Annotated in this window: 50 protein-coding genes and 1 pseudogene; 34 read left to right on the top strand and 17 right to left on the bottom strand. The window is 71.3% G+C overall.

The features are described from left to right. Window positions 1-599: 599 nt before the first annotated feature. A complete protein-coding gene (gene rpsT / locus VIU94_RS34395; protein WP_331917687.1) occupies window positions 600-866 on the bottom strand; it encodes a 30S ribosomal protein S20 in 267 nt (88 codons plus the stop codon). A 217-nt stretch (window positions 867-1083) separates the two neighbouring features. Here rpsT and lepA point away from each other — a divergent pair, with 217 nt between their 5' ends. The 3 genes from lepA to hemW all read left to right on the top strand — a co-directional run bounded on the left by lepA (window position 1084) and on the right by hemW (window position 6396). Beyond that, on the top strand, window positions 1084-2955 hold the full coding sequence (gene lepA / locus VIU94_RS34390) for a translation elongation factor 4 (protein WP_331917685.1): 1872 nt from the start codon (window positions 1084-1086) through the stop codon (window positions 2953-2955). Window positions 2956-3189: 234 nt separating this feature from the next. Beyond that, window positions 3190-5082 carry an AMP-dependent synthetase/ligase gene (locus VIU94_RS34385; protein WP_331917683.1) on the top strand — a complete coding sequence of 631 codons (1893 nt, stop codon included), beginning with the start codon at window positions 3190-3192 and terminating at the stop codon, window positions 5080-5082. A gap of 81 nt (window positions 5083-5163) precedes the next feature. Then, a complete protein-coding gene (hemW, locus tag VIU94_RS34380) occupies window positions 5164-6396 on the top strand; it encodes a radical SAM family heme chaperone HemW (protein WP_331917681.1) in 1233 nt (410 codons plus the stop codon). A gap of 68 nt (window positions 6397-6464) precedes the next feature. Here the strand turns inward: hemW and VIU94_RS34375 are convergent, their stop codons facing one another. Together VIU94_RS34375 and VIU94_RS34370 are read right to left on the bottom strand one after the other, a co-directional pair. Next, window positions 6465-7271 (bottom strand): DUF3097 domain-containing protein, encoded by an 807-nt coding sequence (locus VIU94_RS34375; RefSeq protein ID WP_331917679.1) that lies wholly within the window; start codon window positions 7269-7271, stop codon window positions 6465-6467. 120 nt (window positions 7272-7391) lie between these two features. Next, on the bottom strand, window positions 7392-8114 hold the full coding sequence (locus tag VIU94_RS34370) for an MBL fold metallo-hydrolase (RefSeq protein ID WP_331917677.1): 723 nt from the start codon (window positions 8112-8114) through the stop codon (window positions 7392-7394). A gap of 144 nt (window positions 8115-8258) precedes the next feature. Here VIU94_RS34370 and hrcA point away from each other — a divergent pair, with 144 nt between their 5' ends. From hrcA to VIU94_RS34325, 9 genes are all read left to right on the top strand, one after another. Further along, complete coding sequence (gene hrcA / locus VIU94_RS34365) at window positions 8259-9275, top strand: heat-inducible transcriptional repressor HrcA (RefSeq protein ID WP_331917675.1); 1017 nt, start codon at window positions 8259-8261, stop codon at window positions 9273-9275. Beyond that, the gene (gene dnaJ, locus VIU94_RS34360; RefSeq protein WP_331917673.1) at window positions 9276-10415 is read left to right on the top strand and encodes a molecular chaperone DnaJ; all 1140 of its coding nucleotides are present in this window, start codon (window positions 9276-9278) and stop codon (window positions 10413-10415) included. Window positions 10416-10528: 113 nt separating this feature from the next. Beyond that, on the top strand, window positions 10529-11605 hold the full coding sequence (locus tag VIU94_RS34355) for a nitronate monooxygenase (RefSeq protein ID WP_331917671.1): 1077 nt from the start codon (window positions 10529-10531) through the stop codon (window positions 11603-11605). After that, window positions 11602-12345: a 16S rRNA (uracil(1498)-N(3))-methyltransferase gene (locus VIU94_RS34350; protein ID WP_331917669.1), complete on the top strand. Its 744-nt coding sequence runs from the start codon at window positions 11602-11604 to the stop codon at window positions 12343-12345. The genes VIU94_RS34355 and VIU94_RS34350 overlap by 4 nt, the downstream gene beginning before the upstream one ends. Window positions 12346-12434: 89 nt before the next feature. Next, window positions 12435-13790, top strand: a complete 1356-nt coding sequence (locus tag VIU94_RS34345) for an ATP-binding protein (RefSeq protein ID WP_331917667.1) — start codon at window positions 12435-12437, stop codon at window positions 13788-13790. After that, on the top strand, window positions 13787-14899 hold the full coding sequence (locus tag VIU94_RS34340) for a tetratricopeptide repeat protein (protein ID WP_331917665.1): 1113 nt from the start codon (window positions 13787-13789) through the stop codon (window positions 14897-14899). The genes VIU94_RS34345 and VIU94_RS34340 overlap by 4 nt, the downstream gene beginning before the upstream one ends. 126 nt (window positions 14900-15025) lie before the next feature. Next, window positions 15026-15385: a histidine triad nucleotide-binding protein gene (locus VIU94_RS34335; protein ID WP_331917663.1), complete on the top strand. Its 360-nt coding sequence runs from the start codon at window positions 15026-15028 to the stop codon at window positions 15383-15385. Between the two features lie 24 nt (window positions 15386-15409). Then, entirely contained in the window at window positions 15410-16312 is a 903-nt protein-coding gene (locus VIU94_RS34330) for a ribonuclease Z (protein ID WP_331917661.1), read from the top strand. Window positions 16313-16329: 17 nt separating this feature from the next. Further along, on the top strand, window positions 16330-17331 hold the full coding sequence (locus VIU94_RS34325; RefSeq protein ID WP_331917691.1) for an adenosine deaminase: 1002 nt from the start codon (window positions 16330-16332) through the stop codon (window positions 17329-17331). A gap of 35 nt (window positions 17332-17366) precedes the next feature. Here VIU94_RS34325 and VIU94_RS34320 read toward each other — a convergent pair whose 3' ends face one another. Further along, entirely contained in the window at window positions 17367-18686 is a 1320-nt protein-coding gene (locus VIU94_RS34320; RefSeq protein WP_331917659.1) for an MFS transporter, read from the bottom strand. A gap of 252 nt (window positions 18687-18938) precedes the next feature. Here VIU94_RS34320 and VIU94_RS34315 point away from each other — a divergent pair, with 252 nt between their 5' ends. The 5 genes from VIU94_RS34315 (at window position 18939) to VIU94_RS34295 (ending at window position 23423) form a co-directional block, all read left to right on the top strand. Then, complete coding sequence (locus VIU94_RS34315; protein WP_331917657.1) at window positions 18939-20057, top strand: carbohydrate kinase family protein; 1119 nt, start codon at window positions 18939-18941, stop codon at window positions 20055-20057. Window positions 20058-20190: 133 nt separating this feature from the next. Further along, complete coding sequence (locus VIU94_RS34310) at window positions 20191-21219, top strand: PhoH family protein (protein WP_331917655.1); 1029 nt, start codon at window positions 20191-20193, stop codon at window positions 21217-21219. Between the two features lie 12 nt (window positions 21220-21231). Further along, entirely contained in the window at window positions 21232-21735 is a 504-nt protein-coding gene (gene ybeY / locus VIU94_RS34305) for an rRNA maturation RNase YbeY (protein WP_331917653.1), read from the top strand. A 19-nt stretch (window positions 21736-21754) separates the two neighbouring features. Then, complete coding sequence (locus tag VIU94_RS34300) at window positions 21755-23056, top strand: hemolysin family protein (protein ID WP_331917651.1); 1302 nt, start codon at window positions 21755-21757, stop codon at window positions 23054-23056. Between the two features lie 13 nt (window positions 23057-23069). Beyond that, window positions 23070-23423: an MmcQ/YjbR family DNA-binding protein gene (locus VIU94_RS34295; RefSeq protein ID WP_331917649.1), complete on the top strand. Its 354-nt coding sequence runs from the start codon at window positions 23070-23072 to the stop codon at window positions 23421-23423. A gap of 19 nt (window positions 23424-23442) precedes the next feature. Here VIU94_RS34295 and VIU94_RS34290 read toward each other — a convergent pair whose 3' ends face one another. Then, window positions 23443-24837 (bottom strand): MFS transporter, encoded by a 1395-nt coding sequence (locus VIU94_RS34290; RefSeq protein ID WP_331917647.1) that lies wholly within the window; start codon window positions 24835-24837, stop codon window positions 23443-23445. A 158-nt stretch (window positions 24838-24995) separates the two neighbouring features. Between VIU94_RS34290 and VIU94_RS34285 the strand changes: the two genes are divergently transcribed. The 5 genes from VIU94_RS34285 to era all read left to right on the top strand — a co-directional run bounded on the left by VIU94_RS34285 (window position 24996) and on the right by era (window position 29830). After that, window positions 24996-25817, top strand: coding sequence for a helix-turn-helix transcriptional regulator (locus VIU94_RS34285; RefSeq protein ID WP_414721059.1), 822 nt, complete (start codon window positions 24996-24998; stop codon window positions 25815-25817). 27 nt (window positions 25818-25844) lie between these two features. Then, window positions 25845-26207 (top strand): cytidine deaminase-like protein, encoded by a 363-nt coding sequence (locus VIU94_RS34280; protein WP_331917643.1) that lies wholly within the window; start codon window positions 25845-25847, stop codon window positions 26205-26207. A 226-nt stretch (window positions 26208-26433) separates the two neighbouring features. Next, the gene (locus VIU94_RS34275) at window positions 26434-27771 is read left to right on the top strand and encodes a beta-xylosidase (protein WP_331917641.1); all 1338 of its coding nucleotides are present in this window, start codon (window positions 26434-26436) and stop codon (window positions 27769-27771) included. Window positions 27772-27885: 114 nt separating this feature from the next. Next, window positions 27886-28839, top strand: a complete 954-nt coding sequence (locus VIU94_RS34270; RefSeq protein ID WP_331917639.1) for a COG1470 family protein — start codon at window positions 27886-27888, stop codon at window positions 28837-28839. A 49-nt stretch (window positions 28840-28888) separates the two neighbouring features. Then, window positions 28889-29830: a GTPase Era gene (gene era, locus VIU94_RS34265; RefSeq protein ID WP_331917637.1), complete on the top strand. Its 942-nt coding sequence runs from the start codon at window positions 28889-28891 to the stop codon at window positions 29828-29830. 50 nt (window positions 29831-29880) lie between these two features. Here the strand turns inward: era and VIU94_RS34260 are convergent, their stop codons facing one another. Together VIU94_RS34260 and VIU94_RS34255 are read right to left on the bottom strand one after the other, a co-directional pair. Continuing rightward, entirely contained in the window at window positions 29881-30150 is a 270-nt protein-coding gene (locus tag VIU94_RS34260; protein ID WP_331917635.1) for a protealysin inhibitor emfourin, read from the bottom strand. A 3-nt stretch (window positions 30151-30153) separates the two neighbouring features. Beyond that, on the bottom strand, window positions 30154-31218 hold the full coding sequence (locus tag VIU94_RS34255) for a M4 family metallopeptidase (protein WP_331917633.1): 1065 nt from the start codon (window positions 31216-31218) through the stop codon (window positions 30154-30156). Between the two features lie 295 nt (window positions 31219-31513). Between VIU94_RS34255 and leuA the strand changes: the two genes are divergently transcribed. The 5 genes from leuA (at window position 31514) to VIU94_RS34230 (ending at window position 38326) form a co-directional block, all read left to right on the top strand. Continuing rightward, window positions 31514-33286 carry a 2-isopropylmalate synthase gene (gene leuA / locus VIU94_RS34250; protein WP_331917631.1) on the top strand — a complete coding sequence of 591 codons (1773 nt, stop codon included), beginning with the start codon at window positions 31514-31516 and terminating at the stop codon, window positions 33284-33286. Window positions 33287-33471: 185 nt separating this feature from the next. Continuing rightward, window positions 33472-34164: a TerB family tellurite resistance protein gene (locus VIU94_RS34245; protein WP_331917629.1), complete on the top strand. Its 693-nt coding sequence runs from the start codon at window positions 33472-33474 to the stop codon at window positions 34162-34164. A 163-nt stretch (window positions 34165-34327) separates the two neighbouring features. Further along, entirely contained in the window at window positions 34328-36403 is a 2076-nt protein-coding gene (locus VIU94_RS34240) for an MMPL family transporter (RefSeq protein WP_331917627.1), read from the top strand. 58 nt (window positions 36404-36461) lie between these two features. After that, window positions 36462-37670: a sensor histidine kinase gene (locus tag VIU94_RS34235; RefSeq protein WP_331917625.1), complete on the top strand. Its 1209-nt coding sequence runs from the start codon at window positions 36462-36464 to the stop codon at window positions 37668-37670. Then, complete coding sequence (locus VIU94_RS34230; protein ID WP_331917623.1) at window positions 37667-38326, top strand: response regulator transcription factor; 660 nt, start codon at window positions 37667-37669, stop codon at window positions 38324-38326. Before VIU94_RS34235 ends, VIU94_RS34230 begins: the two co-directional genes overlap by 4 nt. 14 nt (window positions 38327-38340) lie before the next feature. Here the strand turns inward: VIU94_RS34230 and VIU94_RS34225 are convergent, their stop codons facing one another. The 3 genes from VIU94_RS34225 to VIU94_RS34215 all read right to left on the bottom strand — a co-directional run bounded on the left by VIU94_RS34225 (window position 38341) and on the right by VIU94_RS34215 (window position 41322). Further along, the gene (locus tag VIU94_RS34225) at window positions 38341-39711 is read right to left on the bottom strand and encodes an FAD-dependent oxidoreductase (RefSeq protein ID WP_331917621.1); all 1371 of its coding nucleotides are present in this window, start codon (window positions 39709-39711) and stop codon (window positions 38341-38343) included. A gap of 186 nt (window positions 39712-39897) precedes the next feature. Then, entirely contained in the window at window positions 39898-40374 is a 477-nt protein-coding gene (locus tag VIU94_RS34220; RefSeq protein WP_331917619.1) for a hypothetical protein, read from the bottom strand. A 99-nt stretch (window positions 40375-40473) separates the two neighbouring features. Further along, a complete protein-coding gene (locus VIU94_RS34215; protein ID WP_331917617.1) occupies window positions 40474-41322 on the bottom strand; it encodes a hypothetical protein in 849 nt (282 codons plus the stop codon). An 86-nt stretch (window positions 41323-41408) separates the two neighbouring features. On the opposite strand from VIU94_RS34215, the gene VIU94_RS34210 reads away from it, so the two are divergent. Next, window positions 41409-41861: a DUF3592 domain-containing protein gene (locus tag VIU94_RS34210; protein ID WP_331917615.1), complete on the top strand. Its 453-nt coding sequence runs from the start codon at window positions 41409-41411 to the stop codon at window positions 41859-41861. A 61-nt stretch (window positions 41862-41922) separates the two neighbouring features. Here the strand turns inward: VIU94_RS34210 and VIU94_RS34205 are convergent, their stop codons facing one another. The 3 genes from VIU94_RS34205 to VIU94_RS34195 all read right to left on the bottom strand — a co-directional run bounded on the left by VIU94_RS34205 (window position 41923) and on the right by VIU94_RS34195 (window position 43563). After that, a complete protein-coding gene (locus VIU94_RS34205; RefSeq protein ID WP_331917613.1) occupies window positions 41923-42447 on the bottom strand; it encodes an RICIN domain-containing protein in 525 nt (174 codons plus the stop codon). Between the two features lie 106 nt (window positions 42448-42553). Then, a complete protein-coding gene (locus VIU94_RS34200) occupies window positions 42554-42748 on the bottom strand; it encodes a DUF397 domain-containing protein (protein ID WP_331917611.1) in 195 nt (64 codons plus the stop codon). Beyond that, window positions 42730-43563 (bottom strand): helix-turn-helix domain-containing protein, encoded by an 834-nt coding sequence (locus VIU94_RS34195; RefSeq protein WP_331917609.1) that lies wholly within the window; start codon window positions 43561-43563, stop codon window positions 42730-42732. The genes VIU94_RS34200 and VIU94_RS34195 overlap by 19 nt, the downstream gene beginning before the upstream one ends. Before the next feature lie 116 nt (window positions 43564-43679). On the opposite strand from VIU94_RS34195, the gene VIU94_RS34190 reads away from it, so the two are divergent. The 5 genes from VIU94_RS34190 to VIU94_RS34170 all read left to right on the top strand — a co-directional run bounded on the left by VIU94_RS34190 (window position 43680) and on the right by VIU94_RS34170 (window position 48165). Beyond that, a complete protein-coding gene (locus tag VIU94_RS34190; RefSeq protein WP_331917607.1) occupies window positions 43680-43910 on the top strand; it encodes a hypothetical protein in 231 nt (76 codons plus the stop codon). Next, complete coding sequence (locus VIU94_RS34185) at window positions 43910-44128, top strand: hypothetical protein (RefSeq protein ID WP_331917605.1); 219 nt, start codon at window positions 43910-43912, stop codon at window positions 44126-44128. Before VIU94_RS34190 ends, VIU94_RS34185 begins: the two co-directional genes overlap by 1 nt. A gap of 73 nt (window positions 44129-44201) precedes the next feature. Continuing rightward, on the top strand, window positions 44202-44951 hold the full coding sequence (gene recO, locus VIU94_RS34180) for a DNA repair protein RecO (RefSeq protein WP_331917603.1): 750 nt from the start codon (window positions 44202-44204) through the stop codon (window positions 44949-44951). Between the two features lie 19 nt (window positions 44952-44970). Further along, on the top strand, window positions 44971-45795 hold the full coding sequence (locus VIU94_RS34175; RefSeq protein WP_331917689.1) for an isoprenyl transferase: 825 nt from the start codon (window positions 44971-44973) through the stop codon (window positions 45793-45795). 147 nt (window positions 45796-45942) lie between these two features. Beyond that, window positions 45943-48165 (top strand): zinc metalloprotease, encoded by a 2223-nt coding sequence (locus VIU94_RS34170; protein ID WP_331917601.1) that lies wholly within the window; start codon window positions 45943-45945, stop codon window positions 48163-48165. Window positions 48166-48350: 185 nt separating this feature from the next. Here VIU94_RS34170 and VIU94_RS34165 read toward each other — a convergent pair whose 3' ends face one another. Genes VIU94_RS34165 through VIU94_RS34150 form a run of 4 tightly spaced genes read right to left on the bottom strand, consistent with a single transcriptional unit; the run spans window position 48351 to window position 51526 of the window. Then, window positions 48351-48773, bottom strand: coding sequence for a Fur family transcriptional regulator (locus VIU94_RS34165; RefSeq protein ID WP_331917599.1), 423 nt, complete (start codon window positions 48771-48773; stop codon window positions 48351-48353). A gap of 46 nt (window positions 48774-48819) precedes the next feature. Further along, a complete protein-coding gene (locus VIU94_RS34160; protein WP_331917597.1) occupies window positions 48820-49710 on the bottom strand; it encodes a metal ABC transporter permease in 891 nt (296 codons plus the stop codon). Between the two features lie 2 nt (window positions 49711-49712). Further along, window positions 49713-50519, bottom strand: a complete 807-nt coding sequence (locus tag VIU94_RS34155; RefSeq protein ID WP_414721058.1) for a metal ABC transporter ATP-binding protein — start codon at window positions 50517-50519, stop codon at window positions 49713-49715. Continuing rightward, window positions 50516-51526 carry a metal ABC transporter substrate-binding protein gene (locus VIU94_RS34150; protein ID WP_331917592.1) on the bottom strand — a complete coding sequence of 337 codons (1011 nt, stop codon included), beginning with the start codon at window positions 51524-51526 and terminating at the stop codon, window positions 50516-50518. The genes VIU94_RS34155 and VIU94_RS34150 overlap by 4 nt, the downstream gene beginning before the upstream one ends. A 143-nt stretch (window positions 51527-51669) precedes the next feature. On the opposite strand from VIU94_RS34150, the pseudogene VIU94_RS34145 reads away from it, so the two are divergent. After that, a pseudogene (locus tag VIU94_RS34145) lies at window positions 51670-52026 on the top strand (glycine--tRNA ligase); the annotation flags it as partial.

Raw genomic sequence — 52026 nt, 5'->3', positions numbered from 1 at the left:
GCGGAGAGCCCCCACCCCGCCCCTTCCCGAAACCCTGCCGGGGGCTGGTGGGGTGAGCCTGGGGGCTGCGCCTCCGGCCACTCGCGGCAGCTTCGCGCCGCGGGGGCGGTAGCTTCGCACCGCCCGCACCACGCTGCCGGGTGCGGCCTGTGCGCGCGGCCGTGTGGAGAGCCCCCACCCCACCCCTTCCCGAAACCCTGCCGGGGGCTGGTGGGGGGTGCCCTGGGGCTGCGCCCCCGAACCCGGCCATACGCGGCAGCTTCGCGCCGCACGCACCAGGCACCTGCCTTGCGTCCGCCGCCCGCGTGGGCCGGGACCCGGCGCAGCCGTGCGGCCGCTTCGCGCCGTCCTACGTGGGCGCTGCCCCGTCGCCCCACGCCGTGCGGCCGCTTCGCGCCGCACGGCTGCGCCCCTGCGGGCCCGCGCCGCCACCCCTCCCCCCACCCACGCCGAAGGCCCCGTCCTCATCGGACGGGGCCTTCGATTCGTGCTGGGTGGTTCGCACACGCGTGGCGAACGCGCTCGCGTGCGAGACCGGGGGGCCGGGGCGGAGCGGGTGAGAGGGACCGCTGAGTCCGTACCGGCGGTTACATCAGAGCTCAGCCCTGCAGGGTGGCAACCTTGGTGGCCAGCGCCGACTTCTTGTTGGCGGCGGCGTTCTTGTGGATGACACCCTTCGAGACAGCCTTGTCGAGCGCACGGGTGGCCTCGCGAGCGGCCACAGTGGCCTTCTCGACGTCGCCACCGGCAGCGGCCTCGCGGGCCTTGCGGATCGCGGTCTTGAGCGAGGACTTGACGGCCTTGTTGCGCAGGCGCGCCTTCTCGTTCGTCTTGTTCCGCTTGATCTGGGACTTGATGTTCGCCACTGAAAGAGCCTTTACAGGTTCGATGTTTCCTCAGGATGCGTCCCGCAGCTGAGAGGGCATGCGAGACACAGCTGTCTACGGTATCAGGACGCCCCACGGCCGCCCAAACCGAGCGCTGCCCCGCAGGCGTGGGAGCATAGAGGCTACGTATCGATCCGAATCGTCCCGACGTCGAACCGAGCAGAGACGCCCGGCGCCTCAAGAATCAGGACCCTGCGTGCCCGCGACCCCTATCCACGTGCCCGAGCCGAGCCGTACCGCCCCGGCGCTGATCCGCAATTTCTGCATCATCGCGCACATCGACCACGGCAAGTCGACCCTTGCCGACCGGATGCTCCAGCTGACCGGTGTGGTCGAGCAGCGGCAGATGCGCGCTCAGTACCTCGACCGCATGGACATCGAGCGCGAGCGCGGCATCACGATCAAGTCCCAGGCCGTGCGTCTGCCGTGGGCCCCCACCGAGGGCCCCGACCAGGGCACGACGCACATCCTGAACATGATCGACACCCCCGGGCACGTCGACTTCACCTACGAGGTCTCCCGCTCCCTGGCCGCCTGTGAGGGCACGGTCCTGCTGGTCGACGCCGCACAGGGCATCGAGGCCCAGACGCTCGCGAACCTCTACCTGGCGATGGAGAACGACCTCACCATCGTCCCGGTGCTCAACAAGATCGACCTGCCGGCCGCCCAGCCCGAGAAGTTCTCCGAGGAGCTGGCCAACCTCATCGGCTGCCAGCCCGAGGACGTGCTCAAGGTCTCGGCGAAGACCGGTGTCGGCGTCGACGCCCTGCTGGACCGCGTGGTCCGGGACATCCCGGCCCCGGTCGGCGTCGCGGACGCACCCGCCCGCGCGATGATCTTCGACTCGGTCTACGACTCGTACCGCGGTGTCGTCACCTATGTGCGAGTGGTCGACGGCCAGCTCAACAAGCGCGAGCGCATCAAGATGATGTCGACCGGCGCCACCCACGAGCTCCTCGAGATCGGCGTCTCCTCCCCGGAGATGACTCCGTCCGACGGTCTCGGCGTCGGCGAGGTCGGCTACCTCATCACCGGTGTGAAGGACGTCCGCCAGTCCAAGGTCGGTGACACGATCACCTCCCTGAGCAAGGGCGCCACCGAGGCGCTCGGCGGCTACAAGGACCCGAAGCCGATGGTGTTCTCGGGCCTCTACCCGCTGGACGGCTCGGAGTACCCCGACCTCCGCGAGGCCCTCGACAAGCTCCAGCTCAACGACGCCGCGCTGGTGTACGAGCCGGAGACCTCCGCGGCCCTCGGCTTCGGCTTCCGCGTCGGTTTCCTGGGGCTCCTCCACCTCGACGTGATCCGCGAGCGGCTGGAGCGTGAGTTCGGGCTCGATCTGATCGCCACCGCGCCGAACGTGGTCTACCGCGTCGTCATGGAGGACGGTGCCGAGCACACGGTCACCAACCCGAGCGAGTTCCCCGAGGGCAAGATCAGCGACGTGTACGAGCCCGTCGTGCGCGCCACGATCCTCGCCCCGAGCGAGTTCATCGGCGCGATCATGGAGCTGTGCCAGACCCGCCGCGGCACGCTGCTCGGCATGGACTACCTCTCCGAGGACCGGGTCGAGATCCGCTACACCCTCCCCCTCGCCGAGATCGTCTTCGACTTCTTCGACCAGCTGAAGTCCAAGACGCGCGGCTACGCCTCCCTGGACTACGAGCCCACCGGCGAGCAGGCCTCCAGCCTGGTCAAGGTGGACATCCTGCTCCACGGCGACAAGGTCGACGCCTTCTCCGCCGTCACCCACAAGGACGCCGCGTACGCGTACGGCGTGCGGCTCGTGGCCAAGCTGCGCGAGCTCATCCCGCGGCAGGCCTTCGAGGTGCCGATCCAGGCGGCCATCGGCTCCAGGGTCATCGCCCGCGAGACCATCCGCGCCATCCGCAAGGACGTCCTCGCCAAGTGCTACGGCGGTGACATCTCCCGTAAGCGGAAGCTGCTGGAGAAGCAGAAGGAAGGCAAGAAGCGGATGAAGATGGTCGGCTCCGTGGAGGTCCCGCAGGAGGCCTTCATCGCCGTCCTGTCGAGCGACGACTCGGCGGGCGGCAAGACCAAGAAGTGATCGGCGGATGTCAGCCATATAGCCGCCACATGGCCGCCATGTAGCTGACGTCTACAGCTAACGGGCTCCCGCGCCTTCCGCGCGGGAGCCCGTTCGTTATGAACCGGGTATGAAGCGGCGGGGCGCAGGGCCTTACGCGGCGGTCTTCGGCCAACTACTCTGATCCCGGCTCGAAGGTTACTCGCCAGTTAAATACGCACCGCCAGAAGGCACCGCCGCCGCCCGGAGGACGTCGTGAGCGACACACAGACCCTGATCGAGAATCGGCCGCCCTCCGTGGCGACCCTCTTCCTTGAGCGCGTGGCGCAGACCCCGAATGCGGAGGCCTATCGCTACCCGGTTCCGGCAGCTTCCGGCCAGGGCCCGGACGACTGGAAGTCGCTCAGTTGGAGTCAGGCCGCCGAGCGGGTGTATGCCATCGCCGCCGGCCTGATCGATCTGGGCGTCCAGGCGGAGCAGCGGGTCGCGCTCGCCTCCGCCACTCGGGTGGAGTGGATCCTCGTCGACCTCGGCGTGATGTGCGCGGGCGCCGCCACGACCACCATCTACCCGCAGACCAACGCGGAGGAGTCGGCGTTCATCCTGTCCGACTCCGAGTCCAGGGTCCTCATCGCGGAGGACGCGACCCAGCTCGCCAAGGCCCGTGAGCGCCGTGCAGAGCTGCCCGACCTGCACCATGTCGTCGTCCTGGACGCGGCGGGGATCGAGGAGGGCGCCGAGGACGACCCGGAGGGCTGGGTCGTCACCCTCGCCGATCTGGAGGCGCGCGGAGCGGCGTACCTGGAGAAGCACCCCGAGGCCGTCAAGGAGCGCGTCGCGGCGATCACCGCCGAGCAGCTCGCCACGCTGATCTACACCTCCGGCACCACCGGCCGCCCCAAGGGCGTGCGCCTGCCGCACGACAACTGGTCGTACATGGCCAAGGCCATCGCCGGGACCGGCCTCATCAGCGCGGACGACGTCCAGTACCTGTGGCTGCCGCTCGCCCATGTCTTCGGCAAGGTGCTGACCTCCGGCCAGATCGAGGTCGGTCACGTCACCGCCGTCGACGGCCGGATCGACAAGATCATCGTGAACCTTCCGGTGGTCCAGCCGACCTACATGGCCGCCGTGCCGCGCATCTTCGAGAAGGTGTACAACGGCGTCGCCGCCAAGGCCCGCGAGGCCGGCGGGGCCAAGTACAAGATCTTCCAGTGGGCGGCCGAGGTGGCCCGCGAGTACGCCAAGGTCACCCAGGACAACTTCCGCCGCACCGGCACCGCCTCCGCGCCCTTCGCCCTCACCGCGCAGCACAAGATCGCCGACGCGCTGGTCTACAAGAAGCTCCGCGACGCCTTCGGCGGCCGGCTGCGCGCCGCGGTCTCCGGCTCCGTCGCCCTCGCGCCCGACATCGGCTACTTCTTCTCCGGCGCGGGCATCCACATCCTGGAGGGCTACGGCCTGACCGAGACCAGCGCGGCGAGCTTCGTCAACCCGGGCGAGGCGTACCGCACCGGCACGGTCGGCAAGCCGCTGCCCGGCTGCGAGGTCCGGATCGCCGACGACGGAGAGATCCTGCTGCGCGGCCCCGGCGTCATGGAGGGCTACCACGGCCTGCCCGAGAAGACCGCCGAGGTCCTGGAGTCGGACGGCTGGTTCCACACCGGCGACATCGGCGAGCTGTCCGCCGACGGCTACCTGCGGATCACCGACCGCAAGAAGGACCTGTTCAAGACCTCGGGCGGCAAGTACGTCGCACCGACCGAGATCGAGGGTCAGTTCAAGGCGGTCTGCCCGTTCGTCTCCAACATCGTGGTGCTCGGCGCGGACCGGAACTACTGCAGCGCGCTCATCGCGCTCGACGAGCCCGCCATCCTCGGCTGGGCGGCCGAGAACGGCCTCGGCGGCAAGTCGTACGCGGAGGTCGTCGGCTCGCCGCAGGCCGACGCGCTGATCCAGGGCTACGTCGAGCGGCTCAACGAGGGCCTGCAGCGCTGGCAGACGATCAAGAAGTTCCGTCTGCTGCCGCGCGACCTCGATGTCGAGCACGGCGAGCTCACGCCGAGCCTGAAGATGAAGCGGCCGGTCGTGGAGCGCACGTACAAGCACCTCATCGAGGAGATGTACGCGGGGGCGCGGGAGGCGTAGCGGCCGCGGTCTGTGGGGTTGTCCACAGATCGTTCTCCACAGGTTGAACGGTCACCTCGGGCGGTACGGGACAATGGGCTCATGCCTTCCGTACTGCCCGATGGTGAGCCCATGCCCGAAGACGGGGCGCTGCCCGCGCACGCCCTGCGAGGGACGGGGGAGCGACCGCTCGGGTTCTATCTGCACGTGCCGTACTGCGCCACGCGGTGCGGCTACTGCGACTTCAACACGTACACCGCGAGCGAGCTGCGTGGCACCGGGGGCGTGCTCGCCTCCCGGGACAACTACGCCGAGCAGGTCGTCGAGGAGATACGGCTCGCCCGGAAGGTGCTCGGCGACGACCCGCGGCCGGTGCGGACGGTGTTCGTCGGCGGCGGCACGCCGACGCTGCTCGCCGCCGGCGATCTCGTACGGATGCTGGGGGCGATCCGGGACGAGTTCGGGCTGGCGGACGACGCCGAGGTGACGACGGAGGCGAACCCGGAGTCGGTCGACCCCGCCTACCTCGCCGAGCTGCGGGCCGGTGGCTTCAACCGGATCTCTTTCGGCATGCAGAGCGCCAGGCAGCACGTCCTGAAGGTCCTCGACCGCACGCACACGCCCGGGCGGCCCGAGGCATGCGTCGGGGAGGCGCGGGCGGCGGGCTTCGAGCACGTCAACCTGGATCTGATCTACGGCACGCCCGGGGAGTCCGACGAGGACTGGCGGGCGTCCCTGGAGGCGGCGATCGGGGCGGGCCCCGACCATGTCAGCGCGTACGCGCTGATCGTCGAGGAGGGCACGCAGCTGGCCCGCCGGATACGGCGCGGCGAGGTCCCGATGACGGACGACGACGTGCACGCGGACCGGTATCTGATGGCCGAGGACGTGCTGTCGAAGGCCGGCTTCGAGTGGTACGAGGTCTCCAACTGGGCCACCTCGCAGGCCGGGCGCTGCCTGCACAACGAGCTGTACTGGCGCGGCGCGGACTGGTGGGGCGCGGGGCCGGGGGCGCACAGCCACGTGGGCGGCGTGCGGTGGTGGAACGTCAAGCATCCCGGCGCGTATGCGGCGGCGCTGGCGGAGGGGCGGTCGCCGGGGGCGGGGCGGGAGGTTCTCGCGGCGGAGGACCGGCGGGTGGAGCGGATTCTCCTGGAGCTTCGGCTCCGGGAGGGGGTGGAGCTGTCGCTCTTGCGGGCGGCGGGGCTTGTGGCTGCCCGCAGGGCGCTCGACGACGGGCTTCTCGCGGCAGAGCCGTATGCCGCGGGGCGGGCGGTGTTGACGTTGCGGGGGCGGTTGCTTGCGGACGGGGTCGTCAGGGACCTGGTGGACTAGGGCCCCAGGCCCCAGGCCCCAGGGCCGCCGGCACGGCGTTACGACGGGGGCGTCGCTTGCGGCACCTGCTACTCCGGCGCCGTCACGAAGTCGATCAGTTCCTCCACGCGGCCCAGGAGCGACGGCTCCAAGTCCTTGTAGGTCGTCACCCTCGACAGGATGTGCTGCCAGGCCGCTCCGGTGTTCTCCGGCCAGCCGAGCGCACGGCAGACGCCCGTTTTCCAGTCCTGGCCCCGGGGGATCCGGGGCCAGGCGCCGATGCCCAGCGAGGAGGGTTTCACCGCCTCCCAGACGTCGATGTACGGGTGGCCCACCACCAGGACGTGGTCGCCCGTCACCGCGGACGCCAGGCGGGACTCCTTCGAGCCGGGGACCAGGTGGTCGACCAGGACGCCCAGGCGGGCGTCGGGGCCGGGGGCGAAGTCCGCGACGATGGCCGGCAGGTCGTCGACGCCCTCCAGGTACTCCACGACCACGCCCTCGATCCGCAGGTCGTCGCCCCAGACCTTCTCGACCAGCTCCGCGTCGTGCCGGCCCTCCACGTAGATCCGGCCCGCCCGCGCCACCCGCGCCCGCGCGCCCGGCACCGCGAGGGAGCCGGAGGCCGTACGGGTCGGGCGTACCGCAGCAGCCGCCGACGGGCGCACCAGCGTCACCACGCGGCCCTCCAGGAGGAAGCCGCGCGGCTCCATCGGGAACACGCGGTGCTTGCCGAAGCGGTCCTCCAGCGTGACCGTGCCCGCCTCGCAGCGGATCACCGCCCCGCAGAAGCCCGTCGAGACCTCCTCGACGACCAGGTCCACGTCGGCCGGGATCTCGGGCACGGGCGCGGAGCGCTTCCAGGGGGGCGTCAGGTCAGGGTTGTAGCTACGCATGGGGTCGTTTCCGTCCGGAGCGCGGTGGAGGTGGTTCTGCCGGGGGTTCGGGGTCGTCCCCCGGGAAAGCACAGTCAGGGGGGCGTCAGGTCGGGGTTGTAGCTGCGCATTCGCGTGACGCTACGTCACCTCGAAGCGCCGTGCCAGCTCTTCGCGCTGCGCCCGTACGAACGTCGCGTCCACCGTCGCCCCGTGGCCCGGTACGTACAGCGCGGACTCGCCGCCCAGGTCCAGGAGGCGGTCCAAGGCCGCCGGCCAGCGGGACGGGATCGCGTCGGGGCCCGCCTGCGGCTCGCCCGACTCCTCCGCGAGGTCGCCGCAGAAGACCACCTCCGGCTCGCCCGGGACCAGCAGCGCCAGGTCGTGGCCCGTGTGGCCGGGGCCGACGTTGGCCAGCAGGACCTGGCGGCCGCCCAGGTCCAGCGTCCACTCGCCCGACACCACGTGGTGCGGGGCCACCAGCACGTCCGCCGCCTCCGCCGCCTCGGCAGCGTCGAGCCCCTGCCGTACCGCGTCCATGCGCAGCGCCTCCCGCTCCCGGCCGTGCAGCAGCGTGTCCAGCCCGACCGCGCCGTACACCTCGACCCCGGAGAACGCCGCCGTGCCCAGCACATGGTCGAAATGCGGGTGGCTCAGTGCGATGTGCGTCACTTTTCGGCCGGTCATCGCCTGCACCTGGGCCCGTACCTCCGCGCCCTCCCGGAGCGAGGAGCCCGTGTCGTACAGCAGCACCGCCCGCTCGCCCAGAACGAGGCCCACAGTGGCGTCCCAGACCGGCAGCCGCCGCCGTCCCACCCCCTGCGCGAGCCGCTCCCAGCCGTACTCTTCCCAACCGACGTCCATACCGTGACGCTATCGGTCGGCGCACCGCCTCCTTGCCAGGAGCGTTGTCCGCCGCCGTACACTGGCCGGGGGTTTCCTGGCACTCGGGCAGGGCGAGTGCCAAACACGGATCAACCGGAACGACGACAGCTGGAGGTGTGCGCGATGCTCAGCGAACGCAGACTCGAAGTGCTGCGCGCCATCGTCCAGGACTACGTCGGGACGGAGGAGCCGGTCGGCTCCAAGGCGCTCACCGAGCGGCACAACCTCGGCGTCTCGCCTGCCACCGTGCGCAACGACATGGCCGTGCTGGAGGAGGAGGGCTTCATCGCCCAGCCGCACACCAGCGCCGGCCGCATCCCGACCGACAAGGGCTACCGGCTCTTCGTCGACCGGCTCGCCGGCGTCAAGCCGCTGTCGACGCCGGAGCGGCGCGCCATCCACAACTTCCTGGACGGCGCCGTCGACCTCGACGACGTCGTGGGCCGTACGGTCCGGCTGCTCGCGCAGCTGACCCGGCAGGTCGCGGTGGTGCAGTACCCCTCGCTGACCCGCTCGACGGTGCGGCACGTGGAGCTGCTGTCGCTGTCCCCCGCCCGGCTGATGCTCGTGCTGATCACGGACACCGGCCGGGTCGAGCAGCGGATGATCGACTGCCCCGCGCCGTTCGGCGAGACCTCGCTCGCGGATCTGCGGGCGCGGCTGAACAGCCGGGTCGTCGGCCGACGCTTCGCGGACGTGCCGCAGCTGGTGCAGGACCTGCCGGAGTCCTTCGAGACGGAGGACCGGGGCACGGTCTCGACGGTGCTCGCGACCCTGCTCGAAACCCTGGTGGAAGAGCACGAGGAACGGCTGATGATCGGCGGCACCGCCAATCTCACCCGCTTCGGGCACGACTTCCCTTTGACGATCCGGCCGGTGCTGGAGGCTCTCGAGGAGCAGGTCGTGCTCCTCAAGCTCCTCGGCGAGGCGAAGGATTCAGGCATGACCGTACGGATCGGGCACGAGAACGCCCATGAGGGCCTCACCTCCACGTCCGTCGTCGCGGTCGGCTACGGTTCGGGCGACGAGGCCGTCGCCAAACTCGGCGTGGTCGGACCGACCCGCATGGACTACCCCGGAACGATGGGAGCGGTACGCGCAGTGGCACGTTACGTCGGACAGATCCTGGCGGAGTCGTAAGTGGCCACGGACTACTACGCCGTACTCGGCGTGCGCCGCGACGCATCGCAGGACGAGATCAAGAAGGCGTTCCGGCGCCTCGCCCGCGAGCTTCACCCGGATGTGAATCCGGACCCGAAGACGCAGGAGCGCTTCAAGGAGATCAACGCCGCGTACGAGGTTCTCTCGGACCCGCAGAAGAAGCAGGTCTACGACCTCGGCGGCGACCCGCTGTCCGCCTCGGGCGGCGCGGGCGGGGCCGGCGGCTTCGGCGCGGGCGGCTTCGGGAACTTCTCGGACATCATGGACGCCTTCTTCGGCACGGCCTCGCAGCGCGGGCCGCGGTCGCGGACCCGGCGCGGCCAGGACGCGATGATCCGGCTGGAGGTCGAGCTCAACGAGGCGGCCTTCGGCACGACGAAGGACATCCAGGTCGACACGGCCGTCGTCTGTACGACCTGCTCGGGCGAGGGCGCGGCCCCCGGCACCTCGGCGCAGACGTGCGACATGTGCCGTGGGCGCGGTGAGGTCTCGCAGGTCACCCGGTCCTTCCTTGGCCAGGTCATGACCTCGCGGCCCTGCCCGCAGTGCCAGGGCTTCGGCACCGTGGTCCCGACCCCGTGCCCGGAGTGCGCGGGCGACGGGCGGGTCCGCTCGCGGCGGACGCTCACGGTCAAGATCCCGGCCGGCGTCGACAACGGCACCCGGATCCAGCTCGCGGGCGAGGGCGAGGTCGGCCCCGGCGGCGGGCCCGCCGGCGACCTGTACGTGGAGATCCACGAGCTGCCGCACTCGACCTTCCAGCGGCGCGGCGACGACCTGCACTGCACGGTGACCATCCCGATGACGGCGGGCGCGCTCGGCACGAAGGTGCCGCTGGAGACGCTCGACGGGATCGAGGAGGTCGACATCCGCCCGGGCACGCAGTCCGGCCAGTCGATCCCGCTGCACGGCCGCGGCGTCACGCATCTGCGCGGCGGCGGCCGGGGCGACCTGATCGTCCACGTCGAGGTCCAGACCCCGTCGAAGCTGGACCCGGAGCAGGAGCGCCTCCTGCGCGAACTGGCCAAGCTGCGCGGCGAGGAGCGCCCGACGGGGCAGTTCCAGCCGGGGCAGCAGGGGCTGTTCTCGCGGCTGAAGGATGCGTTCAACGGCCGTTAGGCCCGCACGGATCGGCCTGTAGGTCGGTACGGACTCAGGAGGGGGCGCTGCGCTTGCGGCGCCCCCTTCGCCGTCGTTTCGGGCGTGCGGCCGGGTCATGACACGATGGCCGCATGTCCTCCGCGTTGAACGATCTCTGCCGATACCCCATCGTGCAGGCGCCCATGGCGGGCGGCGGCTCGTGCCCGCAGTTGGTCGGGGCCGTGTGCGAGGCCGGGGGGCTGGGGTTCCTGGCGGCGGGGTACAAGACCGCCGGCGGGATGTACCAGGAGATCAAGCAGGTCCGCGGGCTCACCGGGCAGCCGTTCGGGGTCAACCTGTTCATGCCGCAGACCGGGCAGACCGCCGACGCCGGCGCCATAGAGGTGTACCGGCACCAGCTCGCCGGCGAGGCCACCTGGTACGAGACCGAGCTCGGCGACGCCGACAACGGGCGGGACGACGGGTACGAGGCCAAGCTGGCCATCCTCGTCGACGACCCCGTCCCCGTCGTCTCGTTCACCTTCGGCTGCCCCACCCGCGACACCCTCGACGCCCTCGCCCGTGTCGGCACGTTCACCGTCGTCACCGTCACCTCCGCCGAGGAGGCCCGGGCCGCGCAGTGGGCCGGGGCGGACGCCGTGTGCGTGCAGGGCGTGGAGGCCGGCGGGCACCAGGGGACCCACCGGGACGACCTCGAGTCCGACGGTGCGGGCCTCGGGCTGCTCGCGCTGGTCACCCAGGTCCGGGAGAGCGTCCAGCTGCCGATCATCGCCACCGGCGGCCTGATGCGCGGCGGCCAGATCGCCGCCGTGCTCGCCGCCGGCGCCGACGCCGCGCAGCTCGGCACCGCGTTCCTGGTCTCCCCGGAGTCCGGCGCGCACCTGCTGCACAAGCAGGCCATGACCAACCCGCTGTTCGTCCGCACCGAGCTGACCCGGGCCTTCTCCGGCCGCCCCGCCCGCGGCCTGGTCAACCGCTTCATGCGCGAGCACGGCCCGTACGCCCCCGCCGCCTACCCCGAGGTCCACCACCTCACCACGCCGCTGCGCAAGGCCGCGGCCACCGCCGGCGACGCCCAGGGCATGGCCCTGTGGGCCGGCCAGGGCCACCGCATGGCCCGCGAGCTGCCCGCCGGACAGCTCGTCGAGGTGCTGGCCGCCGAACTCGACACCGCACTCACCGCGCTGGCCCACAGGAGCGCCTCATGACCGCACCCGTCTTCGTCGTCGACGCCGTCCCCGGCACCGGGACGTTCCTCCTCGACGGGCCCGAGGGCCGGCACGCGGTCTCCGTGAAGCGGCTGCGCGGCGGCGAGGACGTCGTGCTCACCGACGGCCGCGGCAACTGGGCGGACTGCACCGTGCTCGCCGCCGAGGGCAAGGACCAGCTGACCGTCCAGGTCTCCGGCACGTACGAGGACCCCGCGCCCGCCCCCCGGATCACCGTCGTCCAGGCGCTGCCCAAGGGCGACCGGGGCGAGCTCGCCGTCGAGATCATGACGGAGACCGGCGTGGACGCGATCGTGCCGTGGGCCGCCTCCCGCTGCATCACCCAGTGGAAGGGCGACCGTGGGCTCAAGGCCCTCGGCAAGTGGCGGGGCACGGCCCGCGAGGCCGGCAAGCAGTCGCGCCGCACCCGGTTCCCCGAGGTCGCGGACGCGATGACGACCAAGCAGGTCGCCGCGCTCCTCGCCGACGCGGACTTCGCGGCCGTGCTGCACGAGGACCGGGACCACCCCAGCGGCGCGCTCGCCACCGCCGAACTCCCCGTCGAGGGCGAGATCGTGCTGGTCGTCGGGCCCGAAGGGGGCGTCTCGCCCGAGGAGTTGGCGGCCTTCGAGGAGGCGGGCGCGAAGCCGTACCGGCTCGGCTCCAGCGTGCTGCGCACCTCCACCGCCGGGACCGCCGCGACCGCGCTGCTTCTGGGCCGCACGGGCCGCTGGTCCTAGTACCGGCCCTTAGGGCCTGTCCTAGTACGGCTGGGGAGTCGACGCCACCCGGTGGACGGGACACCCCGTCTCCTCCTTAGGGTGGCGGCATGTCCGACGAGTCATCCGAGTCCCCTCTGCTCCGGAGCCTGCGTGCCGCGGTGGCGGCTGCGCCCGCCGACGCGCCCCTGCGGCTGCACTTCGCCGAACTGCTGCTCGCCGAGGGCCGGAACGACGAGGCCGTCGCGGAGGCGGCCGTCGCCCTCCAGCACGCGCCCGGCGACCTGGCGGCGCGCGCCTTGATGGCGCGGGCGATGGGGATGTCGCCTGCCGCTCCGGCCGCACCGACCACGCCGGCCGCACCGACCACGCCGGCTGCACCGGCCACGCCGGCTGCTCCCGCCGCGCCTGAGCCTCCCGCCGCAGCCCAACCTCCCGCCTTCGACTGGGCCGCCGCCGAGCAGCAGGTCGGCGATCTCGTCGGTCCGCGCTTCGTCGACGGCGACGGCGACGGTGGCGACCGCGGCCTCGAAGACCCGCTCGCGGCCGACGGCCCCGGCAACGACCCCGGCGACGTGTCCGCCTGGGACGTCGACGCCCCCGGCGGCGTGCGCCTCGCCGACGTCGGCGGCATGGAGGACGTCAAGGAGCGCCTGGAGGCCGCCTTCCTCGCGCCCATGCGCAACCCCGAACTCCGCAAGCTGTACGGCAAGTCGCTGCGCGGCGGCCTGCTCCTGTACGGCCCGCCCGGCTGCGGCAAGACGTTCATCGCCCGCGCCGTCGCGGGCGAGCTCGGGGCCAACTTCCTGTCGATCTCGCTCTCGGACATCCTCGACATGTGGATCGGCACCTCCGAGAAGAACGTCCACGACATCTTTCAGACGGCCCGCCGCAAGGCCCCCTGCGTCGTGTTCCTCGACGAGCTGGACGCCCTCGGCGGCAAGCGCTCCCGTACTCAGCACAGTGGCCTGCGCAACGTCGTCAACCAGCTCCTCACCGAACTCGACGGCATCGACAGCTCCGACAACGAGGGCGTGTTCGTGCTCGCCGCGACCAACGTCCCCTGGGACGTGGACATCGCGCTGCGCCGCCCCGGCCGGCTCGACCGCACCCTGCTCGTGCTGCCGCCGGACGCCCCCGCCCGCGAGGCGATCCTCCGGTACCACCTGCGCGAGCGGCCCATCGAGTCGGTCGACCTGGCCAAACTGGTCAAGGTCACCGAGGACTTCTCCGGCGCGGACCTCGCCCATCTCTGCGAGACCGCCGCCGAGACGGCACTCCTCGACTCGGCCCGTACCGGACAGGTCCGCATGATCACCACCAAGGACCTGCTGGGCGCGGCCAAGCAGATCCGGCCGTCGACCGACCCCTGGTTCGCCTCCGCCCGCAACGTCGCCATGTTCGCCAACGACGGCGGCACGTACGACGACCTCCTCGCGTACCTCAAGAAGAAGCGCAAGCTGTGACCGCCCTGCTGCGCGCCGACGCGCTGTTCGACGCCGGACGGTACGAGCAGGCCGCCGCCCTGGCCGCCCAGCACCTGGCGACCGACCCGGGCGACGGGACCGCGCTGGTGCTGCTCGCCCGCTGCCGGCACCGCCTGGGCCAGGACCGGGACGCGCTGGCCACCGTGGACGAGGCGCTGCGCGCCGAGCCGGACTCGCTCATGGCCTGGCTGGTCCGCACCGACGTGCTCCTCGCGCTGCGGGCGTACCCCGAGGCCGAGCAGACCGCCCGGCGGGCCGTCGAGATCGCGCCGCAGGCCTGGGGCAGCCACTACGCGCTCGGCGCGGCACTCGACCGGGCGGTGGACGCGGCCGCCCAGCGGCCGGTCGACTGGTCCGGCACGGCGGGCCGGAAGGCCGAGGCGTACGAGGCGGCGCGCCGGGCCGTCGAGCTCGGCCCCGAGGAGGACGCGACGCACTTCCTCGTCGGGATCACCGCGCAGCGGCTCGGCGACCACCGCACCGCTCAGCGGGCGTACGAGACGGCGCTGCGGCTCAACCCGGAGAACAGCGAGGCGCACAACAACCTGTCCCTTATCCACATGCGGGGCCGGTGGTTCAGGCGCGGTGCGTGGACGAAGGCGGCGGAGGGCTTCGTCGAGTCCGCGGCCCTTGACCGCAACGACCGCGAGGCCCGCTACAACCTGGAGACCATGGCGTGGGGGACGGCCGCCGGGGCGCGCTGGGTGGCTCTGCTCGGCTTCTTCGCCGCCGCCCTCGGCTCGGCGCCGCTGCGCACGGGCGGGACCGGGGCCGACGCGGTGGTGGCGCCGGTGATCGGCGGGGCCGTGCTGGTCGGGGCGTGGGCGGGCTGGGCGCTGTGGATGCTGCGCCGGGTGCCGCCGCGGGTGCGGCGGCCGTTGCTGCTGGTCGCGCGGGGCTGCAAGCCCGTCCTGGCGATGGCCACGGCGGTGGCGCTGCTCGGGCTGCACTCGGTGCTCACGCTGGTGCTGTGGTGGACGGACGCCACGGTCGTCGCGGGCCTCGGCGGCCCGATGTTCTGGGCCGTGGTGATCACGTACTGGGTCAGCCGCGCCGCGTTGAACCGCCGTGCGCCGGGCCGCGCGTAAGCCCACTTCCGTAAGCGCACTCGCCTGAGCCCGCCGCGGGCCGCAGTGCCCTGCGCGACCGTGCTGTCCGCCCCGGCCGATAGCATGCAGCTGTACTGATCGTCACTGATCGAGGAGGCCGGGTCCATGGCCGGAGAGCCGCAGAGCGACTGCCTGTTCTGCAAGATCGTGGACGGGGAGGTGCCCGCCACCATCGTGCGGGAGACCGAGACCACCGTCGCGTTCCGGGACATCAACCCGCAGGCGCCCACCCACGTCCTGGTCATCCCGCGGGTGCACTACCCCGACGCCGCCACGCTCGCCGCTGCCGAGCCGCAGATCGCCGCGGACATACTGCGCGAGACCCGCGAGGTCGCCGAGCTCGACAAGGTGGACCACACCGGCTACCGGGTCGTGTTCAACACCGGTGCCGGCGCGGGGCAGACCGTGTTCCACGCCCATGCGCACGTCCTCGGCGGCCGCGGCCTCAACTGGCCCCCCGGATAGCCGACCCGAGAAGGATCGACCCCCTTGTCCGTACGTGAACTCGTCGTCCTCGGCACCGCCAGCCAGGTCCCGACCCGGCACCGCAACCACAACGGCTACCTGCTCCGCTGGGACGGCGAGGGCATCCTCTTCGACCCCGGCGAGGGCACGCAGCGCCAGATGCTGCGGGCCGGGGTCGCCGCGCACGACATCAACCGGATCTGCGTCACGCATTTCCACGGCGACCACTCGCTGGGCCTGGCCGGAGTGATCCAGCGGATCAACCTCGACCAGGTGCCGCATCCGGTCACCGCCCATTACCCGGCGAGCGGGCAGCACTTCTTCGAGCGGCTGCGGTACGCGACCGCCTACCGCGAGACCGTGAAGCTGACCGAAGCCCCGATAGCCGCCGACGGGGTGCTCGCGGCGACGCCCGCGTACACCCTGGACACGTACCGGCTGTCCCACCCCGTCGAGTCGTACGGCTACCGGCTCACCGAGCCCGACGGGCGGCGGATACTGCCCGAGAAGCTCGCCGAGCACGGCATCAAGGGGCCTGACGTGGGCCGGATCCAGCGCGAGGGCGTGCTGGACGGGGTCACGCTCGACGAGGTCAGCGAGGTGCGGCGGGGGCAGCGGTTCGCGTTCGTCATGGACACCCGGCTGTGCGACGGCGTGCGCGCGCTCGCCGAGGGCTGCGATCTGCTGGTCATCGAGTCGACGTTCCTCGACGAGGACGTCCGGCTCGCGGTCGACCATGGTCACTTGACGGCGGGTCAGGCGGCGACGGTCGCCCGGGACGCCGGGGTGCGGCATCTCGTCCTCACCCACTTCTCCCAGCGGTACAGCGACCCCGCCGAGTTCGAACGGCAGGCGCGCGCGGCCGGGTTCGAGGGGGAGCTGACGATCGCCCAGGACCTCGCGCGGGTCCCCCTACCGAAGAGATAGCCGCCGCCATGACCCACATGCCCCCGCTGCCCAAGGCGGAACTGCACCTCCACATCGAGGGCACGCTCGAACCCGAGTTGGCCTTCGCGCTCGCCGCCCGCAACGGCGTCGAGCTGCCCTATCGCGACACGGAGGAGCTGCGGGCCGCCTACCGCTTCGGCGACCTGCAGTCCTTCCTCGACCTGTACTACGGCCTGATGGCCGTGCTGCGCACCGCCGAGGACTTCACCGAGCTCGCCGACGCCTACCTCGCGCGGGCCGCGGCGCAGGGTGTGCGGCACGCCGAGATCTTCTTCGACCCGCAGGCTCACATCGCCCGCGGGGTGCCGATGGGCACGGTCGTCGAGGGCCTGTCGGAGGCGCTGGACCGCGGCGAGGAGCGACACGGCGTCTCCACCCGGCTGATCATGTGCTTCCTGCGCGATGAGTCCGCGGAGTCGGCGCTGGCGACGCTGGAGGCGGCGAAGCCGTATCTGCACCGGATCACCGGCGTCGGCCTCGACTCGGCGGAGGTCGGGCATCCGCCCGCGAAGTTCCGTGAGGTGTACGCGGCGGCCGACGCGCTCGGTCTGCGCAAGGTCGCCCACGCGGGGGAGGAGGGGCCGGCGGCGTACGTCCGGGAGGCGCTGGACGTCCTCGGCGTGGAGCGGATCGACCACGGCCTGCGCTCGATGGAGGACCCGGAACTGGTGGCCCGTCTGGTCCGTGACCGGGTGCCGCTCACGCTGTGCCCGCTGTCCAACGTCCGGCTGCGCGCGGTCGACACGCTGGCCGACCATCCGCTGCCGGCGATGATGGCCGCAGGCCTGCTGGTCACGGTGAACTCGGACGACCCGGCGTACTTCGGCGGCTACGTGGGCGACAACTTCGACGCGGTGGGCGCCGTGCTGGGCCTGTCGCGTGAGCAGCTGCGGGAGCTGGCCCGTAATTCGTTCGAGGCGTCCTTCCTGGAGGACGACGAGGCGCGGCGGGAGCGGTATCTGGCGGAGGTCGAGGCGTACGACTTCGACGGGGCGTAGGGGGCGGGTGGGGGAGACGCCCCCGCTACCTGGCCTCAGCCTCGGGCGCTTGGGCGGGCCAGGCGGAATGAGGCGCGGGCGGCTCTGCGGGCCGGGGGCAGGGGGATCTCCGTGATCTGTTGTTCCGGGGCGCCCATCTGTGGGGCGGGGCCGGCGCCGCCCGCCGTCGTGCCCGCCAGTACCGCGGCCGGTGCGCCGCCTCGGCGGCGGATCGAGCCGGGGACCAGGGGGCGGCCCGCTGTGTGCAGTGCTACTGCGGTCATCGGCGCCGTCACCGCCAGCAGCAGGGCGCCCAGGACCAGGCCCATCCCCTTGTAGCCCGCCGCCTCTGACAGGAGGCTGCCCGCGAGCGGGCCGCAGGCGACGCCCAGGGAGGAGGCCGAGCCGACCAGGACCGCCCAGCGGCCGCGCGGGTCGAGCGAGGCGGCCAGGCCGATCAGGTACGACAGGACGACCGGGTAGACCGCGTTCCACAGGATCTCGCCGGTGGCGAAGGCCGCGAGCCCGTCCGCCGCCGAACTCAGCGCGACGCAGCAGGCGATGACCGCCGTGCCCACGCCGATCGGCACCGCCCGGCCCAGCCGGGAGCCCAGCGCCCCCGCCGCAGTCACCCCTACGAGGCCCGCGCCCAGCGCGGCCGCGAACACCGCGCCCACGGTGACCTCGCCCAGCCCCGCCTGCGTCACTCCTATGCGCCCGCTGACGCCCCACAGCGCGTTCTGTGCCAGTGACCAGAGCAGGATCGCCCCTGCCAGCGCCACGCCCGATCGCCGGTGGGGGAGAGGGGTCCCGGCGGCCGGCGCCTCGCCCGCCCTCGCTCGCGCGCCCGGCAACCCCGCCGTCGTCGGCCACACCAGCACCGCCACCATCGCGATCGCCGCGAACGGCAGCCCATGCCCGTCGCCCACGTGCGGCATCGTCAGGTACAGCGCTCCCGCCGTCGCCGAGACCGACAGGAGGCCCAGCGTCGAGGCGCGGTGCGGGTCGCGTCGGCCCGCGATGCCGGCCGCAGCCACCGCCGTCGCGGTTCCGGAGCCGAAGCCGCCGAGGATCGCGCCGGCGATCACCAGCGGGACGTCCGAAGCGGCCGCCGCCGTGCTGTAGCCCACCGTCATCGCCAGCAGCCCCGCGCGGGCCGCTCGGCGCGGGCCGATCCGGTCCACCCGGGAGGCGAGCGTGAAGCCCGCGCAGGCCGAGGCCAGCAGCAGGACCGAACCGGCCAGGCCGGCGTGCGTGGGGGCGAGGCCAAGCCCGGTGGCCAGGCGGCCGACGACGGTGGGCAGGAGGTACGGGGCGACGTAGCCGGCCGTGAAGAGGGCGACGAGGGGCCGGACGGCCCGCGGGCGCGACGACATGGGCGTTCCAGAGAAACAAGGGGCGGGGGGGTGGAGCGCCCGGTGTTGCACGGGATCGCGGGTCATGTTTTATCAAGCGCCCGCGCGCCCGGAGAAGGCGCGAAGACCTCTTCGAGTCGTGATCTGGGTCACCATGGGTTTGGGGGCGGGTTTCCCGGGTAGCCGAGATTCCTTTCCTCGCTGCGCTACCCGCCTCCCCCCGCCCCCGTCAGGCACACTGGCCTGATCCGCACCACGACCGGGGAGCCTGCCGTGACCACCCAGGGAGCTGACAGAGAACGCACCGCCGGAGTCGACCCGTTGGGCCTCGTGCGCGGCCCCGCCGACCCGCCCTGCGACGTCTTCCTGACCGGCATGGTCTTCCTGGACATCATCTTCACCGGGCTCGACAGCGCGCCCGTGCGCGGCACCGAGTCCTGGGCCCGGGGCATGGGCTCCAGCCCCGGCGGCGTCGCCAACATGGCCACCGCGCTCGCCCGGCTCGGGCTGCGCACCTCGCTCGCCGCCGCTTTCGGCGACGACCACTACGGCGAGTACTGCTGGGACGCCCTGGAGCAGGGCGAGGGCATCGACCTCTCGCTGTCCCGGACGATCCCCGGCTGGCACTCCCCGGTCACCGTCTCCATGGCGTACGAGGGCGAGCGCACCATGGTGTCGCACGGCCACGACGCCCCGCCGCTGGACGGCGTCGCACTCCCCGCGTACCCGCCGCACGCCCGCGCCGCCGTCGCCTCCCTCGCGCCCGGCCGCAGCGAGGAGTGGATCGCCCGCGCCGCCGGCTCCGGGGCCCGGATCTTCGGCGACGTCGGCTGGGACGAGACCGGCCGCTGGGACCTGGCCGGGCTGGCCGACCTGGACCACTGCGAGGCGTTCCTGCCGAACGCCGAGGAGGCGATGCGCTACACCCGGACCGACTGCCCGCGGGCCGCCGCCCGGGCCCTCGCGGACAAGGTCCGGTACGCGGTCGTCACGCTCGGCGCGGAGGGGGCGTACGCGGTCGACGGCGGCACCGGCGAGACCGCCGAGGTCCCGGCGATCCAGGTCTCCGCGCTCGACCCGACCGGCGCCGGGGACGTCTTCGTCGCCGGGTTCGTCACCGGCACCCTGGCCGGCTGGCCGCTCGCCGACCGGCTCGCCTTCGCCGGCCTGATCGCCGCGCTGTCCGTGCAGGAGTTCGGCGGCTCCCTCTCCGCGCCCGGCTGGGGCGAGGTCGCGGCCTGGTGGCACAAGGCCCGGGAACACGCCGGCCAGGACCCGGCGGCGCTGCGCGACCGGTACGCCTTCCTGGAGGGGCTGCTGCCCGCCGAGGCCCGCCCCTGGCCGCTGCGCCGCGCCGTCCCGACCATCGGCTTCCGCGCCGCCCCCGCCTGAAGGGCCCGCCGAGAAGGGCCCGCGTAAAAGGCTTCGGCCTTGTCAGTGACAAGTCGTAGGCTTGGTACCCGAGAGGTTGTCGAGCAGCGAGAACCCTGCAACGGGAGGTATGTGCAGGCCACAGTGCCGGCCCATGACTCAGACATCCACAGCCCACGAGAAAGTGCCGGGGCAGGCCCAAGCCCGGTTCACCGTGCCCGCCAAGCACCCGATGGTGACCGTTCTCGGTTCCGGCGACTCCCTGCTCCGCGTGATCGAGAAGGCGTTCCCGGCCGCCGACATCCATGTCCGGGGCAACGAAGTCAGCGCGACCGGTGAGGCGGCGGAAGTCGCTCTGATCCAGCGCCTGTTCGACGAGATGATGCTGGTGCTCCGCACCGGTCAGCCGATGACGGAGGACGCAGTGGAACGCTCGATCGCCATGCTCAGGGCGAGCGAGAACGGGCAGGGGGACGGCCAGGAGACCCCGGCGGAGGTGCTCACCCAGAACATCCTCTCCAGCCGCGGCCGCACGATCCGGCCCAAGACGCTCAACCAGAAGCGCTACGTCGACGCGATCGACAAGCACACCATCGTCTTCGGCATCGGCCCCGCCGGCACCGGCAAGACGTACCTGGCCATGGCCAAGGCGGTCCAGGCCCTGCAGTCCAAGCAGGTCACCCGGATCATCCTGACCCGGCCGGCCGTCGAGGCGGGCGAGCGGCTCGGCTTCCTGCCCGGCACGCTCTACGAGAAGATCGACCCGTACCTGCGGCCGCTCTACGACGCGCTGCACGACATGCTCGACCCCGACTCGATCCCGAAGCTGATGGCCAGCGGGACGATCGAGGTCGCGCCGCTGGCGTACATGCGAGGACGGACGCTCAACGACGCGTTCATCATCCTCGACGAGGCGCAGAACACGAACCCCGAGCAGATGAAGATGTTCCTCACCCGCCTCGGCTTCGACTCGAAGATCGTCATCACCGGTGACGTGACCCAGGTCGACCTGCCCGGCGGTACGAAGAGCGGTCTGCGACAGGTCCGCGACATCCTGGACGGCGTCCCGGACGTCCACTTCTCGATGCTCACGTCGCAGGATGTCGTCCGGCACAAGCTCGTCGGCCGTATCGTCGACGCGTACGAGCAGTACGACAGCCGGAACGGCTCCAACGGGAAGTAGTCACAGCGCACCATGTCGATCGACGTCAACAACGAGTCCGGAACCGAGGTCGACGAGCAGGCGATCCTCGACATCGCCCGCTACGCGCTGGCTCGGATGCGCATCCACCCGCTCTCCGAGCTCTCGGTGATCGTCGTGGACGCGGAGGCGATGGAGCAGCTCCACATCCAGTGGATGGACCTGCCGGGCCCGACCGACGTCATGTCCTTCCCGATGGACGAGCTGCGTCCGCCGGCGAAGGACGACGACAACGCGGAGCCCCCGCAGGGGCTCCTCGGCGACATCGTGCTCTGCCCGGAGGTCGCCAAGAAGCAGGGCGAGGACGCGCCGACGGGGCACTCCATGGACGAGGAGCTGCAGCTGCTCACCGTGCATGGAGTGCTGCACCTGCTCGGCTACGACCACGAGGAGCCCGAGGAGAAGGCCGAGATGTTCGGCCTCCAGGCGGCGATCGTCGACGGTTGGCGCGCGGAGAAGGGCCTGACCGGCCCGTCCCCGGCTCCGACCGTCTCCTGAGCCCGGTTCCGGGTCCCCGATGGACGCTTCACTGATCCTCGGCGCGGTCGCGCTGGTCGTGGTCGCCTGGCTGGCGGCCTGCGCCGAGGCCGGGCTCGCCCGGGTCTCCAGCTTCCGCGCCGCCGAGGCCGTACGGTCCGGGCGGCGCGGCGCGGACAAGCTCGCCCAGGTCGCCGCCGACCCCACCCGCTATCTCAACGTGGCGCTGCTGGTCCGGGTCGCCTGCGAGATGGCGGCCGGCGTTCTCGTCACGTACGCCTGCCTGGAGGCCTTCTCGGAGACCTGGGAGGCGCTGCTGGTCGCGATCGCCGTCATGGTGCTCGTGTCGTACGTCGCCGTCGGCGTCTCGCCGCGCACCATCGGCCGCCAGCACCCGCTGAACACGGCGACGGCGGCCGCGTACGTGCTGCTGCCGCTGGCCCGCGTGATGGGCCCGATCCCGCAGCTGCTGATCCTCATCGGCAATGCGCTCACCCCCGGCAAGGGCTTCCGCAAGGGCCCCTTCGCCTCCGAGGCGGAGCTGCGGGCGATGGTCGACCTGGCCGAGCAGGAGTCGCTGATCGAGGACGAGGAGCGCCGGATGGTGCACTCGGTCTTCGAGCTCGGCGACACCCTCGTACGCGAGGTGATGGTGCCGCGCACCGACCTGGTCTGCATCGAGCGGTACAAGACGATCCGTCAGGCGATGACGCTCGCGCTGCGCTCCGGTTTCTCGCGGATCCCGGTCACCGGGGAGAACGAGGACGACATCGTCGGCATCGTCTATCTCAAGGACCTGGTCCGCAAGACGCACATCAACCGCGAGGCGGAGGCGGACCTCGTCTCGACGGCGATGCGCTCGGCCGCGTTCGTGCCCGACACGAAGAACGCCGGCGATCTGCTGCGCGAGATGCAGCAGGAGCGCAACCACGTGGCCGTGGTGATCGACGAGTACGGCGGCACGGCCGGCATCGTCACGATCGAGGACATCCTGGAGGAGATCGTCGGCGAGATCACCGACGAGTACGACCGCGAGCTGCCGCCGGTCCAGGAGCTGGGCGACGACCGCTACCGGGTCACGGCCCGGCTGGACATCGGCGACCTCGGCGAGCTCTACGGCTTCGGCGCGGACGAGTACGACGACGAGGACGTCGAGACGGTCGGCGGCCTGCTCGCGAAGGCGCTCGGCCGGGTCCCGATCGCGGGCGCGTCGTCCGTGGTCGAGCTGCCCGACGGGCGCTCGCTGCGGCTGACGGCGGAGTCGCCGGCCGGCCGCCGGAACAAGATCGTGACCGTGCTCGTGGAGCCCGAGACCGAACCCGATCCGCAGGAGAGCGCGTGAACGAGGAGGATGCGTGAACGCGGAGCAGCTGAGGGCGTTCTGTCTGGACTTCAACGCCGCGACGGAGGAGTTCCCCTTCACCCCGGAGACCTCGGTCTTCAAGGTGCGGGGCAAGATGTTCGCGCTCTCCGCGCTGGACGCGGAGCCGCTGCGGATCAATCTCAAGTGCGATCCGGACGAGGCGGTGCGGCTGCGCGAGGAGCACTCGGCGATCGCGCCCGGCTACCACATGAACAAGCGGCACTGGAACACCGTGACCGTGGGCGAGCTCCCGGAGCGGATGGTCCGGGAGCTGATCGAGGACTCGTACGACCTCGTGGTCGCCGGCCTGCCCCGCGCGGAGCGGCTGAAGCTGGACCGCCCGTAGCCCGACCACGGCCCCGGCGTCAGGACTGCTTCCGCAGCCCCAGGGCGACCACGACCGCCGTCGCCAGCACGATCGCCGCGTCCAGGGCGAGGACGGTGCGGACACCCCCGTACAGGTCCTGGCCCGTGGTCGCGAGCACGCCGAGCAGCGGGATGCCGATCGTGATGCCGACCTGCTGCGTCGTGGTCACCAGACCGGTGGCCAGCCCCTGCTCCTCGTCCGGGACGCCCGAGGTGACGGTCACGCCGTACGAGATGATCGCGCCGAGGTGGCACATGGACGCCAGCGAGACCGCGACCGCGGCGACGATCGCGCCCGACTCGGCGCCGATGCCCAGGATCGCCGCCACGAACAGGCCCTGCCCGACGAGCGAGAGCACCAGGGTGCGACGGGCGCCGAGCCGGCCGATCACCTTCGGCGCGACCGTCCCGGCGAAGACCGAGACGACGCCCTGCACGCCGAAGACCAAGCCGGTGGCGAAGGACGAGAGCTTCAGCGTCTGCTGGAGGTAGAGCGTCAGGACGAAGACGACGGTCGACATCATCGAGAAGGTGATCAGTCCGCCGAGGTTGCCGAAGGCGACCGTGCGCCGCTTCAGCATCGGCAGCGAGACCAGCGGGGCGTCGTGCCGGGACTCCACCACTACGAACGTCACGAGCAGCGCGATGCCGGCGACCAGCGTGACCAGCACGTCCGCGCCGCCGAAGCCGCGCTCCGCGGCCGTCGACAGGGCGTAGATCAGCGCCAGCAGCGCGCCGGTGACGGTCACCGCGCCAGGCACGTCGAGCCGAGGCCGCTCCGGCGTCCGCGACTCGGGCAGCAGGCCCGGAGCGAGTGGCAGCACGATCAGGGTGAACACGGAGAGCAGGCCCATCGTCGAGCGCCAGCCGAGCGTGTCGGTCATGACCCCGCCGAGGACCATGCCGATCGTGAAGCCGAGCGAGAGCAGGGTGCCGGAGATGCCGAGCGCCCGGTCGCGCAGCGGGCCCTCCGGGAAGGTGGTGGTCAGCAGGGACATGCCGGTCGGCACGATCGCCGCCGCGCCGAGGCCCTGGAGGGCCCGGCCGGTCAGGAAGGAGGCCGGGTCCCAGGCGAAGGTGGCGAGCAGGGAGGCCGCGCCGAAGAGGGCGAGCCCGGCGAGGAACAGCCTCTTGCGCCCGTAGAGGTCGCCGAGCCGGCCGGACAGCAGCAGGAAGCCGCCGGACGGCAGGGCGAACGCGGTGACCGCCCACTGGAGGGCGGAGGGGCTCAGTCCGAGGTCGGCGCCGAGCGCCGGCAGCGCCACGTTCAGCACGGAGAAGTCGAGCGCCACCATGAACTGGGCCGCGCACAGCACGAAGAGGATCAGCCGGGTGCGTCCCGTCAGACCGGTGTCGGCGGCGGGGGCGGACGGGGGAGTGGTCAGGGTTGCCATGCCGTCCACTCTCCGGTCGCGGGAACAACCGTGGGGAGCGGGAACTTATCCTGTTGGTCGCACCACCAGGCATCCAGGGGGAGGAAGCACACGTGGCCACGGCACTGGAGAGCTCCGCCGCGAAGGCGCACCGACTGGCAGAACTGCGCGAGTTCCTGATGAACCGTCGGGCCCGGGTGAGCCCTGCCGAGGCCGGCCTTCCGGACGGTGGCGCCCGGCGCCGTACGCCCGGACTGCGCCGCGAGGAGGTCGCCGTGCTTGCGGGGGTGGGCGCCTCCTGGTACCAGTGGCTGGAGCAGGGCCGGGACATCACCGTCTCGCCGCAGGTCCTGGACTCGGTGGCGCGGGTGCTGCGGCTGAGCCCGGCGGAGCGGCGGCATCTGTACGTGCTGGCGGCGCTCAACCCGCCGGCCCTGGAGCCGGCCCCGGAGGACCGGGACATGTGCCAGGGGCTGCGGCGGCTCATCGACACGTGGATGCCGTTCCCCGCGCACATCATGGACCAGTACTGGAACGCCGTGGTGTACAACGACGCGGCGGCGATCGTGCTCGGTATGCGGCCGGAGATCACGCAGAACTGCCTGATCGCCTTCTTCACCGACCCGCTGTACCGCGCGCGGGCGAAGGGCTGGGCCGAGCTGGCGCCGAGGGTCGTCGCGCAGTTCCGGTCCGCCTGCTCGGAGTGCCCGGACGACGAAGGGTTCCTGGCGGTGGTCGAGGAGGCGAAGGCGGCCAGTGCGGAGTTCGCCGAGCTGTGGGAGCGGCGGGACATCCTGCCGGGCGGCCAGAACCGCAAGGAGTTGGAGCATCCGCTGGTTGGCGAGCTGGTCGTGGAGTCCACCCAGCTGAGGGTGCCCGCCCGCCCTGACCTCGTGATCGTGCTGCACAACCCGCTGCCGGTGGCGGACACGGCCGCGAAGCTGGAGTGGCTGGTGTCGCCGGAGGGCCGCCGTGGGGCCATGTACCCGGTGGCGGGCTGAGCGGGGCCGCCGACCTATGCTCGGATCATGACACTGAGCAGCGAGCACGGCGACCTCGGCGCCGAGGACCTGAAGATCATCACGCTGGCGCGCAGCGCTCGCGCCCGCAACGGGGTGCCGGAAGGTGCGGCGGTACGCGACGAGACCGGCCGGACCTACGTCGCCGGGACGGTCGCCCTGGATTCGCTCAAGCTCAGCGCGCTCCAGACCGCGGTCGCCATGGCCGTCGCCAGCGGCGCGCAGTCGCTGGAGGCCGCGGCCGTCGTCTCGAACGCGGAGGCCGCGTCCGACGCGGACCGCGCCGCCGTACGCGACCTCGGCGGCCCGGAGACCCCGGTGCTGCTGGCCGGTCCGGACGGCACGCTGCGCGCGGCGGTCACCGCGGGCTGACGCGGACGGACGCGAAGGCTGACGCGGACGGACCCGCGTGCCGTCGCGGCGGACCCGCTCCGGAGGAGGGCTCGGCGAAATGCCGGTCCCTCCTCCGCTTTTGTGCCGTTGTGGGCCGATCTTGACAGTATCTGATGGGTCATCAGTCGGTGCATTTCGATTCCATTGACTTCTCTTGCGGCGGAGCCGTCAATGGCGCCCTCTCATCCCTGAGGAGGGGGCACACATGGCATTGCTCCGGACCAGGACCCGAAGACGGCGCTTCACCGCCGCCTTCGGCGTCTCCGCTCTCGTGCTCGCCGCCGGCGGCACCCTCGCCGCCCCGGCCGGCGCGGCGGCGCTCGCGTCGGCCCCGGTCGACTTCGCGACGCACTGCGTGCCGCCGCCGATCGCCGGCATCCCGCCCATCGACGGCACCACCACCGCCCAGATCACCGTCGACAACCCGACGCCCAAGGTCGGCGACACGGTCACCGTCACCTACAAGGTGACCAAGCCCGCCGCGTCCAACCCGGTCGACCTGGCCCTGCCGGCCGACATCATGACCCCGACCGGCAAGGTCACCCTCGGCGGCGCCCAGTCCGGCGCCGTCACCGTGGCCGGCCCGAAGAAGAACGACCCGGTCCCCGGCAAGGGCGCCTTCCCGCCGTTCTCGATGACCGGCACCTTCACGGTCACCCAGCCCGGCTCGATCACCCTGTCGCCCGGCGACTACAACATCCACACCAGCTACATCATGGAGCTGGACACTCCCTGCACCGTCACCAACCCGCCCGCACCGGTCTCCGAGACGGTCGTCGCGACGGCGCAGCCGGGCGCCAACGAGCGCTCGCTCCAGCTCGGCACCGCCTCCGGCGCGCCGGGCGAACGGGTCACCGTCACCGGCGCCAAGTTCACCCCGCTCGCCGAGGTCACCCTCGTCGGCAGGGCCGGGGCCGCCGAGACCGCCGACAAGATGACGGTCACGACGGACAGCGCGGGCGGCTTCGTCGCACGCCTGACGGTCAACGACAAGGCGACCAGCGGGATCGTGGCGTACGAGGGCGCGGCCTGGGACCCCGAGAAGGGGGCCGGGCCGGTGACGTACACCGTGATCGACGACACCCCGCCGCCGCCGAACAGCCAGAAGCTGAACACGGCGGTCACCGCGGGCCAGCTGTCGATGACCCAGGCCGGTGACACCGTCCAGCTGTCGTCCGTCGACTTCGGCCAGGGCGGCGCGGCGGCCGGCGACCTGAAGACGGTCACCGTCAAGGACTTCCGCGGCGGCCCCGCGGGCTGGTCCCTGACCGGCAAGGTCACCGACTTCACCGGACCGGGCGGCGCCATCGGCGCGGGCCGGCTGAGCTGGACCCCGGCCTGCACCACCAAGGCCGGCAGCCCCAGCACCTGTGTCCCGGGCTCGGCCGGACCGGTGGGCGGCGGCGGGGCGACCCTCGCCTCCACACCGAACGGCACGGTCACCGGCGGTGAGTTCACCGTGGACGCCAAGGTCTCCCTGGACGTCCCGGCGTTCACGGCCCCCGGCGCGTACTCCGGTCTGCTCACCCTGACCCTCACGTGACCGACAGGAGTGAACCGAAGGGACGCTGAAGCGCCCCGGAGGGGCACGACGAAAAATACAGCGGGCCGGGCGCGCACCCGGTCGGCCCGCCTCCGACCCCGGGAGTTCCACACCGTGCGCAAAACGTCCGCGCTGCTCGTCGCCCTCCTCGCCGCGCTGCTGCTCGCCGCGCCCGGGACCACCGCCCGCGCCGCCGAGAACGGCGAGTGGGCCGTGTTCCCCGCCGCCTCCGAGCTGGGCGGCCGCCCGTACTTCTACCTCTCCGCCGACACCGGCGGCACGATCGCCGACAGGGTCACCGTCAGCAACAAGACCGCCGCCCCGCTGACCTTCCGCCTCTACGGCGCCGACGCGTACAACACCGAGCGCGACGGCGGCTTCGCCGTCCGTACCCGCGGCGAGAAGCAGACCGGCGCCGGGGCCTGGATCAGGCTCGGCAGCGAGCGGGTGACCGTGCCCGCCCGCGGCCACGTGACCGTCCCCTTCACGCTGACCGTCCCCGCCGACGCCGAGCCCGGCGACCACCCCGGGGCCGTCGTCGCCCTCGACGAGCGGATCGCGCCCGGCGGCAGCGGCTCCGTCGCGGTCGGCGTGCAGCGCGCCGTAGGGGCCCGCGTCTATCTGCGGGTCAACGGGCCCACTGTCCCCGCGCTCTCCGTCGAGGACGTCACCCTCGACCAGGACCGGCCGCTCGTCCCCGGCGCCCGCGAGAGCAGCGCCCTCGTCTCGTACACGCTGCACAATCGCGGCAACGTGACCCTCAACCCGCGGGTCGCGCTGCGCGCCGAGGGCGTCTTCGGGCGGACCCTGCTCGACCGGAACCTCGCGAAGATCCCCTCCGAGCTGCTGCCCCGGCAGAAGATCCGGCTCACCGAGCGCTGGGCCGACGCCCCCCAGTTCGACTGGGGGCAGGTGACTCTCACGGCCACCGCCAAGGACGTCCGCGAGTCCGCGCACGCCTCGTTCCTGGCCCTGCCGTGGCTGGTCGGCGTCGTCCTGCTCACGACCGGGACCGGGGCCGGCGGATGGTGGCTGCTGCGCCGCCGCGGCATGCCGTCCGGGCGCTGAGCGCGTACGCGGTACGTGGTGGGGTCCCGCATCGGGGACAATGGCCCTCATGAGCGCTCGCACCCCAGAAACCGAAGCCGACCACCGGGCCGGCTTCGCCTGCTTCGTCGGCCGCCCCAACGCGGGCAAGTCCACCCTCACGAACGCTCTGGTCGGCCAGAAGGTGGCGATCACCTCCAACCGGCCGCAGACCACCCGGCACACCGTCCGCGGCATCGTGCACCGCCCGGACGCCCAGCTGATCCTGGTGGACACGCCGGGCCTCCACAAGCCGCGCACCCTGCTCGGCGAGCGCCTCAACGACATCGTGCGCACGACGTGGGCCGAGGTCGACGTGATCGGCTTCTGCCTGCCGGCCAACGAGAAGCTCGGCCCCGGCGACCGCTTCATCGCCAAGGAGCTCGCCGAGATCAAGAAGACCCCCAAGGTCGCGATCATCACCAAGACCGACCTGGTCGACTCCAAGACCCTCGCCGAGCAGCTCATCGCCATCGACCAGCTCGGCAAGGAGCTGGGCTTCGAGTGGCAGCAGATCGTGCCGGTCTCGGCCGTCGGCGACAAGCAGGTCCAGCTCGTCGCCGACCTGCTGATCCCGCTCCTCCCGGAGTCCCCGCCGCTCTACCCGGAGGGCGACCTCACCGACGAGCCGGAGATGGTCATGGTCGCCGAGCTGATCCGCGAGGCGGCGCTCGAAGGCGTACGGGACGAGCTGCCGCACTCGATCGCGGTCGTCGTCGAGGAGATGCTGCCGCGCGAGAACCGCCCCGCGGACCGGCCGCTGCTCGACATCCACGCGAACGTCTACATCGAGCGCCCCAGTCAGAAGGGGATCATCATCGGCCCCAAGGGCAGCCGCCTCAAGGAGGTCGGGACGAAGTCCCGCAAGCACATCGAGGCGCTGCTCGGGACCCCGGTCTTCCTCGACCTGCACGTGAAGGTCGCGAAGGACTGGCAGCGGGACCCCAAGCAGCTCCGCAAGCTGGGCTTCTAGGGCAGAAAGCCAGGGCAGAAGGCCAGGGCAGAAGGCCAGGGCGGAAAACCCTACGCGCCCTCCTTCAGCACCATCCGGATCAGCTCCCGCTGCTCGTGCGTCACGTGCGGGTCCCGGCAGCTCACCGACCGCCCGTCGACCGTGATCTCGTAGCTGAAGCCGTCCGGGACCACGGACTCCGTGGTCCCTTCGCGGTGCGGGACGAGGGCGCGGTTGGCCAGGGCCTCCCACTGCGTGGCGTCGGGCCGTCCCGAGGTGTCCACCTCGGCGTATCGCTCGATGCCCGCGAACCCGCCCGTGCGACGTACCTGGATGCGCATGGGTTACTCGGTACCCACTCCCACCTGCGACCACGCCTTCACCACGGCCTCGTGCTCCGCGCCCTGGCCGTACCGGTCGGCGGCGGCCGCGACCGTCGCCTTGGCGAAGTCCTTGAACTTCGCGTCGGACTCCAGGACGCCGCCGGTCAGCACGTCGAACCAGATCTGCCCGGCCCGCTCCCAGGCGTTGCCGCCGAGCGCGGTGGCCAGCAGGTAGAAGGCGTGGTTCGGGATGCCGGAGTTGATGTGCACCCCGCCGTTGTCCCGGCCGGTGGTCACGTAGTCGTCCATCGTCGCCGGCTGGGGGTCCTTGCCGAGGACGTCGTCGTCGTACGCGGTGCCCGGGGCCTTCATGGAGCGCAGCGCGACGCCCTGGACGTTCTCGTGCAGCAGGCCCGCCCCGATCAGCCAGTCGGCCTGCTCGGCGTTCTGGCCGAGGGCGTACTGCTTGACCAGGGAGCCGAACACGTCCGAGACGGACTCGTTGAGCGCGCCCGGCTGGCCGTAGTAGGTCAGGTTGGCGGTGTACTGGGTGAAGCCGTGGGCGAGCTCGTGGCCGATGACGTCGACCGGCAGGGTGAAGTCGAGGAAGATCTCCCCGTCCCCGTCGCCGAACACCATCTGCTCGCCGTCCCAGAAGGCGTTGCCGTAGTTCTCGTCGTAGTGGACGGTCGCGACCAGCGGCAGCCCGGCGCCGTCGATCGAGTCGCGCCCGTAGGCGGCCTTGAACAGCTCGAAGGTCGCGCCGAGCCCGCCGTACGCGCGGTTGACGGTGGCGTCCTGAGTGGCGTCGTCGCCCTCGCCGCGGACCAGCGTGCCCGGCAGCTTCGTGCCGTGCTCGGCGTCGTGGATGCTGCGGTTCGGGACGCCGGCCTCCGCTCCGGCGGCCATGGACCGAGCGCCCAGGACGGTGGTCAGGCCACGCTGCTGGCGGAGCGCGGAGTCGGCGATGAGGGTGCGGCGCGCGGCCGCGGAGACCGCCGCGTTCTCGGCCCGGGCGAGCCGGTCGAGCAGGTGCGGCGGCACGATCGTGCAGAAGACGGGGTGCACTCGGTGAAGGGAATCCATGCTCCGGAGCGTGGCACTACGTCACTGAAGTGTCACTACCTGCGAGCGTGATTGGCGAAATGGAGTGATGAGCCACATTTCGGCCTTGACTCCGACGCCGTCCCGCATACTGAAACGAGACGTCCGCCTCCAGCGGGCCTCGGCTATGGTTCTCCACATCATGCGTTTCGGGCTGCTTCTCCTTAGCTGCCGCGGCGAGGGCCTGTAGTCGTAGGCCGACCCCCTCCCCGCGGGACCTGGTGTTGCGTTCGACAGTCGGCCGTCCCTCCCGTAGGACCCGAGGAGCCCAACGCAAATGTCCCAGTCTCCGTTCGTCAGCCGTCCGACGCCTGTCACCACCGCGACGCAGCTGCAGAAGCCGTCCGGAATGCCCATTCACAAGTACGGGCAGTACGAGGCCGTCGAGATCCCCGACCGCACCTGGCCCGATCAGCGCATCACCAAGGCGCCGCGCTGGCTGTCCACGGATCTGCGCGACGGCAACCAGGCCCTGATCGACCCGATGAGCCCGGCTCGCAAGCGCGAGATGTTCGACCTGCTGGTACGCATGGGCTACAAGGAGATCGAGGTCGGCTTCCCGTCCTCCGGCGACACCGACTTCGCCTTCGTCCGCTCCATCATCGAAGAGGGTGCGATCCCGGACGACGTCACCATCTCCGTGCTGACGCAGGCCCGTGAGGACCTGATCGAGCGGACCGTGGAGTCCCTGGTCGGCGCCAAGCGCGCCACCGTGCACCTGTACAACGCCACCGCGCCCACCTTCCGCCGGGTCGTCTTCCGCGGCTCGAAGGACGACATCAAGCAGATCGCGGTGGACGGCACCCGGCTGGTGATGGAGTACGCCGAGAAGCTGCTGGGCCCGGAGACGACCTTCGGCTACCAGTACAGCCCGGAGATCTTCACGGACACCGAGCTGGACTTCGCCCTGGAGGTCTGCGAGGCGGTCTGCGACGTCTGGCAGCCCGGCCCGGGCCGCGAGATCATCCTGAACCTGCCCGCCACGGTGGAGCGTTCGACGCCGTCCACGCACGCGGACCGCTTCGAGTGGATGTCCCGCAATCTGACCCGCCGCGAGCACGTCTGCCTGTCCGTGCACCCGCACAACGACCGCGGCACCGCGGTCGCGGCGGCCGAGCTGGCGATCATGGCCGGCGCGGACCGCATCGAGGGCTGCCTGTTCGGGCAGGGCGAGCGGACCGGCAACGTCGACCTGGTGACGCTGGGCATGAACCTGTTCTCGCAGGGCGTCGACCCGCAGATCGACTTCTCGCAGATCGACGAGATCCGCCGGACCAGCGAGTACTGCAACCAGATGGAAGTCCACCCGCGCCACCCCTACGCGGGCGACCTGGTCTACACCGCCTTCTCCGGCTCCCACCAGGACGCCATCAAGAAGGGCTTCGACGCCATGGAGGCCGACGCGGCCGCCCAGGGCAAGACTGTGGACGACATCGAGTGGGCGGTCCCGTACCTGCCGATCGACCCGAAGGACGTGGGCCGCTCCTACGAGGCCGTCATCCGGGTCAACTCGCAGTCCGGCAAGGGCGGAATCGCGTACGTCCTGAAGAACGACCACAAGCTGGACCTGCCGCGCCGGATGCAGATCGAGTTCTCGCGGATCATCCAGGCGAAGACGGACGCCGAGGGCGGCGAGGTCACGCCGAAGGAGATCTGGTCGGTCTTCCAGGACGAGTACCTGCCGAACCCCGGCAACGCTGCGGCTCGATGGGGCCGCATCCAGCTGCGCTCCGGTCAGACCACCTCCGACACGGACGGCACCGACACCCTGACCGTCGAGGCGGTCGTGGACGGCGCGGACACCGTGCTGAGCGGCTCCGGCAACGGTCCGATCTCGGCCTTCTTCGCCGCGCTGCAGTCGATCGGCGTGGACGCCCGACTGCTGGACTACCAGGAGCACACGATGAGCGAGGGCGCGTCCGCGCAGGCCGCTTCGTACATCGAGTGCGCCATCGACGGCAAGGTCCTGTGGGGCATCGGCATCGACGCCAACACCACGCGTGCCTCGCTGAAGGCGGTCATCTCGGCGGTCAACCGCTCCGCGCGCTGACGCCCCGGGAGTGCCCCGCGTCCTTCGTACGAGGGACGCGGGGCACTCCCTTTTCCGTGCACGGCCCATGGCGTGTCTCGGCCATCTCGGTGGCGAACTGATGACGGGGTGCTGACGCCACATCACGGATGTGGCTAACATCACGCTCACCCAGCAACGTTGCTGCAACACGACGGAGGTGCGGCGTGCGCTCACTTCGAGGTGGCGAGGGGCGAAAAGTGCGCGTCTGCGGCATTCGCACCTCGTGGAACACGGTGGGGGACGGCGAGTTCTTCTGCCCCGACTGCGGCGGTGACCGCAACTACCGTCGCCGTACGGGCCGTCGGCGCTTCGCGGTCCTCGGCGTCCCGTTGCTGCCGCGAGGCTTCGCCGGGCCGGTCATCGAATGCGCGGCCTGCCAGAACCACTTCGGCACCGACGCCCTCGACCACCCCACGACCTCCCGGTTCGCCGCGATGCTGCGGGACGCGGTGCACACCGTCGCGCTCGCCGTCCTCGCGGCCGGCGGCACCTCCTCGCGCACGGCCGTGGACACGGCGGTCGTCGCGGTCCGCGCCGCCGGGTTCGACGGCTGTACGGCCGTCCAGCTGACCGATCTCGTCGAGGCCCTCGCCGCCGACACCGGCCGGTTCATCCCGGACGCCGGGCCGTGCGGGGCGGCGCTCGCCATCGAGCTGCACGAGGCGCTGGAGCCGCTCTCCCCGCACCTCGCCCCGGCCGGGCGGGAGTCGATCCTGCTCCAGGGCGCGCGGATCGCGCTCGCGGACGGCGCGTACACGGTGTCCGAGCGGGACGTGCTGACCACCGTCGGCAATGCGCTGTCGCTCGGCGCGGACGACACGGCCCGGCTGATGGCGGAGGCACGGACGCCGCTGTAGCTCCCCGCGGCCCCGTCCACCCCGCCCTACTCCCCGGGGAGTAGTCGCTGCCCTCCCACGCCCCCGGTGGTACCGCCCATCTCCGTCACTGGTCCGACGTTTCCGGCCGCCCCCGCCGGGACTCTGGGATCGACGCATCGGGCGATACGGAGGGAGGGCCGTCATGGGGGCCCCGAACAGGACGATCGAGGAACGCAGGGGGCGGCGCGCGGTCCCCTGGGGGCTGCTGGCCCTGTGGGTGATCGTGATCGCGCTCGCCGCGCCGTTCGCCGGCAAGCTCGGCGACGTCGAGAAGAACCGCCCCGTCGACTACCTGCCGAGCAGCGCCGACTCCACCCAGGTCGCTGTGATCGCCGAGCAGCTGCCCGGCGGCGAGTCGACCGACCTCGTGCTCGTCTACCGCCGCGACGGCGGACTCACCGCCGCGGACCGGGCGGACGCCGCCCGCGAGGTGGCCGAGGTCGCCGCCGCGCACCCGCTGACCGCCGCCCCGCGGCCGGTGCCGTCCAAGGACGGCACGACGCTGATGTACGCGCTGTCCAGCACCGAGCCCGGCACCGACGAGGAGGCCCGCGACGCGCTCGTGAAGGACGTCCGGGAGACCGTCACCGCCGAGGTCGGCGGCCCCGGGGCGCTCGCCACGGACGCGGGCGAGGTCTACGGCTCCCTCGACGGGCCGCTGCTGTACACGACCGTCGCGGTCGTCGCGATCCTGCTCGTGCTGATCTACCGCAGCCCCTTCCTGTGGCTGGTGCCGCTGATCGTCGCCGGCGTCGCGAACTTCCTCTCGAGGGCCGTCACCTACGCCCTCCACCAGGGCTTCGACATCTCCGTCTCGGGCCAGAGCACGGGCGTCATGACGATCCTGGTCTTCGGCGCCGGCACGGACTACGCGCTGCTGCTCGTCGCCCGCTACCGCGAGGAACTGCGCCGCACCCCCCGCCCGTACGACGCCATGGTCACCGCCGTGCGCGGCTGCGGCCCGGCCGTCCTCGCCTCCGCCGGCACGGTCACCGTCGGCATGTTCTGCCTGCTCGCCGCCGACATGAACAGCATGCGGGGCATGGGCCCGACGGCCGCCGTCGGCGTGCTGTGCGCGCTGGCCGCCATGATGACGCTGCTGCCCGCGCTCCTCGTGGTCCTCGGCCGCCGGGTGTTCTGGCCGCTGGTCCCGGCGTACGGCAGCGAGCCGAAGGCCCCGCGCCGCTCGCTGTTCGTCGCCATGGGCGGCTCCGCGGGCCGCCGCCCCGTCGCGGTCCTGGTCGCCGGAGCCGCCGCGCTGGCGGCGCTCGCGCTCGGCACGTTCAACCTGCCCGGTGCGCTGAAGCAACAGGATTCCTTCACCACCACCCCGGAGTCGATCTCCGCGATGGAGACGCTGGCCGCCGCGTACCCGGAGCGGGGCAGCCAGCCGATCACCGTCATCGCCCGGACCCCGGTCGCGGACAAGGCCCTGCGGACGGCCCGCGCCGCCGACGGGGTGCTGACCGCCGAGCGCGGCCGCAGCGGCGGCGGCTGGACGGAGATCTCCGTCATCGCCGGGTCCGCGCCGCAGACGGCCGGTGAGACGGCCACCATCAAGGACCTGCGGGCGGACCTCGGCGCGGTCGCGTTCGTCGGCGGCCCGAGCGCCGAGCAACTCGACCTGGACGAGACCAGCGCCCGCGACCGGAACGTCGTCGTGCCGCTCGTCCTCGGCGCGGTCCTGATCGTCCTGATGCTGCTCCTGCGCAGCCTGGTCGCCCCGCTGATCCTGGTCGCCGCGGTCGTCGCCGTCTGGGGCGCGGCCCTCGGCATCGGCGGCCTGGTCTTCGAACCGCTCCTCGGCTTCGAGGGCACCGACCCCGGCCTGCCGCTGCTCTCCTTCGTCTTCCTCGTCGCCCTCGGCGTCGACTACGGCATCTTCCTGATGCACCGGATGCGCGAGGAGTGCCTGGACGGCACCGAGCCGCGGATCGCGGCGCTCACCGCGCTGCGCACCACCGGCGGGGTGATCGCCTCGGCCGGCCTCGTCCTCGCCGCCACCTTCGCCGTCCTCGTCAACATGCCGATGGTGCAACTGGCCGAGCTGGGCCTCGTGATCGCGATCGGCGTCCTGCTCGACACCTTCCTCGTCCGCACCTACCTCGTGACCGGCGCGAGCGTGCTGCTGAACCGGAAGGTGTGGTGGCCCGGCCCGCTGGCCCGCCGCCCCGCGGCCGCCCGGCCGGAACCCGACCGGACCCCCGCCGGGGTCTGAGCGACAGGCACAAGGGAGGGGGCTGTCAACAGCCCCCTCCCACAAGGAGGATGGCCCCATGTACCCCGCCGACATCGCCGCCGCCTTCACCCGTGACCCGCAGGCCGCGCCGTACCCGGTGCGCTGCGACGCCACGCTCGCCGCCTGCTTCGCCGTCGTCGCGGCCGCGCTCGCCCTGGCCGTCGACGACGGTCGGCAGCTGGACGCGCTCGGCTGGGCGCTCCTGCTCGCCCTGCACGTCCCGCTGGCCTGGCGGCGCAAGCGGCCCCTGGCCGTGATGCTGGTCGTGATCGCGCTCGTCGCGCCGTACCACGCGCTCGACTACATGCACCTGGCCCCGATCCCGGCCTCCATGACCGCGCTGTACACGGTCGCCGCGACCGGCCGGCCACTGCGCACGCTCGCCGTGGGCGGCCTCGTCACCTGCGTCACGCTCTCCATCCAGGTGTTCACCAACCCGCACGAGGTCGTCGAGGTGCTGCGGGTCTCCGGCTGGGTGATCGCGATGCTCGTGTTCGGCGCGAGCATCCGGCTCTACCGCCAACTGGTGGCGAGCGTGGTGGAGAAGGCCGAGCGGGAGGCAGAACGGAGGGTCGCCGAGGAGCGCTTGCGGATCGCCCGCGACCTGCACGACCTGCTCGCGCACACCATCACCCTGATCGGCGTGCAGACCTCCGTCGCCGCGCACGTCCTGGTCGCCGACCCCGACCGGCTTGACCGGGAGGCGCTGGCGAAGGCCCTCGACGGCATCGCGGACACCTGCCGGGAGGCCCGCTCCGAGGTCCGTACGACGCTGGACGTGCTGCGCGCCGACGGGCCCGCCCTCCAGGAGGGGCCGCTGCCCGACCTGGCCGGGCTGCCCGACCTGGTGCGCTCCGCGAAGGCCGACCTGACCGTGCGGACCGGGGACGCGAAGGTCCCGGCGGCGGTCGGCGCGGCCGCGTACCGGATCGTGCAGGAGTCGCTGACCAACGCGGTACGGCACGCGGGGCCGCAGACGGCGGTACGGGTGGACGTCGGCCTGTCCGAAGAGGCGCAGCCGCAGACGCTGACGGTACGGGTCGTCGACGACGGCGAGGCGCTCTGGGGGTCCCCCCACGCCCGCCAGGGCGTAGGGGGAGGTACAGGCGGGTCCGGTTACGGGATCCTCGGGATGCGGGAGCGGGCCCGGAGCGTGGGCGGCACACTGAGCGCGGGCCCGCGCACCGGTGGGGGCTTCGAGGTCACGGCGAGCCTGCCGCTCGACACGAGGGAAGTGATGGCGTGATCCGCGTCCTGCTGGCCGACGACCAGACGCTGGTCCGGGCGTCGTTCGCGATGCTGGTCGACTCCGCGCCCGACATGGAGGTCGTGGGCCAGGCGGGCACCGGCAAGGAGGCCGTGGAGCTGGCCCGTTCGGCCCGCGCGGACCTCGTCGTCATGGACATCCGGATGCCGGAGCTCGACGGCATCGAGGCGACCCGGCTGATCGCCGCCGACGACGACCTGGCCGGGGTGAAGGTGCTGGTCCTGACCACGTACGACACGGACGAGCACGTGGTGGAGGCGCTGCGCGCGGGCGCGTCGGGCTTCGTGGTGAAGGACATCCGCCCGGCGGAGCTGCTGGACGCGATCCGCACGGTGGCGGCGGGGGAGTCCCTGCTGTCGCCGGGACCGACGGCCCGGCTGATCTCCCGGGTCCTGGCGGCCCCGGACGGGCCGCCCACGGCGGGCGGCCCGGAGCAGCTGTCGGACCGGGAGCGCCAGGTCCTCGGGCTCGTCGCCCGGGGCCTGAACAACACGGAGATCGCGGAGAGCCTCGGCCTGAGCCCGCTCACCGCGAAGACCCATGTCAGCCGGATCATGGGCAAGCTGAGGGCGCGCGACCGGGCCCAACTCGTCGTCGTGGCGTACGAGTCGGGCCTGGTCCGGCCCGCCTGCTAGGGCCTGTCAGGGCCCTAGTTCTGTACGGCGTTGCTCGCGCGCAGCATGTCCTCGCGCTCGACGATCTTCACGCGCTCGCGGCCCTGCGGCTCGCCCAGTGCCTTCTCGGCGGCGTCCAGGGCGTACCAGCCCTCCCACGTGGTGTACGTGAGGCCCTTCTCCGTCAGGAACGCGACGACCGCGTCCTCCTCCGGGGAGGCGGGCGTGAGCAGCCGGCCGTTGGCGTGGTCGTCGAGCAGGTTGGCCACGGTCTCGTTGGCGTCGCCCTTGGTGTGTCCGATCAGGCCGACCGGGCCGCGCCGGATCCAGCCGGTGACGTACGTGGAGGCCATGGGCGCGTCGCCCTCCATCACGCGGCCGCCCTGGTCCGGGACGGTGCCGGTGACGGTGTCCCAGGGGAGCTTGGGCAGCTCGTCGGAGAGGTAGCCGACGGCGCGGTACACGGACTGGACGTCCCAGTCGGTGGTCTGGCCCGTCCCCTTCACGTTGCCGGTGCCGTCGAGCTCGGTGCGCTCGGTGCGCAGGCCGACGACCTTGCCGTCCTCGCCGAGGATCTCGACCGGGGACTCGAAGAAGTGCAGGAAGAGCTTGTGCGGGCGGTCGCCGACGTCGCGGATCGCCCAGTTCTCCAGGGTCTTGGCGACCATGTCGGTCTGCTTGTTCTTGCGCCGCTCGGCGATCGAGCCCTCGTCGTAGTCGATGTCCTCGGGGTTGACGATGACCTCGATGTTGGGGGAGTGGTCCAGCTCGCGCAGCTCCATCGGGCTGAACTTCGCCTGTGCCGGGCCGCGGCGGCCGAACACGTGGATCTCCACGGCCTTGTTGGCCTTCAGGCCGTCGTAGACGTTCGCCGGGATCTCGGTCGGCAGCAGCTCGTCCGCGGTCTTCGCGAGGATGCGGGCGATGTCGAGGGCCACGTTGCCCACGCCGAGGACGGCGACCTTCTCGGCCTCCAGCTCCCAGGTGCGCGGGACGTCCGGGTGGCCGTCGTACCAGGACGCGAAGTCGGCGGCGCCGAACGAGCCGTCCAGCTCGACGCCGGGGATCTTCAGCTCACGGTCGGCCATGGCGCCGGTGGAGAAGACCACGGCGTCGTAGAAGGCGCGCAGGTCGTCCAGGTTGATGTCCTTGCCGTAGTCGACGTTGCCGAAGAGCCGCACCTGCGGCTTGTCGAGCACCTGGTGCAGGGCGGTGATGATGCCCTTGATGCGCGGGTGGTCGGGGGCGACGCCGTACCGGATCAGACCGAAGGGGGCCGGCATCCGCTCGAAGATGTCGATCGACACACCCGGCTCGGTGGCGGCCTCGGACTTCAGCAGCGCATCGGCGGCGTAGATTCCGGCGGGGCCGGCGCCGACGATCGCGACCCGGAGGGGGCGGGGCATGTCTGGGTTCCCTTCGCAAGCGACGTGCCGACGAGATCACCGACACTTAGGTCACCCTAATTAACCGCTCGCGCGGAGCGGTACCCGCCCCCGGTCTATGGGGTCATAAGGCAGGCTTATGCCTTCCATAGGTACGCCTTGGCCTCTGGGTGCGACGCGCCCGCCGCACCCAGGGGCCAAGGGCTGCTACCACCAGCCGGTCTTGGTGGCGGCGGCGTTGCACCCGTGGCTGACGGTGAAGAGCAGGCAGGCCCGGAAGGCGACGGCGCTGGACGAGTGGGTCGCCTTGGCCGCCGTGTAGATCCGGCTGCTCACCGCGCGCGAGTAGGTGCAGTCGGCCTTGCGGTCGCCGTTCACGTCGACCTCGAACACGATGTTCAGGTCGCTGTACGCGGCGCGGGAGGCCTTGGCCCAGCCGTACTGCTTGCCGTTGTACCGGCCGGTCCGGATCTGCGCGGTGCCGGTCGAGCCGCTGGCCTCCTTGACGGTGGTCTGGCCGGTGGCGGCCGCCGGGTCGCTCAGGTACGCGAGGTCGCCGCAGGCGACCGCCGCGGTGACCTCGCCGCGCGGCGCGGCGCCGGCGGACCCGCTCGTGCCGGCGAGCAGCGTGCCCGCGAGCGCGAGCGCGGCCCCGGACGCGGCGAGTGTCTTGGTCGTGACCATTGATTCGTCCCCTCTGTCGAAACCTTCTGGCATCGACCACCTTCGCGGCGGAGAGGGGGCGGGAGTACCTCGGAGGACCGAGGGTCGCGCCGGTGCGGACTACCCGCCGAACGCGGGGAGGGCGAGTAGGTACGTCACGTAGGCGAGGAGCGCGGCGATGACGGCCATGGTCAGGAACACGGCCAGGTCGCCCGACCGGTCGCGCAACGTCTTGCAGGGCACCGCGTTCTTCGGCTTTCGCGGGTGGTAGGCGACCCGGACGGTGCCGTTCTGCTTGACCCCGCGGACGTGATGGGTCAGGCCGTCGGTGTCCGTGTACGCCAGGGTGGTCGTGCCGTGCCGGTAGACCTGCTTCGCATCCACGGTGATGCCGTAGCGGGGCAGGTACCAGTCCTCCCACATCACCGCGACTCCCACCCAGAAGAGGTATGTGGCTCCTGCGGCGGCCTGCCCGAGCAGCAGCGTCGCGATTCCGCGGCTCCAGCTCTCGTCGACCACACCGACGGCGACCGCGAGGACCGTCACCACGACGGCGAGGGTGTAGAACACCCCCTTGTCGCGGCCCACCAGACCGCTCCGCGCGTCGTCCTCGTCCTCCTCGTCGCCCCACTCGTCGGCGGACCTCAGGCTGCGGGTGACGACGAGCGTCGAGCCGTCGATCGTGGCCTCACCCTCGACGCGTTCGGGCAGTGCGGTGTTGACCACGTCGGCGAAGACGGCGGCGCCGGCCGCGCTCACGCCCTCGATCCGGTACACGACCGGCTCGGCCCCCGTCGGGGCCGTCAACTCGACCGCGACGTCTCGCCTTTCGGTGCGCACGCGCGCGATCGCCGCGAGCGGGATGCGTAGCTCGTCGTCCGGGCGACGCAGCACCAGGTCCTCGCCGTCGGCACGGAGTTCGGTGCCCCTGTCGCCTTGGAGGACGGGTATGGGCGAAGTGATCGACATGCGCGAGATCGTAAGGCGCGAAGTCCCTGTGAGTGAAGGGGATGTGGGGGTTTCGGGCGGGACCTGAGGTGTCGTACGGTCCGCCTGTGACTCTGGTGATTGCAGTGCTCGTGCTTTTCGTCGTCGCTTCCGCAGCCGTCTGCATCTTCGGCCTGATGCTGATGTCGGGCGAGGGGAGCGAGCTGAAGAGGGTGACGAAGCTGGCCGAATCCGGCATCGAGGTCGAGGCGAAGCTGGTGAGCCTGGTGCCGTTCGGCAACCGTCGTTACGCGTCCGCCACGTACGAGTTCCCGACGCCGGACGGCGGCACGGCCCGCCACAACAAGGGCGAGACGTTCGGCCCCGCGCTCGTGGTCGGCGACCCGTACCCACTCGTCCACGACCCCGAGAACGCGAAGAGCGTGCACATGGGGACGATGGCGACGGTCCGCAGGGAAGTCCGGTTCCGCCGGAGCTCTGTGCGGGGCGCGAAGCGGACCGCGCTCGTGTCCTTCGCGGCGGGCGTGCTCGCGACGGTGGGGCTGATCGTCAGCCCCTGACGCGCCATCGTCCCCCTCCGCTCGAAAGCGGAGGGGGACGATGCGTACTTCTGCTGCTGAGCTACTGCGCGTTCCGCCAAAGCTGGTTCGCCCCGGCGTTGCGGTCCCACATGATGAGCTGGGTACCCCAGGCCCCGGTGCCTCCCGGGACGTCGACCACGTGGCCGGAGATGTCGTTCTTGATGTAGTCAGGTCCCCACGAGTTGTCGAAGCTGAAGACCTGGTTCCACTTGTCGTTGCAGTGCCAGAGGATCAGCGTGGCGCCCAAGCGGGTGTCGTCGTGCCGGTCCAGGCACAGGCCGCTCGCGGCGTTGCGGATCGTCTGGCGTCCCCGGGAGTCGGTGCTCGAGTACCACCGCTGGTTCGAACCCCCGTTGCACCCCCACTGGATCACGGCGGCACCGGGCCCGGCGCTGCCGCTGCCGTCCATGCAGAGATCGTTCGCGACGCTGATGAGCTGCCCGCTGAACGGGGCCGCGGAGGCCGGCTGCGCCATCACGAGGCTGCTGCCGACCATCGCGAGGCTCGCGGTGGCCAGCGCCATCGTGCGTCTGGCCGTCTTGCTCGACTTGATCCTTGCGAACATGTTCCCCCCAATGAATGCACCAATGTCCTTGTAAGACACGGTTGTTGGTCAAGTCCGATCATAGATGACCATGATCGACATTGGGGGTTCCGGTTCCCGGCGGTCGCTACCTCTTGACGGAGTCGACGAAGACGGCCCAGGAGGCGGCGGGGAGGAGGAGGACGGGGCCGGCGGGGTTCTTGGAGTCCCGGACGGGGACGAGTCCGGTGAAGTCGTAGGAGACTTCGATGCAGTCGCCGCCGTTGCCATCGCTGAAGGAGCTCTTGAACCAACGGGCGTTGCTCAGGTCGTACTCGCGCATCGTCTGAAGTCCTCCGCCGCCGACTCGAGCATGGCCAGGGACGCCTCCGGCGACAGCGCGGCGGCCCTGAGCCGATCGTAGGCCGACTGTGCGCGCTTCACTACCGCTGGATCGTCCAGCAGATTCCCCGAATACACGGCTTCTGTATAGGCGGTTGGGGGCGCGTCGTCGAAGTTCATCAGCTTGAGCGTTCCCGTGGGGAGGGCGTATGCGCCGGCCGCGTACGGCAGCACCTGGAGCAGTACTCTGCGCCTCCGTACCAGCGTGGCGACACTGTCCAGCTGCGCCGCCGCGACGCCATGGCCGCCCACCGGCACCCGCAGGGCGTTCTCGTGGAGGATGACCCAGTACAGGGGCTTCACCGGGTTCTGCAGGATGTGCGCCCGCTCCATCCGCGCTATGACCTTCTCCTCGATGTACTCGTCTGAGGCGAAGGGATTCATCGCCAGGGTCACGGCCCTCGCATACTCCGGTGTCTGGAGTAGCCCCGGCACCATCGTGGGCGCGAACTCGCAGATCTCTGTCGCCAGCCCCTCCAGCTCTGCGGCGGCGGCGAAATAGTCTGCGTACCGGGACTTGTCGATCAGCTTCCTGCACAGCCGCTCGAAAAAGCCATCGGTTTGTAGCGCCTCGTCGATCCGCTGCGCCACATCCAGCTGCGGCTTCCTAATCGCCTGTTCGAACTGGCCGATGTATCCGCCCGAGACGAACACCCGTCTCCCCAGTTCCCCCTGCGTCATTCCGGCGAGTTCCCGTCGCCGTTTCAACTCCGCCCCGAAGAACTCCCACGCGTCCTGCCGCGAGGCTCTGGCCATGGATTAACTCCCCTGCCCTACGCGTTACTTGTAGCGCCCGTGAGTCTCCCGATTCTACGGAACCGGACCCACTCTGGGTGCGGTAAGCGGGAAATGGATTCGGGAAGGAACACCCGGTGCAGGAACAGAGCAAGAAGCGACCGTCGGAGTCCGTCAACGAGACGAAGGAGGTGATCGAGGAATTGCGGACGGCGCTGGAGCGCAACGGAATCGTGCTGCCCTCCCTCGGGCTGGACGCCCTGTTCCTCGCCGCCGCTTCCCCTCGGTCGCTCATCGAATTGGGGCGCATCACGGTGGACACGGCCCGAAAGCTGGCCGCCGTGCTGCCGGAGGAAGGGGGTCGGTGATGAAGGGCCTGCCCATCGGGGCGTACGTCGTCGAGATCCGTACCGGACGGGTCGGGACGATCATGGGGCATGTGGGGCCGTACCTCCAGCTGCGGCCGCTCGGAGGCGGCCGGGAGTGGGACTGCGAGCCGGACGGGGTGCGGATCGCGACCGCCGCCGAGCGGCTGCGCGCGGCCACCGCGCATGCCAACGCCCGCAGTCGGGGCGAAGTGCCCTGAACCCGCTTATACCGGGCCCGCTCGTGCCGTCGTATCGGTCCGGGCGGGCCCGGCCGTACGGGACAATGGGGCCATGAGTCTGTTCCGCGACGACGGCATCGTGCTGCGCACCCAGAAGCTGGGTGAAGCGGACCGCATCATCACGATCCTCACGCGCGGTCACGGCCGCGTACGCGCCGTCGCGCGCGGGGTGCGCCGTACGAAGTCGAAGTTCGGCGCACGCCTCGAACCGTTCTCCCATGTCGACGTCCAGTTCTTCGCGCGCGGCAGCGATCTTGTCGGGCGCGGGCTGCCGCTGTGCACGCAGAGTGAGACGATCGCCGCGTACGGTGGCGGGATCGTCACGGACTACGCGCGATACACCGCGGGCACGGCGATGCTGGAGACCGCCGAGCGGTTCACCGAGAACGAGGGCGAGCCGGCGGTGCAGCAGTACCTCCTGCTGGTCGGCGGGCTGCGGACGCTCGCCAACGGCGAGCACGCGCCGCATCTCGTCCTCGACGCCTTCCTTCTACGCTCCCTCGCCGTCAACGGCTATGCGCCCAGCTTCGGCGACTGCGCGAAGTGCGGCATCCACGGGCCGAACCGGTTCTTCTCGGTCGCGGCGGGCGGGGTCGTATGCGGTGACTGCCGGGTGCCGGGCAGCGTCGTACCCTCTCCGGAGGCCATCGGCCTGCTCAGCGCGCTGCTCACCGGCGACTGGGCGACGGCGGACGCGTGCGAGCCGCGTCACGTCAGGGAGGGCAGCGGACTCGTGTCCGCCTATCTGCACTGGCACCTGGAGCGCGGCCTGCGCTCCCTGCGTTACGTAGAGAAGAGCTAGGAGATCCATCGCCATGGCCATCGCACGACGCGGAATCCTCGGACGACAGCGCCGGGAGTACAAGGCGCCCGAGCCGCACCCGTCCGGCGCGCGCCCGCCGAAGCTCCCCGGCGAGCTGGTTCCGAACCACGTGGCCTGCGTCATGGACGGCAACGGCCGCTGGGCCAAGGAGCGCGGCCTGCCGCGCACCGAGGGGCACAAGGTCGGCGAGGGCGTCGTGCTCGACGTGCTCAAGGGCTGCCTGGAGATGGGCGTCAAGAACCTCTCCCTCTACGCCTTCTCCACCGAGAACTGGAAGCGCTCGCCGGAGGAGGTGCGCTTCCTGATGAACTTCAACCGGGACGTCATCCGCCGCCGCCGCGACGAGATGGACGAGCTGGGCATCCGGATCCGCTGGGTCGGCCGGATGCCGAAGATGTGGAAGTCGGTCGTCCAGGAGCTCCAGGTCGCTCAGGAGCAGACGAAGAACAACGACGCCATGACGCTGTACTTCTGCGTCAACTACGGCGGCCGGGCGGAGGTCGCGGACGCGGCGCAGGCGATCGCCCGGGACGTGGCCGCCGGCAAGCTCGACCCGGCGAAGGTCAACGAGAAGACCGTCCAGAAGTACCTGTACTACCCGGACATGCCGGATGTCGACCTGTTCCTGCGGCCCAGCGGCGAGCAGCGCACCTCGAACTACCTGATCTGGCAGAGCAGCTACGCCGAGATGGTCTTCCAGGACGTGCTGTGGCCGGACTTCGACCGGCGCGACCTGTGGCGGGCCTGCGTGGAGTACGCCTCGCGCGACCGCCGCTTCGGCGGCGTCGACCCGGCGGACATGGCCGTCCTCGAGAAGCGCTGACACAGACGCGAAACCTCTCACGGCGGGGAACCGTCACGCCACCCGAACAGGGTCGCTCGGCGTGACGGTTCCCTGCCGTCGTGCTCGGCTGTGACTGCCAGGCGACGCGACGGGCCTCGGTGCCCGAGTAGAGGAGCACGAACCCCCATGGCAGTCACAACGGACCCCACGTCACTCGACGGGCATGTCCAGGAGGCCCAGGTCTACGAGATCGAGGACCTGATCAGACCGTCCGAAGTGCAGCAGCTGACGGAGGCGGCGTCCACACCGCCCGAAGGGCCGGAACAGACGGCCCAGCTTCAGGCGAAGATCGCGCAGCTGGAAGCGCACATCGCGCTCAAGGACGCGACCGAACTCGCACCGCGACTGGTGCGCGGACGCTACCGCAGCGCCGGTGCGCAGCAGCAGCTGGAGCTGCGCGTCGACGTGGACGGCTTCAGGCCGACCATGCGGGTGAGCGGCGACTTCTTCCAGACCACCGGCGCCACCACCAGCTACGTCGGGTCTTTCATCGTCGAGGCGCCGACGATCACCTCCGAACCCGGGGTGGTCAAGATCGAAGGGCAGGGGAGGTTCAGCTTCCCCGTCGCGTCCAAGCACGTGCGCGTGACCATTCCGCGCGGGGCGGGGGGACCGCCCCAGCCGGGCATGGCGGTCGTCCGGTTCTCGGCGGGCGGCGCGGCCGCACCGACCGCGACGTTCCAGTGCTCGTTCATGTCACCGCACTTCCGCAGCATCCAGCTGGAGCAGGACTCCGTCGCCGGGACCGTTCCCTTCGTCTCGTACGACACCGGCTCGCTGCCGCAGCCCGCTACGAGCCCGGCGCGCGTCCTGAGCGTGACGAAGGCGTACGACGAGGCGGGCATCGAGGTGCAGACGGCCGGGATTCCCAGCGTCATCGACACCTCCGGCGCCGGAGCGGACGCCACGTGGGACGACGCCGAGCTGCACAACGCGATGGTCAACCACTTCAGCCTCTGGCGGGACGCCCCCCTGTGGCATCTGTGGATGCTGGTGGCCACCTCCTATGTGGACCCCACCGTCCGAGGGGTCATGTTCGACGGGTTCGGCGCCTTCCAGAGGCAGGGCAGCGCGGTCTTCCACAACAAGATCAAGGGTTCCGACCCGGCCAGCCAACGGGCACAGCTGCGGACCTACGTCCACGAGCTGGGCCACGCGTTCAACCTGCTGCACTCGTTCCAGAAGGACCTTGCCGTCCCGCCGCAGCCCCTGGGGCCCAATGGCGGTCTGGGCGACCTGTCGTGGATGAACTACGTGGACCGCTTCCGGCCCCCGCCGCCGGCGCCCGGCGGTCCCGCCGCCTACTGGGCCGCGTTCCCGTTCCAGTTCACCGAGAACGAGCTCATTCACCTGCGGCACGGCTTCCACCGCAACGTGGTCATGGGAGGGCAGCCGTTCGGAATCGGCGCCGGCGAGGTCGACGCGGACCTCTTCGGCGATCCCATGGCCGACAACTCGGGCCTCGCCCTGGAGCTGCGCTCCGAGAACGCCTTCCGGTTCGGACAGCCGGTCGTGGTCGAACTCAGGCTGTCCACCACCGACCAGCGCGGACGTACCACCCACGGGCGGCTGGACCCCAAGGACGGCCTCACCAGCATCGCCATCTGCGGCCCGTCCGGCGAGACGAGGGTCTACCGGCCGCCGATGACGCGCTGCGTGGAGACGGAGACCGAGGTCCGGCTGGACGCCGAGCGGCCCGCGATCTACGAGAGCTTCTACATCGGCTACGGCAAGGACGGCCTGTACTTCCAGCAGCCCGGCCGCTACCAGCTGCGCGCCCAGTACATCGCGTCGGACGGCTCCCGGGTGCTCTCCCAGGTCCACCAGGTGACGGTCCGCTCTCCCCGCACGGAAGAGGACGAGAGCGTCGCCGAGCTGATGATGGGCGACGAGCAGGGCATGCTCTTCCAGCTCCTCGGCTCCGACAGCGAGATGCTCGCCTCCGGGAACCAGGCTCTCGAGGAGGTGCTCGACCGGTACGCCGACCACCCGCTCGCCGTCTACCCGCAGCTGGTCAAGGGCGCCAACGCCTCCCGGGACTTCAAGTACCTCAGCGCGGACAAGAAGCTGACCACGAGGTCCGCCGACCCCAGCGAGAGCATCCGGCAACTGGACCGGGTCGTCGGCGCCACGCTGGCGGACCGGGGCGTCGACAACCTCACGCTGGGCTGGGCGATGAAACGCCGCGCCCTCATGGAGGCCAGGGCCGGCGACCCCGAGCGGGCCCGGCGGACGATGGACCAGATGGTCGAGACGTTCCGCGAGAGGACACACAGCCCCGCCGTGCTGCGGGACATCAGCGCGGAGGCGGAGCGGGTCAAGGAGGCGGTGACCCGCGAGAAGCGGTAGCGACGAGGACGGGCTCGCCCGCAGGGGCGAAGCCGACCGCATCGCTTTCGCCCGCGGGGGCGAAGCCGACCGCATCGCCCGCGAAATTGCCCGCGAACGAGACGTACCCCGCCGTGCCGGTGACTCCGGCGCGGCGGGGTACGTCTGTACGTCTGTACGTCTTCGGGTCCCGGTGCTCCGCCCGGTCAGCTCTTGGCCGCTGCCGCCGCACACTCCGCGCACGTGCCGAAGATCTCGACCGTGTGCGCCACGCTCACGTACCCGTGCTGGGCCGCGATCGTCTCCGCCCATTGCTCCACCGCCGGGCCCTCCACCTCGACGGCCTTGCCGCAGACGCGGCAGACCAGGTGGTGGTGGTGCTCGTCGCTGGAGCAGCGGCGGTAGACCGCCTCGCCGTCGCTGGTGCGCAGGACGTCGACCTCGCCGGCCTCCGCCAGCGACTGCAGCGTGCGGTAGACCGTGGTCAGGCCGACCGAGTCGCCGCGGTGCTTGAGCATGTCGTGCAGCTCCTGCGCGCTGCGGAACTCGTCCACCTCGTTCAGCGCCGCCGAAACGGCGGCCCGCTGCCGGGTAGACCGGCCGCGTACGGGGGGTCCTGCCGTCGCCACAGGTGCCTCCTCACAAGTCGAATGCCGCTGCCATTCTGCCAGGCGGCTAGACCGTGACGTCGTCCGTGGCCTTTCGCGTGGCCGGAACGGCCGCGTCGCACGCGGCTGCGGCGGCCTCGGCGGCCCGGGCGCGGCGGCGGGCGAGCGGGGCCGCGAGGGCGGTCAGGGCGACGAAGGCGCCGATCGCGTACAGCACGATCGTCGCGCCGGGGGACACGTCCTGGTAGTACGTCGTGATCGTGCCGGCGAGGGTGACGCCGGTGCCGATCAGCACGGAGATCACGAAGGTCGCGCGGAACGAGCGGGACAGCTGCTGGGCCGCGGCGACCGGGACCACCATGAGGGCGCTGACCAGCAGCAGGCCGACGACCCGCATCGCGACGGTGACGGTGACCGCGGCGGTGATCGCGATCAGCAGGTTCAGGAAGCGCACCGGCAGGCCGGTGACGCGGGCGAACTCCTCGTCCTGGCTGACCGCGAAGAGCTGGCGGCGCAGGCCCACGGTGACCAGGATCACGAAGGCGGCGAGCACCGCGATCGCGGTGACGTCCTCCTGCGAGACCGTCGACAGCGAGCCGAAGAGGTACGAGAGCAGGTTGGCGTTGGAGCCGCCGGCGAGGTCGATCAGCACGACGCCGCCCGCCATGCCGCCGTAGAACAGCAGGGCGAGCGCGATGTCGCCGCGGGTGCGGCCGTACGCCCGGATCAGCTCCATGACGACGGCGCCCGCGACGGAGACCAGCGTGGCCACCCAGACGGGGTTGGTCGACAGCAGGAAGCCGAGGCCGACGCCGGTCATGGCGACATGGCCGATGCCGTCCCCCATCAGCGCCTGGCGGCGCTGGACGAGGAAGATCCCGACGGCGGGCGCGGTGATGCCGACGAGCACGGCCGCGAGGAGCGCCCGCTGCATGAAGTCGGCCTGCAGGAATTCCATGATCAGCTCAGCAGTCCCGTGCGGAGCGGCTCGTCGGCCGCGTGCGGATGTACGTGGTCGTGGCCGGGCAGCGCGTGCTGGCCGACGGCCTTCGGGGGCGGTCCGTCGTGGACGACGCAGCCGTCGCGGAGCACGACGGCGCGGTCGATCAGGGGCTCCAGCGGGCCGAGCTCGTGCAGCACGAGGAGGACGGACGCGCCGCCGGCGACCTGCTCGCGCAGAGTGCCGGCGAGGATCTCCTGGCTGGCCAGGTCGACGCCGGCCATCGGCTCGTCCATGATCAGCAGCTCGGGCTCGGAGGCGAGCGCGCGGGCGATCAGCACGCGCTGGTGCTGGCCGCCGGAGAGGGCGGAGACGGAGTCCTTGGCGCGGTCGGCGAGGCCGACCAGCTCGATCGCCCGGTCGACGGCGGCCCGGTCGGCCTTGGTGAACAGGCCGAACCGGCGGCGGGACAGCCGTCCGGAGGCGACGACTTCGCGGATGGTCGCCGGGACGCCGCTGGCGGCGGTGGTGCGCTGGGGCACGTAACCGACCCGGGCCCAGTCGCGGAACCGCTTCAGCTCGGTGCCGAACAGTTCGACCGTGCCGCCGGTGAGCGGGACCTGGCCGATCACGGACCGGACGGCGGTCGACTTGCCGGAGCCGTTGGCGCCCAGCAGGGCGACGACCTCGCCGCGCCCGACGGTCAGGTCGACACCGCGCAGGACGGGGCGCGAGCCCAGCGCCGCTGTGGCTCCGCTGACGGATATGACGGGCGCGCTCACGGCTGCCTCCTGCTGCTGTGCGTGGCTCGGCTGTACGGGGCTCACTTCGCGCCGAGGGCCTTCTTCAGCGCGGTGAGGTTGGCCTGCATGACCTCGATGTAGTCATCGCCCTTGGACTTGTCCGTGATTCCCTCCAGCGGGTCCAGGACGTCGGTCTTCAGGCCGGTGTCCTTCGCGAGGGTCTTCGCGGTCTTGTCGCTGGCGAGGGTCTCGAAGAAGACGGTGGTGACCTTCTCCTGCCGCGCCTTGTCCTGGAGTTCCTTCATCCGGGCGGGGCTGGGCTCGGACTCGGGGTCGAGGCCCTGGATGCCCTCCTGGTCCAGGCCGTACCGCTCGGCGAGGTAGCCGAAGGCGGAGTGGGTGGTGATGAAGGTCTTGGTGGAGGTGTTCTTCAGACCCTGCGCGAAGGCGGTGTCCAGGTCGCCGAGCTGCTTCACCAGGGCGTCGGTGTTCTTCTGGTAGTCGGCGGCGTGGGCCGGGTCGGCCTTCTTGAGGGCCGCGCCGACGCCCTTGGCGACCTCGGCGTACTTCACCGGGTCGAGCCAGATGTGCGGGTCGGCGCCGGCCTCGGACTCGTGGCCGTGCTCGTCCTTGTGCTCGCCGTGCTCGTCCGCGTGGCCGGCGTGCTCCTCGGCGGACTCGCCGCCGTGGTCGTGGTCCTCGGCGGCGCCGTGGTCCTCGAGCTTGGTGAGCGTGGCGGCGTCGACGGTGTTCTTCACGCCGGCCTGCTGTATCGCCTCGTCGACGGCGGGCTGCACGCCCTTGAGGTAGAGGATGACGTCGGCGTCGCCGAGCTCGCCGATCTGCCGCGGCTTGAGCTCCAGGTCGTGCGGCTCGACGCCCGGCTTGGTGAGCGACTGGACGGCGACGCGGTCGCCGCCTATCCGCTCGGCCAGGAACTGCATGGGATAGAACGACGCCACCACGTCCAGCTTGCCGTCCGAGCCCTTGTCGGCGGCGTCGGAGGAGCCGCCACAGGCGGAGAGGGTGACGAGACCGAGCGCGACGGCTCCGGTGAGGGCGGTGGCGGGTATGAGGCGGCGTACGTTCATGACAGTCATTTTCAACAAAACTGGAAACGATTGTCAACAAAGCATCTCAGTGGCCTGGGCCACCTACCGATTTGATCCGAGGGGTGCGCGCGCCGGTAATCTGAGGCATTCGCCTCGCCCGTCGTCGTAATGAAGAGAGCACCGTGGCCGCCGACAAGATCGACACCATCGTCAGCCTGAGCAAGCGCCGTGGCTTCGTCTACCCGTGCAGCGAGATCTACGGTGGCCAGCGTGCCGCCTGGGACTACGGACCGCTGGGTGTCGAGCTCAAGGAGAACATCAAGCGCCAGTGGTGGCGTTACATGGTCACCGCGCGCGAGGACGTCGTCGGCATCGACTCGTCCGTGATCCTGGCCACCGAGGTCTGGGAGGCCTCCGGCCACGTCGCGACCTTCACGGACCCGCTGACCGAGTGCACCTCCTGCCACAAGCGCTACCGCGCCGACCACCTGGAGGAGGCGTACGAGGAGAAGCACGGCCGCCTCCCCGAGAACGGCCTC

Source organism: Streptomyces sp., from assembly GCF_036566765.1.
Taxonomy (GTDB): Bacteria; Actinomycetota; Actinomycetes; order Streptomycetales; family Streptomycetaceae; genus Streptomyces.
This window is presented reverse-complemented; position numbering and strand designations above follow the sequence as displayed.

Bases quoted from the DNA above. Each gene is read 5' to 3' on its own strand.
- hemW (WP_331917681.1), top strand. From the start codon at position 5,164: ATGCCTTCCGTACTGCCCGATGGTGAGCCCATGCCCGAAGACGGGGCG.
- VIU94_RS34375 (WP_331917679.1), bottom strand. From the start codon at position 7,271: ATGCGTAGCTACAACCCTGACCTGACGCCCCCCTGGAAGCGCTCCGCG.
- VIU94_RS34370 (WP_331917677.1), bottom strand. From the start codon at position 8,114: ATGGACGTCGGTTGGGAAGAGTACGGCTGGGAGCGGCTCGCGCAGGGG.
- hrcA (WP_331917675.1), top strand. From the start codon at position 8,259: ATGCTCAGCGAACGCAGACTCGAAGTGCTGCGCGCCATCGTCCAGGAC.
- VIU94_RS34355 (WP_331917671.1), top strand. From the start codon at position 10,529: ATGTCCTCCGCGTTGAACGATCTCTGCCGATACCCCATCGTGCAGGCG.
- VIU94_RS34350 (WP_331917669.1), top strand. From the start codon at position 11,602: ATGACCGCACCCGTCTTCGTCGTCGACGCCGTCCCCGGCACCGGGACG.
- VIU94_RS34345 (WP_331917667.1), top strand. From the start codon at position 12,435: ATGTCCGACGAGTCATCCGAGTCCCCTCTGCTCCGGAGCCTGCGTGCC.
- VIU94_RS34335 (WP_331917663.1), top strand. From the start codon at position 15,026: ATGGCCGGAGAGCCGCAGAGCGACTGCCTGTTCTGCAAGATCGTGGAC.
- VIU94_RS34325 (WP_331917691.1), top strand. From the start codon at position 16,330: ATGCCCCCGCTGCCCAAGGCGGAACTGCACCTCCACATCGAGGGCACG.
- VIU94_RS34320 (WP_331917659.1), bottom strand. From the start codon at position 18,686: ATGTCGTCGCGCCCGCGGGCCGTCCGGCCCCTCGTCGCCCTCTTCACG.
- VIU94_RS34310 (WP_331917655.1), top strand. From the start codon at position 20,191: ATGACTCAGACATCCACAGCCCACGAGAAAGTGCCGGGGCAGGCCCAA.
- ybeY (WP_331917653.1), top strand. From the start codon at position 21,232: ATGTCGATCGACGTCAACAACGAGTCCGGAACCGAGGTCGACGAGCAG.
- VIU94_RS34300 (WP_331917651.1), top strand. From the start codon at position 21,755: ATGGACGCTTCACTGATCCTCGGCGCGGTCGCGCTGGTCGTGGTCGCC.
- VIU94_RS34290 (WP_331917647.1), bottom strand. From the start codon at position 24,837: ATGGCAACCCTGACCACTCCCCCGTCCGCCCCCGCCGCCGACACCGGT.
- VIU94_RS34285 (WP_414721059.1), top strand. From the start codon at position 24,996: ATGAACCGTCGGGCCCGGGTGAGCCCTGCCGAGGCCGGCCTTCCGGAC.
- VIU94_RS34280 (WP_331917643.1), top strand. From the start codon at position 25,845: ATGACACTGAGCAGCGAGCACGGCGACCTCGGCGCCGAGGACCTGAAG.
- VIU94_RS34275 (WP_331917641.1), top strand. From the start codon at position 26,434: ATGGCATTGCTCCGGACCAGGACCCGAAGACGGCGCTTCACCGCCGCC.
- era (WP_331917637.1), top strand. From the start codon at position 28,889: ATGAGCGCTCGCACCCCAGAAACCGAAGCCGACCACCGGGCCGGCTTC.
- VIU94_RS34260 (WP_331917635.1), bottom strand. From the start codon at position 30,150: ATGCGCATCCAGGTACGTCGCACGGGCGGGTTCGCGGGCATCGAGCGA.
- VIU94_RS34255 (WP_331917633.1), bottom strand. From the start codon at position 31,218: ATGGATTCCCTTCACCGAGTGCACCCCGTCTTCTGCACGATCGTGCCG.
- leuA (WP_331917631.1), top strand. From the start codon at position 31,514: ATGTCCCAGTCTCCGTTCGTCAGCCGTCCGACGCCTGTCACCACCGCG.
- VIU94_RS34240 (WP_331917627.1), top strand. From the start codon at position 34,328: ATGGGGGCCCCGAACAGGACGATCGAGGAACGCAGGGGGCGGCGCGCG.
- VIU94_RS34235 (WP_331917625.1), top strand. From the start codon at position 36,462: ATGTACCCCGCCGACATCGCCGCCGCCTTCACCCGTGACCCGCAGGCC.
- VIU94_RS34225 (WP_331917621.1), bottom strand. From the start codon at position 39,711: ATGCCCCGCCCCCTCCGGGTCGCGATCGTCGGCGCCGGCCCCGCCGGA.
- VIU94_RS34220 (WP_331917619.1), bottom strand. From the start codon at position 40,374: ATGGTCACGACCAAGACACTCGCCGCGTCCGGGGCCGCGCTCGCGCTC.
- VIU94_RS34215 (WP_331917617.1), bottom strand. From the start codon at position 41,322: ATGTCGATCACTTCGCCCATACCCGTCCTCCAAGGCGACAGGGGCACC.
- VIU94_RS34205 (WP_331917613.1), bottom strand. From the start codon at position 42,447: ATGTTCGCAAGGATCAAGTCGAGCAAGACGGCCAGACGCACGATGGCG.
- VIU94_RS34200 (WP_331917611.1), bottom strand. From the start codon at position 42,748: ATGCGCGAGTACGACCTGAGCAACGCCCGTTGGTTCAAGAGCTCCTTC.
- VIU94_RS34195 (WP_331917609.1), bottom strand. From the start codon at position 43,563: ATGGCCAGAGCCTCGCGGCAGGACGCGTGGGAGTTCTTCGGGGCGGAG.
- VIU94_RS34185 (WP_331917605.1), top strand. From the start codon at position 43,910: ATGAAGGGCCTGCCCATCGGGGCGTACGTCGTCGAGATCCGTACCGGA.
- recO (WP_331917603.1), top strand. From the start codon at position 44,202: ATGAGTCTGTTCCGCGACGACGGCATCGTGCTGCGCACCCAGAAGCTG.
- VIU94_RS34170 (WP_331917601.1), top strand. From the start codon at position 45,943: ATGGCAGTCACAACGGACCCCACGTCACTCGACGGGCATGTCCAGGAG.
- VIU94_RS34160 (WP_331917597.1), bottom strand. From the start codon at position 49,710: ATGGAATTCCTGCAGGCCGACTTCATGCAGCGGGCGCTCCTCGCGGCC.
- VIU94_RS34150 (WP_331917592.1), bottom strand. From the start codon at position 51,526: ATGAACGTACGCCGCCTCATACCCGCCACCGCCCTCACCGGAGCCGTC.